Consider the following 57,671-nt stretch of genomic DNA (forward strand, 5'->3'; position numbering starts at 1 on the left):
AATAATCGTGCGGTTAAGATCGCGTTGCAGATCCAACAACTCATCCTGCAACCGCGTGCGGATCAGCGGATCGAGCGCCGAAAAAGGCTCATCCATCAGCAAGATCGGCGCTTCGGTGGCAAAGGCACGGGCAAGGCCCACACGCTGCTGCATGCCGCCCGAAAGCTCCCCCACCTTGCGGTCGGCCCAATCGCTAAGCCCCACCAGCTTCAACTGCCGCTCGGCCCGCTCCAACCGCTCGCCCTTGGGGACATTGGACAGTTCCAACCCAAGCGCCACGTTGTCACGCACCGTGCGCCAAGGCAGCAGGCCGAACTGTTGGAACACCATCGAGACGCCTTCACGGCGCACCCGGCGCAGCTCTGCCGCATTGCTCTCATGCACATCGCAGGACCAGCCCTCGGCATGGACCCGCACGGTGCCGCGCACCATCGGGTTCAGCCCGTTCACCGCCCGCAATAGCGTTGATTTGCCCGAGCCCGACAGGCCCATCAGCACAAGGATCTCACCATTCTCAACCGTGAGCGAGCAATCATGCACGCCCAGCACCTGCCCCGTCGCCGCTTCGATCTCGGCGCGGCTTTGGCCTTCGTCCATCAGCGGCAGCGCCTTCTCTGGCTTGTCGCCAAAAACGATGGATACGTTATCGAATTCTACTGCTTTCGTCATTTCCGTCCCACCCGCAGGATACGGTCGAGCATGATCGCCACGACAACGATCACCAACCCGGATTCAAATCCCAAGCCAGTGTTGACCTGGTTCAGGGCACGCACCACCGGCACGCCCAAACCGTCTGCGCCCACCAATGCTGCGATCACCACCATCGACAGCGACAGCATGATGGTCTGGTTCAGACCCGTCATGATCTGCGGCAGCGCATAGGGCAGCTCAATCTTCCACAGCGTCTGGCGCGGCTTGGCGCCGAAAGCCTGCGCCGCCTCAAGAAGCGCCTTGGGGGTCGAGGAGATGCCAAGCTGCGTCAGCCGGATCGGCGCGGGCAAAACGAAGATCACCGTGGCGATCAGCCCGGGCACCATGCCAATGCCGAAAAAGACAATCGCAGGGATCAGATAGACGAAAGTCGGCAGCGTCTGCATCAGGTCCAAGACCGGGGCCACCCATGCGTAAAGCCGGGGCCGATGCGCCACGGCGATGCCAATCGGCACGCCCACGCCCATGCAGACCACACAAGCCGAAAGCACGAGCGTCAGGCTCTCCATCGTCTCTTCCCAGTAATCTTGGTTCAGAATGAACAGAAAGCCGAGCACCACAAAGGCCACGGTTTTCCAATTGCGCTGAATGGCCCAAGTGATCGCGGCGAAGACGGCGATCAGGATCAGCGGATGCGGGGTTTGCAGCACCCAGAGGATCGCCTCAATCAGCCGTTCCATCAGGTCCGACAGCCCGTCAAAGAACCACGCCCCGTTCGTTTGCAACCAATCCAGCGCGTCTTCGGCCACATCGGCCACGGGGATCTTGTTTTCTGTCAGCCAGTCCATGTCAGTCCTTCAGGATTGGAGAATTGCGCATGAGAATGACCCGCCCCATCAATCTGGAGCGGGTCTTGTCCATCATAGCGTGAGGATCACTTCAGCGAAGCGACAGCTTCCATCGCATCGCCGCCATCGACGGTGGTCACACCGTCCAGCCATGTGTCGAGCACGTCAGCGTTCGCCTTGATCCAAGCGGCGGCGGCCTCTTCCGGCTTTTCGCCGTCATCGAGGATCGCGCCCATGATCTCATTCTCCATCTCAAGGCTGAATTCGAGGTTCTGGAGGAATTTGCCAAGGTTCGGACATTCTTCGACGAAACCGGCGCGGGTGTTGGTGTAAACCGTCGCGCCGCCCAGATCGGGGCCAAAGTAATCGTCACCACCTTCAAGATAGGTCAGGTCGAAGTTGGCGTTCATCGGGTGCGGCTCCCAACCGAGGAAGACAACAGGCTCTTCCTTGCGGCTGGCGCGCTGCACCTGAGCGAGCATCCCCTGTTCAGAGGATTCGACGACTTCGAAGTCGCCCAGTTCAAAGGCATTCTCGTCGATCATCGACTGGATCAGGCGGTTGCCGTCATTGCCCGGCTCGATGCCGTAGATCTTGCCTTCGAGCGCGTCCGCATTGGCAGCGATGTCGGCGAAGGTCTTGATGCCCATATCGGCGGCGGCCTTGTTCACGGCCAGCGTGTATTTCGCGCCTTCAAGGTTCGCGCGCACGGTGTCGACGCTGCCCTCTTCGCGGTATTTGGCGATATCGCCTTCCATCGTCGGCATCCAGTTGCCCAAGAACACGTCGATGTCGCCCGACGCCATGGAGGTGTAAGTCACCGGCACGGCGAGGATCTTGGTCTCGGTGTCATAGCCGAGCGCGTCGAGCACGACAGAGGCGGCGGCGGTGGTGGCGGTGATGTCGGTCCAGCCGACGTCGGAGAAGGTGACTTCGCTACACTCGGCAGCGGCCAGCGAGGTCGCGGCAACCGTCGCCAAAGCGGATGTCATAAGCAGTTTTTTCATTGGTGTTCTCCCCAGAGAAGTTTTTATTGACTGATGCGCCAATCAAAAGCCATCGGCCGCGATATTGCAACCGGATTAATTTTGCCAACTTACTGGAGTGCAAAATGCAATACTACTTGTTTCAAAACTCACTCCCGCGCGGCCTGTTTGGGACGCAGAACCGGGGTGACATTTTCACCCGCACCGGGCTCTGGCTCGGCGTTGATTTCGGGGGTGTCTTCGGCTTGGGTTGCCGGCTCTTGGTCAAGCTCCTCCTGCGGCGTCTCGGATGTTATCGGAGAGGTTTCCGAGGTCTCGGCCTCCGGCGTTTCCTCAGTCGTTTCAGCGGCTTCGCCCGGAAGCGCGCCAGCCTCCGTCCCAAATGCCGCGCGGATCGCCGTTTGGGTGCCATCGCCATAAAGCCCGTCGATCGCACCGTCATAAAACCCGAAATCCGACAGTTTGCGTTGCAGCGCTTTGCGGGTGTCGCTGTCGAACAGGCGCGGCTCTTCCTGCATCAGCCCCAGCAAGGTGCCATCCCCTGCCCGCAGCGCGCGATAGAGGTAGAGCGCGGCATCCGCCGCCCCGCGCCCCGGCACTTTGTCATCGTCGATCATCGCGGCAAAGTTGAACATCGCAGCAGGGTGTCGCCTGTCGGCTGCACGGCGGAAGTAATCGAGCGCAAGTTCGGGGTCGGCCTCCTGCCCCAATTCGCCCTGCAAATGGATGAAGCCCAGATCGTTCAACGCCCCGGCATGGCCCCGCTCGGCAGCGTCGCGATAAAGCTGCATCGCGCGGTCCTCGTCCTGCTCCACGCCCCGGCCCTCTTCGTAAAGCTGGGCCAGTTGATAGCGCGCCTCGGCTGAGCCGGACTCAATCGCGCGCATGAGCTGCGCCGCCGCATTCTGCGGATCATAGCGTGGATCGTCGGGATCGCTTTGCAAGGCGGCGAGGCCGAGTTGCGAGCGGGTATCGCCCTGCCCCGCCAATTCGGCCAAACGCTGGCCTTGTGTCTCGTTCAAATCGGCCCAGCCCCCCGGGGCCGCCTCCCGGTCACCGCTGCCAAGGAAGAACGGCGTGGGGTTCAGCCGCCCAAAGCGCCGCGCCGAGAGGTTGCCACCGCTGCGGCTGCGCAAAGCCGCGCGGAAATCGTCCAGCATGGCCCCGAGCTCGACCTCTGGCTCGGCCACCACCTCGGCCAGCGTTTCGGCGAAAAGGCCCGCGTTTTCACCGCTCTCGTCACATGCGCCCACCTCGCCAGAAGTCACGACCAAGGTGCCAAGGCGTGGCTCAGGCGGTGGCAAGGGCGCGGTGGCTTGCTGCGGGGCGGCGTGGCAGTTGTCGAGCAGAACAAGCCGTATCTGACGCGCCTTGCCCGCCGCACGCAGCAGCGCAGGCAGGGCCACCCCCTCGCGCCGCAGCGCCGAGGCTGGGGCCAAGGGCGCGTCGACCGGGATCAGATAGCTCTGCCCCCCGGAGGCGACACGGCGGCCTGCGTAGTAAATCAGGGCAATGTCCGCCGTTTCGGCCTGAAAGGCAAAGTCGGATAGCGCTTGTTTGAACGCCGCGCTCTCAGCGTCGATCAGCGTGGTGACGTCGAAGCCCTGCCCCTCCAGCGCCTCAGAGAGCCGCGCCGCATCCGTGCGCGGGCCGTCGAGCGTGGCGGCATCCTCATAGGCGGAGATGCCGATGACCATCGCCACACGGTCTTGCGCCGCTGCGGCGAAGGGCAGAAACAGCATCAGCAGAAGCGCGGTCAGACGCATATGGCAGGATCCTTTCGGTCAGCTTCGGTTGGGCAGCGCCGCCCATTAACCTATGCTGGCAGGAAAAGGTTTCCACCATCGTAACAGTTTGAAATGAATCCGACCTTCGCCCCGCCCCTCAGGCGTTGGGCGAAGTCTCTTCGATCTCGCGGTCTTCTTCCGGCACGTTCAGCGTGGCCCAAGTATCCCCATCCGGCAGTTCGGGCGGATGCGGCAGGCAATCGCGACGATGGATATTCGCCTTGGCCATGAAATTGGCCGAGACCGGCGCGGTGACAAAGATGAATGCCATGATCAGCAGCTCATGCAGCGACCCCGTGCCCGAAAGGAAAGAGTTCACCATGGCCGCCAGCAGATAGGCCCCGATCCCCAGCGTCGCGGCCTTGGTCGGCGCGTGCAGACGCGTCATCGGGTCGTTCAGCTTGAGCAAGCCAATCCCGGCGACCAGCACGAAGAAACTGCCGATCACCAGCAGCGCGATAACGAAGTAAGTGGCGATGATCTCAGGGCTCATTCGATGATATCTCCGCGCAGGACGAAACGGGCATAGGCCACGGTCGAAACGAAACCGAGCATGGCGATGATCAGCGCGGCCTCAAAGTAAATCTGCGTGCCCTGCAAGACGCCCAAAAGCACAATGATGCCGATGGCGTTGATGAACATCGTGTCCAGCGCCAGAATACGGTCCCCGGTGCCGGGGCCGATCCACAGACGAATCATTGCCATGAACTGCGCAATGGCGACGAGGGTCAGCGCCCCATAAAGCGCCAGCGTTAAAAGGTCGGTCGCTTGGGTCATACGAAAATCTCCTTCAAGCGGCGTTCGTAGCGGTCTTTGATCTCATCACGCACGGCGTCGGGGTCGCTCGCGTCCAGCGCGTGTACCAAGAGGTAGCGCCCATTGTCCGACAGGTCCGCCGAGACGGTGCCGGGGGTCAGCGTGATGGTGCCCATCAGGATCGTGATCGCCTCGGGTTCTTTCAGGTCCAGCGGCACGACGACCCAAGCGGGCGACATGCTGGCGTTGGATTTGGTCAGGATGATCCAAGCCACTTGAATATTGGCGATGACGATATCCCAGATCACCAAAAGCACATAGGCCAACGTCCGCAGCGGGCGGATGCCCTGCGCACGGTCGGTCCACCAACGCGCAGTCAGAATCGGGATCACGACGCCAAGGATCAGGCCAAAGACCAACATGCCTGCGCTGAACTTGTTTTGCAGCAGGATCCACACTGCGGTCAGCAGCAGGGTCAGAAACGGGTGCGGCAAAAGCCAACGGATCGGTCGCATCATGTCAATGGGCCTCCTCTTTGCCGTCCGACAGTTTGCCGGGGGTCTCCAACACGGTGGTCAGGTAACGTTCCGGCCCGAACAATTGCTTTGAGATCGCGGTGGCATATTGGGTGGCCGGTCCGGCCAGCAGCGTATGCGCCACCAGCAGGGCCAAGAGCCCGCCCACCGCGACATAGCTCAGCGCCGAGGGGCGCTCGGCCGGGGTCGCCCCCTCCTCTGGCGTGACGCTGCGCGCCTTCCAGAAGACCACGCTGCCCGCGCGGCCAAAGCCCACGAGGCTCAAAAGGCTCGCGCCCAAAATCACGGCCCAGATCCAGACCCAAGCATCGCTGGCGGCGGCGGCATCCATGATCAGCAGCTTGCCCAGAAAGCCCGAAAGCGGCGGCACGCCGACCATGGCAATGGCCGCGACAAAGAACAGGGCCGAGGTCAGCTTGGCCCCCGCCACCTGCGGCTGCGCCGTCAGATCGAGATTGTCGCGCCCGGCCCGCGCCAGATCGGCGATCAGGAACAGCGCGCCCGCGGCCAGTGTCGAATGCACAATATAATAGAGCGCCGCGGCAATCCCCTCGGGCGTGAACAGCGCGATCGAGATCATCACCATGCCCATGGAGCCGATAACGGAAAAGGCCACCATACGGTCCAACTGCTTGGCCGCCAGAACGCCGATCATGCCAAGCGCCAGCGACAGCAGCGCGGCAGGAAGCAGCCATGTGGTGTGCAGATCCGCCGTCACGGCCAGTTCGGGCGGGAAGATCAGCGTATAGACGCGGATGATCGCATAGGCGCCGACCTTGGTCATGATGGCGAAAAGTGCCGCCACCGGGCCGGGCGCTTCGGCATAGCTCGACGGGAGCCAGAAGTGCAGCGGCACGACGGCGGCTTTGACCGCAAAGACCATCAAGAGCAGCACCGCCGCGATGCGGATGCCCACGGTCGCGCCCGCGTCGATCAGGGCAACGCGCTGCGCCAGATCGGCCATGTTGAGCGTTCCCGTCTCAGCATAGATGGCGCCGAGCGCAAAGAGGAACAGCGTCGAGCCCAGCAGGTTATAGAGCACATATTGCACCCCCGCCCGCAGACGCGGCGTGCCACCGGCGTGGATCATCAACCCGTAGGAGGCGATCAGCAGCACTTCGAAAAAGACGAAGAGGTTGAAAAGGTCGCCCGTCAGGAAGGCGCCCATGATCCCCATCAGTTGGAACTGGAACAGCGCATGAAAATGCCGCCCGCGTTCGTCCCATTTGGAGCCGATGACATAGAGCAGCACAAACAGCGCCAGCACCGCCGTCAGCGTGACCATCAGCGTCGACAGGCGGTCGCCCACCAGCACGATGCCAAAGGGCGCGGCCCAATCGCTGAGACGGTAGAGCATGACATTGCCGCTCGCCGCCTCGACCGAGAGGCCAAGCCCCACGACGACCAGCGCAAGCGCGCCAAACAGCGACAGCACCCGCTGGATGGTGATGTGATAGCGTGCGGCCAGAATGATGAAAGGCGCGATAAACGCGGGCAGCACGATGGGCAGGATCAGCCAATGGGTCATGTGCGGTCCTCCGCCTTGGTATCGGTCAGCGGCTCGTCCACATGATCATCCTTATTGCCCAGATAGGCCCCGAGGGCGATCATCACCACCACGGCGGTCATGCCAAAGGAAATCACGATGGCGGTCAGCACCAGCGCTTGGGGCAGCGGATCGGTATAGCGCGCGGCATCACTCAGGATCGGCGGCGCGCCCACGGTCAAACGGCCCGAGGCAAAGAGAAAGACGTTCACCGCATAGGTCAGCAGCGACGTGCCCATGATGACCGGAAAGCTCCGCAAGCGCAGCACGAGGTAGAGGCCAGAGGCCGTCAGGATGCCGATGGCGGATGCGACGAGAAGTTCCATGTTATGCCTCCGCCTTGGTGTTGTCTTCGCGCGATGGGTCGATGTCCATCGGGTGATCGGCCTCGGGCACATGCGCCCGGCGCGCCAGCCGCGAGAAGCTTTCAAGCGACAGCATCACCGCCCCCACCACGGCAAGGAACACGCCCAGATCGAACAGCGCCGCCGTCGCCAGTTCGAACTTGTCGAAGGGCGGGATGCGCACATAGGTGAAGTCCGACGTGAGGAAGGGTTTGGCAAAGAGCCACGAGCCGATCCCCGTCAGCCCCGCGATCAAGACGCCGGTGCCGATGATCCCATGATAAGGATAGCGCAGCCGCGCCGAGGCCCAGGCAAAGCCGCTGGCCATATATTGCATCACCACAGCGATGGAGACGATGAGACCGGCGATGAAACCGCCGCCCGGCTCGTTATGGCCGCGCAGGAAGATGTAGAAACCTACCATCAGCACCACCGGCATGATCACGCGGGTCATCACCACCATCATCATCGGATGCCGGTCGCCCGCGCGCGGCTGGTCAGGTTTGCGGTTCAGCAAACGCGCCCGCACCGGGCCCGAGAGCAGCGTCTCGGTCAACGCGTAGATCAGCAGGGCCGCGATGCCCAGCACGATGATCTCCCCATAGGTGTCGAAGCCCCGGAAATCGACGAGGATCACGTTTACCACATTGGTGCCACCGCCACCCTTGTAGGAGTTGGCGAGGTGGAATTCGGAAATGCTCGGCGCCACGGTGTCGCGCAGCAGGTAGTGATAGGACAGCGCCATGGTCGCCGCCCCCGCCGCGAGGGAGACGACAACGTCCCGCGTCCGGCGCAGCACGCTGCTTTCGATCGGTGTGCGGTTGGGCAAGAAGTTCAGCGCCAAAAGCAGCAGGATGATCGTCACCACCTCGACCGTCAGCTGGGTCATCGCCAAGTCAGGCGCGCTGAAGAAGACGAAACCAGCCGAGACGATCAGCCCGACGATGCCGATCAGGATCAGCGACAACAGGCGGTTGCGGTGCAGGAAGACGAGGCCGCAGGCCGCCGCGACCAGCATCAGCCAGCCCGCGATCTGCACGGCATTCGTCGGTTGCAGCGCGCGGCTCGCCGCGCCCACCGTGCCGGTGGCCCAAGCGTAATAGCCCACGCCCACGACGGTCACCGCCATCACGGCAGCATAGCGCGAGAAAGCCCCATTGTGCAGCCGCAGCGATACCGCCTGCGACAGGCCGACAGAGGCCGCGATGATCCGGTCAAAGATGCGCTTGGCCTCGGGCCGGGGTGAGGCATCCCAGATGCGCAGCAAGGGGTGAAGAGCGCCAGCAGGATCAGCCCGCCCATGACCGCGATGATCGACATATAAAGCGCCGGACCCAGCCCGTGCCAGATCTTGAAATGCGCAGAAGACATCTCGGCCGCCTCGCCAAGGACAGAGGCGGTCACCAGCTTGACGAAAGGCTCGGCCAGAAACGGCGCGAGGCCGATCACCACCACGGGAATGATCAACAGCGCTGGCGGCAACCAGAGGCCGGGCTTGGGATCATGCGGATGATCGGGATAGTCGTCGCGCTCTTTGCCAAGGAAGGTGTGGCCGATCAGCCGGAAACTATAGGCCGCCGAGAAGAGCGCGCCAAAGGTCGCAAGCGCAGGCACCAGCCACGGCAGATCGAAAAGCGTGGTATGCAGCGTCTCTTCCAGCATCATCTCTTTCGACAGGAAGCCATTGAACAGCGGGATCCCCGCCATCGAAAGCGACGCCAGCGTAGCGATCACAAAGGTCACCGGCATCAGATGCCGCAACCCGCCCAAACGGCGGATGTCGCGCGTATGTACCGCGTGATCCACGATCCCCGCCGACATGAAGAGCGCGGCCTTGAAGGTCGCGTGGTTCAGGATGTGAAACACCGCCGCCAGCGCGCCAAAGGCCGTGCCGGTGCCCAGAAGCATGGTGATCAGGCCAAGGTGGCTGACGGTCGAGAAGGCCAAGAGCGCCTTCAGGTCATGTTTGAACAGCGCGATCACCGCGCCCAGCACCATGGTGATCAGCCCCGCCGTGGTGACGATGACGAACCACTCCGGCGTGCCCGAGAGCACAGGCCACATCCGCGCCATCAGGAAGATCCCCGCCTTCACCATCGTGGCGGAGTGCAGATAGGCCGAGACCGGCGTGGGCGCGGCCATGGCGTGGGGCAGCCAGAAGTGGAAGGGGAACTGCGCCGATTTGGTGAAACAGCCCAGCAGGATCAGGATCAGCGCAGGCAGATAGAGCGGTGAGGCTTGGATCGCCTCGCGGTTTTCCAAAATCACGCTCAGGTCATAGCTGCCGACGATCTGCCCCAGCAGCAGCATGCCACCGATCATCGCAAGCCCGCCCATGCCGGTCACGGTCAGCGCCATCCGCGCGCCTTGGCGGCCTTCGGGCAAATGCTTCCAATAGCCGATCAGCAGGAAGGACGACAGCGAGGTCAGCTCCCAGAAAATCAGCAGGATCAACACGTTATCGCTTAGAACGATGCCGACCATCGCGCCTTGGAAGAGCAATAGATAGGTGAAAAACTCACCCATATGATCGTCGCGCGACAGGTAAGACCGCGCATAGGCGATGATGAGCAGACCGATGCCAAGGATCAGACAGGCAAAGAAAAAGCCAAGACTGTCGAGCATCAAGGTGAGGTTCAGACCAAGCTGCGGGATCCAGTCAACCCGCGCGGTCAGCACCTCTCCGGCCAGCACGGCGGGCAGATGGGTGAGCAGGCCGACAAAGGCCACGAGGGTAACCATGAAGGTGACCCCGGCGCAGGCTTGGCGCCCTGCGGAATTCATCAGTCCGGGTAGCAAAGCACCAAGGAAAGGCAAGGCAACGATAAGGAAGAGGGACACGCGAACTCCTGATCTAGCGGACTGAAAGGTCACCACGTTCTGTAGAAATTTTCCCGGCACCTCAAGCGAAACCGGGCATTAAACGCCAGATTGTCGCAGGTTACGCCCCCACCCTGCCCCGTGCGAGGGGGATGCCCGTGCCTTTGCCCGTCCGACAGTACCCCTCGGGCCGTGTCACTCCGGTTGGAAGAGGTCCCGGTAGTTTTCGCGCAGCACATTCTTTTGCACCTTGCCCATCGTGTTGCGCGGCAGTTCCGGCAGCACGATCAACTTCTGGGGCTGTTTGAACTTGGCCAGCGATCCGGCCACGCCCTCAGCGATCTGCGCCACGTCCAGCTCCACGCCCCGGCGTGCCACCAGCACCGCCACGACGCTTTCGCCGAAATCGGGGTGCGGCACGCCGATCACCGCGCTTTCCAACACGCCTGGTTGGTCGTCGAGCAGCAGTTCGACCTCTTTGGGGTAGATGTTATAGCCGCCTGAAATGATCAGATCCTTGTCGCGGCCCACGATGGTGACATAGCCATCCGCATCGCGCCGCCCCAGATCGCCGGTGATGAAAAACCCGTCTTCGCGCAATTCGGCGGCAGTCTTCTCGGGCATTTGCCAATAGCCCTTGAAGACGTTGGGCCCCCGCACTTCGATGCTGCCGATCTCGCCATCCGGCAGGGTCGCGCCGGTTTCGGGGTCGGTGATCTTCAACTCCACATCCGGCAGCGGCAGGCCCACGGTGCCCGCACGGCGCTCGCCCTCATAGGGGTTACTGGTGTTCATATTGGTCTCGGTCATGCCGTAACGCTCAAGAATACGGTGGCCAGTCCGGGCCTCGAAATCCACATGGGTTTCCGCCAACAGCGGGGCCGAGCCCGAGATGAACAGCCGCATATTTGCCGCCGTCTCGCTGGTAAAACGCGCGTCGTCCAGCAGCCGGGTGTAGAAGGTGGGCACCCCCATCATCGCGGTGGCATGGGGCATCCGGTCGATCAATCGGTCGATGTCGAGCTTGGGCATGAAGATTATCGCACCCCCCGCCACCAGCGTCACATTCGTCGCCACGAAAAGCCCGTGGGTGTGGAAGATCGGCAGCGCATGGAGCAGCACGTCCGCATTGGTGAAGCGCCACAGATCGGCCAGCGTCTGCGCGTTGGACAAAAGGTTCGCCTGCGTCAGCATCGCCCCCTTTGAGCGCCCCGTCGTGCCGGAGGTATAGAGGAAGGCGGCCAGATCATCGGCCCCACGCGCGACGGTCTCGAACTGATCGGGGGCCGAGGCTGCACGATCCGCAAAACTACCATCATTTTCGCTGCCCAGCGTCTCAAGCTGGCAACCCGTATCCTTGGCAAGCGGCGCCATCTCATTGCGCCGCGCAGGCTGGCAGACGAAAGCCACCGCCCCGCTGTCGGTCACGAAATAGCGCACCTCCTCCGCCGTATAGGCCGGGTTCAGCGGCAGAAAGATCACCCCCGCCTGCACGCAAGCGGCATAAAGCGCCAGCGCATCCGCGGATTTGTCGATCTGCACCGCCAGCCGGTCGCCCGGCTTCACCCCCAACCCGGTCAGCACATTGGCAAAGCGGCCCGCCCGGCTCAGAAAGCCCGCATGGGTCAGCGTCACCCCGCCCTCAAGGTGCAAAAAGGCGGTCGTCTTGCCAGCGTGACGGCCAAACAGAGTGTCATAAAGGGGGTTTGCCATCACGGTGCTCCTCACGTGTTGTTCTTGGGAAAGCCGATTGCCTCCTCGCGGAATTACAATCGTATTACGCAGGGTAATGCAAGCGGGTGGAGGGCTGCGGTGAGGGGAAATGTTGAACCGAGGCAATAGCTTGTAGGGCGATGCTGACACGCCCTTGCAGGGCGATGCAGCGATGCGCCCTTGCAGGCGGATGCATAAAAGCGCCCTGGCAGGCGGATGCTCAAATGCGCCCTTGCAGGCGGATGCTCAAATGCGCCCTTGCAGGCGGATGCTCAAATGCGCCCTTGCAGGTGGATGCTTAAATGCGCCCTTGCAGGTGGATGCTTAAATGCGCCCTTGCAGGTGGATGCTTAAATGCGCCCTTGCAGGGCGACGCTCCAACGCGCCGCCCTGCGGATCAACGGCCCATCAAGCCCGGTAACCAAGTGCCAATGCCCGGCAGCCAGACGACCAGCGCCAGCACGAAGAGCTTGATTAACAAAAAGGGCATCACCGAGGCATAGATTTGCGGCATCCGGATCTCCTCGGGGGCCACGCCCCGCATGACGAAGAGGAGCAGCCCGAAGGGCGGTGTCAGCAAGCCGATTTCCATGGTCAGCAGGTAAACCACGCCGAGGGTCAGCTCATTGATCTCCATCGCGCCCGCTAGGGGTACGAAAACCGGGACCGTCACCATCAACATCGACACTTGATCAATGAAACACCCCAGAAAAAGCAGGATCGCAATCATCCCCAAAAGCACCATCAAGGGCGTCGGATCGACCGCGTTGATCGCATTGATCAACCCGTTGGTCGCGCCGGAAAAGCTCAGCACCTGAGCAAAGGTCTGGCTGGCCGCAATGATGAACAGGATCATCACCGACAGTTTCAGCGTCTCCATCAGAGCAAGACCCATCTTCTCCCAACTCAAGGCCCGATAGGCTGCCCCGATGATCACCGCCGTGATACTGCCCAGCGCAGCGCTCTCCGTAGGCGTGGCGATCCCTGCCAGCAGGGAGCCGATCACCACCGCGAAAAGAACCGTCAGCGGCAAGACGTAGATTGCGAAGGGCGTCCACCGGTCGCGCAGCGGCATATCCTCGTAAACATCGGGCGGCGCGACCTTTGGGTCCAATATACTGCGCCCCACCACATAGGCCACGAAAAGCACCGCCAGCAGCAGGGCCGGAAGCACCCCCGCGATCAGCAGCCCCGCGATGGAAATACCGGCAAGCGAACCCACCAGCACCGCCAGCGCCGAGGGCGGGATCAGCATCGCAATCGCGCCCGAAGCCATGATCGGCCCCATGGCCATCGAGGGGTGGTAGCCGCGTTTCAGCATCCCCGGCAGCAGCGTGCCGCCCAGCATCGCGGTATTGGCGATGGTCGAGCCTGAGAGTGCCGCAAAGATCGTGCCGCCAAAGATCGTCACCACTGACATGCGGCCCGGGATGCGCGTCACCACCCGCTCAATGGCGTCGATGGCGCGGTGCGCCACCCCGGTCTGGAAGAGGATCTCCCCCATCAGGATGAACAGGGGTATCGGGGCAAGCTGGAAATTCGCCACCGACTGCGCCGAGTTGCGCGCCAGTTGCAGAATGCCGCGCTCGCCCCCCAGCACGAAGTATGCGCCCACGGTGGTCACGGCGATAAAGGCAAAGGCGACTGGCAAGCCGATCAGCAAAAGCACGGCGAGGCTGCCCAGCATGAACGTCAGGATCAAAGCCCAATCCATCTCAAAGACCACTCAGACTACGCTCGGCCGTTTCCGGATAGAAAAGGCGGCGAATGAAAATAACCGTGCAAAGCGCCAATGACAGCGGCACAAAGGCCAGCATCCACCATTCCGGGATGACGAATGACGTGCGGATCATCGACCCGCGCGCGGCGGAGGCCAGCACCGCTTGTAACCCGTACCACCCCAGCACCCCCGCCGTAACAGCGCCGATAGCGCTGGTGAGACGGGTGAGCTGATGGGCCGTGCGTGGCGCAAGATTGCTGGTGATCAGATCGACCTTCACATGCCCCCCAATCGACAACACCCATGGCGCGCCTAGGAAAGTGGCGATCATCAGCGCATATTGGATCGCATCCAACGCGCCATAGACCACCGGCAGGCCAAGATTGCGCAGCACAACATTGAGAGCGATGAACACCGCGATCACCCCGAGGATACCAGCCGAAAAGACGGCCAGCCCCCGGAGTGTCCGGTCAAACATTCTAGAGATCATTGGAGGATCACTTGGTCATGCAGGCGCGCATCTGCTGCGCAAGATCGGCATCGACCTCTTCCACCGCGGCCCAACCGGCATCGCGGGCGGCAGCGATCCAAGTCTCGGCATCGGCCTCGCCAAAGGTGATCGTCTCGATACCCGCCTCGGCCTGCGCCGCATATTCCGAGGCGTTCCGATCCGCGTTGTCGTTGTTCAGCTCTTCCATCCAAGCGGCACCTTCCGCCAACTTGGCGCGCTGCGCCTCCGTCAGCCCGTTCCAAGTATCAAGGTTCACGAGAACGTTAACATCGACGTTGTAAAAGCTCGGGTCGACACGGTACTTCGTCTGCTCGTCCCAACCAAGGTCCAGCACCCCCTGCGAGGGCCAGCCGTAGCCGTCAATCGCACCACGCTCCAGCGCGCTGTAGACCTCGCCCGGCGCGGTCCGCACGAGGTTGGCACCAAGCTGCGTAAACATCGCTTGGTAAACCGGCGTGGTGCGGATGGTCAGACCGCTCAGATCCGGCCCCTCGACCGGTTTGGTGAGATAAAGGTGATAGCCGATTCCGTCGCCCGCATGGGCGAGGTATTTCACATTCATCTGCTCTTGATGGATACGGTCGACCAGTTCATAGCAGCCGTTGGCGCGCTGGTCCTGAATGGTGTTCTCGGCCAAATGCAGTGCGTCGCCGGTGGGCAGCAGGTTGGGGTAATAGGCCGTGGTGTTGTTGGCGATGTCGACGACGCCGGACTGCACCGCATTGCCCAGTTCAAATGGCGGCACGGCCTCAGGACCGCCGACCAGATTGATCTGCACGACCCCCTTGCCGTTCTCGTTGATCCACTCGACAAAGGACTCGAACTCGCGGCTGAAAGCGGTGCCGAGGGTGAAGGCCGAAACGGCCCGCAGGGTCACTTCTTCGGCCTGAGCGATGCTGCCGGAGGCAAATGTGCTGACGGCAAAGACCGCCGCGCTAAGCGTGGTTGTTGTTTTCATGGTCGTCTCCCAGTTGTGATCAAAAGCCCGCGATCTTTGCCCCGGTGCTCTCGCATGCAAATGCATAATATGTATCTGCATGTAATTGGTAGCGACTAGATTTCGCTACGTCAATTTAATCTCGGCGCCACGGGCCCACCCCACCCCCTCAGCAGCCCCACGCGCAAATTGTCGCGGCATTAAGATAGATTAATGACGCCGCCCCGTTGAGAACATATATAGAACGCATGACCAAACAGACCCTCGATCAGAAACTGGCGATTCTCAGCGACGCGGCGAAATACGACGCCTCCTGCGCCTCCTCGGGCTCCACCAAGCGCGACTCGCGCGATGGCAAGGGTCTGGGCTCCAACGAAGGCAGCGGCATCTGCCACGCCTATGCCCCGGACGGGCGGTGCATCAGCCTGCTCAAGATCCTGATGACGAATTTCTGCATCTACGATTGCAGCTATTGCATCAACCGCGTCTCCTCGAACGTGGAGCGCGCGCGCTTCAGCGTGGACGAGGTGGTAAAACTCACCATCGAGTTCTACCGCCGCAATTATATCGAGGGGCTGTTCCTGTCCTCGGGCGTGATCCGCTCACCCGATGCCACGATGTCCGACATGGTGCAGATCGCCCGCAAGCTGCGCCACGAGGAGAACTTCCGCGGCTACATCCACCTCAAGGCGATCCCCGACGCCTCGCCCGAGTTGATCGAGGAAGCGGGTCGTCTGGCGGACCGTCTGTCGATCAACGTGGAGCTGCCCACCGACACGGCGGTGCAGCAATATGCGCCCGAGAAAAAGCCCGAGCAGATCCGCCGCGCCATGGCGAACGTGCGCATGACTAAGGAGGCGAGCAAGGAGAAGTCCTTCTCCGGCAAACGCCCGCCGCGCTTTGCGCCCGCGGGCCAGTCGACGCAGATGATCATCGGCGCGGATGGGTCGAACGACGCCACCGTGCTGGGGCAATCGACGCGGCTCTATTCCAGCTACAAGCTGAAGCGGGTCTATTACTCCGCCTTCTCGCCCATCCCCGACAGTTCGTCGAAACTGCCGCTGATCCGCCCGCCTCTGCAACGTGAGCACCGGCTTTATCAGGCCGACTGGCTGCTGCGGTTCTACGACTTCCAACTGGACGAGATCACCTCCGTCACCCGCGACGGCAACCTCGATCTGGAGATCGACCCCAAGCTTGCCTGGGCGTTGGTGCACCGCGAGCACTTCCCGCTCGACGTCAACCGCGCCAGCCGCGAGATGCTGCTGCGGGTGCCGGGGTTCGGAGTGAAGACGGTAAACCGCATCCTCGCTGCGCGTCGCCATCGCGCGTTGCGCTACGAAGACCTGACCCGCATGGGCGCCTCGATGAAAAAGGCCCGCGCCTTCGTCACCGCGGGGGCTGGACCCCCGGCGGCCTCACCGACAGCGCCAACCTGCGCGCGCGTTTCGCGCCGCCGCCTGAGCAATTGACCCTGTTCTGATGCACCGCGTCTCCCTGCCCCCCATCGGCACCGCCAAGGCATGGCGCGAGGCGGCGCGTGGCTTTCTGGCCGCGGGCGTGCCGCCCGAGCAGATCCTCTGGGGCGATCATGCCGCCGCGCCTGACCTTTTCGGCGCGGAGGCCGCACCGGCCGCCTCGGGCCGCACCGCAGTGCCGCGCAGCTTCGTGTCGATGGCCGAGACGGCGGTCTGGCACAGCGACCCGGAACGTTTCGCGCGGCTTTATGCCTTCCTCTGGCGCCTGAAGGACGCGCCGCATCTGATGTCAGACCGCGGCGATGCCGACCTCGCCGTCTTGCGGGGGATGGAGAAGAACGTCCGCCGCTGCCAGCACAAGATGAAAGCCTTCGTCCGCTTCCGCGAGATCGGTGATCCGAACGCCCCGCGCCGCAGCTTCGCCGCATGGTTCGAGCCCACGCATCACACGGTGGAGCCTACGGCGGATTTCTTCGTGCGGCGGTTTTCCGACATGGACTGGCGCATTCTCACGCCCGATGTCTCGGCTATCTTCGAGGGCGGCAAGCTCAGCTTTCAGGAAGGCCACACCAAGCCCGACCTGCCCGAGGACGCGGGCGAGCAGTTGTGGATCACCTACTTCCAGAACATCTTCAATCCCGCCCGCCTGATGGTGAAGGCGATGCAATCGGAGATGCCCAAGAAATACTGGAAGAACATGCCTGAGGCCGCTTTCATCCCCCAGATGATCGCCGAGGCCCCGGCCCGCGCCCGCGCCATGGCCGAAGCCGCCCCGACCCTGCCGCCGGCGCGGATGGACCGGGTGCAGGCGCAGCTTTCGGCCTTTGATTCCGCTTGGGACGGCCCGGCCGAAGAGCTTCCGTCCGCGATCCGCGCCTGCACCCGCTGCCCGCTGCATTGCCACGCCACGCAGGCCGTGCCGGGCGAAGGGCCACGAGATGCCGATCTGATGGTTGTGGGCGAACAGCCCGGCGATCAAGAAGACCTCGCGGGCCGCCCCTTCGTCGGACCGGCGGGGCAGATGTTCGACCGCATTGCCGGGGAAGCGGGCCTCGACCGAGACGCCGCCTTCGTCACCAATGCGGTTAAACACTTCAAATTCACCGCCCGCGGCAAACGCCGCATCCATCAGCGCCCCGAGACGCCGGAGATCGACCAGTGCCGCTGGTGGATGAACGCCGAGGTGGCGCAGGTGCAGCCGAAACTCATCCTCGCCATGGGCGCCACCGCGGCGCAGAGCCTGACCGGCAAGGGCGCGGGCATCTTGAAACGCCGCGGCACGATAGAGGCGGGGCCGGAGGGCATTCCGGTGTTGATCACCCTGCACCCCTCCTACCTCTTGCGCGTCCCCGACCCCGCGGCGCGCGAGGAGGCCGAGGCGCAGTTCCGCTCCGACCTCGCGATGGCGGCGCGGATGATGGCCGAGGCGGCTTAATCCTCGGGGTCAATGACCTGAAGGGCGCCGTCGGGCAGCGGACGTTGCAGCCTTGGCAGGTCGGCGGTCTCGGCGCTGAGCCACGTCAGCACCTCATCGGGCGTGGTCAGGATCACCGGCATCGCCTTGGGGTGCACGGCACCGACCTCGGCATTGGGCTCGGTCGTCAGGAAGCCATAGAGGTTGTCGGTAGTCTCCCCGTCCTTCAGTTTTCGCACGGAGGTCCACTGCGTCCAGACCCCGGCGAAGAAGGCCAGCGGGCGGTCCTCGCCAAGCGCGAACCAGACCGGGCGCGAGCGTTCGCCGGGGCGGTTCAGCGGCTCGGAAAAGGCGGTGAAGGGCACGACGCAGCGATGCTCCCGCACCAGCCAGCGCCGCCAATGCGGTGAGGCGATGTTGCGGATGTTGGTGACGCCGCGGTCAGTCTTCTTGCCCTTGAGCGCAAAGGCCGGGGACGGCATCCCCCACCGCATCATCTCAAGCACCGGGCCGGTGTCGCCGTGGCGCACTACCGGGGCGGGGTAATCGGGGTAGATGCCAGGCATGGGCGGCAGATTGCCTGCATTGTCCTCGATCCCGTCGAACCAGCCGCGGATCGCGTCCTGCCCTTTGGTGAGGGAGTAGAGATTGCACATTTTCGCCTCCTGTCGCCGCCCTTGAGCCCAGTAGATGCGGTTTTTCCGCGCCCCGGCAAGGGCTTCGCGGCGCCGCTCAAATCTTTGACAGCAGCGCAGTTCATCGTTTATGAATAGAACAAAATATGAACATATGGAGTCGTGCATGACAACCGATTCTACATATGGGCAGGTCCTTACCCTGCCACGGCGACGGCCGTCGACACCGCCCGAACCGGGGGTTCTGGCCACCCATGCGCCGCTGACGGATGTCTTTCCGCAGGCCTTCGCCAGTGCTTCGGCCAGTGGCTTCGTCCTGTCGCTCTTGCCGCGCGGCAAGGGGCCGGTGCTTTGGGTGCAGGACTTCCTGTCGCGGCGCGAGAACGGCGCGCCCTATACGCCGAGCCTTGCAGCCTTCGGGCTGGAGCAGCCGGTGCTTCTGGTCACCGCCAGCCACCCGCGCGACGTGCTTTGGACGATGGAGGAAGGCGCGGCCTGCGCGGGGCTTTCAGCCGTGGTGGGGGAGGTGCATGGCGGGCCGGAGGTGCTGGATTTCACCGCCACCAAACGGCTGTCGCTGCGGGCCGAGGCTTCGGGCGTGCCGCTCTACCTCATCCGCAGCGGCGACCCCGGGGGCCTGAGCGCGGCGCGGATGCGCTGGCGCATCGCCTCCCTGCCCGCACAGGCGCATCCCGACGATCCGCAGGCCCCGGGCGCGGCCCGCTGGGATCTGGAGCTGTTTCGCGCGCGCGGCCATGCGCCGGGGCGTTGGGTGGCCGATCATGAGCCCGACAAACGCCACAGCCCCCGCGCCGCGGATCGTCTCCGTCTGGTTCCCCGATCTGACGATGGAGCGCTGGCGCCGGGTGATCAGCCAATACCGCAGCGTTCCGGGGGATGAGGTGCCGGTGGTCCTGTCGTGCGACGGGACGCACGGGCCGGTGGTCCATGGGCTGAGCGCCGCCGCCCGCGCCCGCGGCATCGAGACGGGCGCGCGGGTGGTCGACGTGCAGGCGATCCATCCCGATCTGCATGTCGAGCCTGCCGATCTGGAGGGCGACGCCGCGCTGGTCAAACGGCTGGTGCATTGGGCGCGGCGCTGGTGCCCCTGGACGGCGCGGGACGTCGATCACGGTCTGCTGCTCGATGTGACTGGCTGCACGCATCTGTTTGGCGGCGAGGCGGCGATGCTGCGCGACATCCGCAGCCGCTTCGCGCTGCAGGGGCTGACCGCGCGCTGCGCCATGGCCCCCACCCCCGGGGCCGCGCAGGCGCTGGCGCGTTTCGGCTCCGGCGCGCAGATCTGCGGGGCCGAGGACGTGGGCGCCGCCCTCGCCCCCCTGCCCGTCGCCGCCCTGCGGCTGGATACGCAGACCACGCGGCTGCTGGACCGGCTCGGCCTCAAGACCATCGGCGCGCTGAGCGATCTGCCCCGCGCCGCACTGATGCGCCGCTTCGCCAGCCTGAAGCCCGAGCGCAACCCGCTGATCCTGCTCGACAAAGCGCTCGGCAAGGCCGCCGACCCGCTGAACGCCCCGCCCGACCACCGTCACTTCATGGCCCGCAGCCGCCTGGCTGAGCCGGTGCTCGACCCCGCCCCGCATCTGCCCGCGCTGGTCGAGGACCTCTGCGCGCAACTGGCCCGGGCGGAACTGGGTGCGCGGCGGCTGCGGCTGACGGTCTACCGCATCGACGGCGACTGGCGCGGCCTCGACACAGCCACCGCCCGCGCCAGCCGGGACGCCGCCCATCTGCGCCGCCTTTTCGACGGCAAGCTCGAGAACATCGACAGCGGCTTTGGCTTCGACCTCATGACGCTGGAGGCGCTGGCGAGCGAGCCGCTGCCGCTGATGCAGGACCACCTCGACGGCAAGCGCGACCCTTCGGCGGACGTGGCCGGGCTCTTGGACCGTCTGGTCGCCAAGCTCGGCCCCGAAAAGGTGAGCTGGCCGCAGTGGCGCGAGACCCACAAGCCCGAGGCGGTGGAAGAACGCGCCCCGGCCCTCCAGACCAACCCCACCGCCGCGCCATTGCTGCTGCGCGAGCGCCCGCTGCGCCTGCTCACTCCGCCCGAGGAGGTGCGCGTGATCTACGCCGTGCCCGAAGGCCCGCCCTCGCAGTTCAACTGGCGCCGCGTCACCTACAAGACCACCCGCCACGCCGGGCCCGAGCGCATCGCGCCGGAATGGTGGCGCGACCGCCCCGGCACCCGTCTGCGCGATTATTACAAGGTGGAGGTGGCGGGCGGCCAGCGCTTCTGGCTCTACCGCGAAGGCGTGATCCACGACGGCCGCGGGGCCGAGCCGCGCTGGTTCCTGCACGGGATGTTCGCCTGATGCCGCAGCAAGAGGGACATAAGCGCCGCACCTTGGGCGAGGACGGGCTCAGCGCCCCACCGCGAGCGGACTACGTCGAGTTCGGGCTGGCCAGTTGTTTTTCCTTCCTGCGCGCCGCCTCGGACGCCGTCGATCTGGTCGAGACGGCGCATCACCACGGCTACGACAGCCTCGGCATCGCGGATCACAACACGCTGGCGGGCGTGGTGCGGCTGCATGTGGAGGCGGAAAAGGCCCATATCCGCCCCTGATCGGCGCGCGTCTGGTGCTGCTCTGCGGGACCGAGATCCTCGCCTACCCGCAGGACCGCGCCGCCTATGCGCGGCTCTCGACGCTGCTCTCGGCGGGCAAGATGCAATCGGTCGACGGCGAATGGCAGCAAAAGGGCGAGACCCATCTGACGTTAGAAATGCTGCAAGGCCATGCCGAAGGGCTGCACCTCATCGTCATGCCGCCCGAGAACCTCGACCTCTTCGCCGCGGGCCTGCCGCGGCTGCTGAAGGCGCTGCCGGGGATGCGCCATATCGGCGCGAGTTTCCTCTACCGGGGCGATGATCGCGCGCGGATCAACCGGCTGGATGCGCTGGCCCGCGCCCATGGGCTGAGGCTGCTTGCCACCAACGACGTGCTCTACCACGCCCGCCACCGGCGGCCCTTGCAGGACGTGATGGTGGCGATCCGCGAAGGCGTGATCGTGCCCAAGGCAGGCTATCTGCTGGCCGCCAATGCCGAGCGACACCTGAAATCCCCCGCGGCGATGATCCGCCTCTTCGCCGACTGGCCCCATGCCATCGCCGAGACCCGCAAGCTGGCGGATAAGATCACCTTCCGCCTCACCGATCTGGCCTATGAATACCCGCATGAGATCGTCCCCGAGGGCCGCAGCCCGATGGAGGAACTGGCCCGCCTGACATGGGAGGGCGCGGCCCGGCGCTACCCCGAAGGCGTGCCCGAAGCGGTGAAAAAGACCATCGAGAAGGAATTCGCCCTGATCTCCTCCAAGAAGATCGCGCGTTATTTCCTGACCATCTACGACATCGTCCGCTTCGCCCGCGAGGAGGCCGAGCCGCCGATCCTCTGCCAGGGGCGCGGCTCGGCGGCCAATTCCGCCGTCTGTTTTTGTCTCGGCATCACCTCGGTCGACCCGGCGGTGCATGACCTGCTCTTCGAGCGGTTCCTCAGCGAGGAACGCGACGAGCCGCCCGACATCGACGTCGATTTCGAGCATGAGCGGCGCGAGGAAGTCATCCAGTACATGTACGGCAAATACGGCCGCCACCGCGCCGGGCTCTGCGCCACGGTGATCCACTACCGCCCGCGCTCGGCCATTCGCGAGGTCGGCAAGGCGATGGGGATTTCCGAAGACGTGACCTCGAAACTCGCCGGCACCGTCTGGGGCAGTTTCGAGGGTGAGATGGACGACGCCCGCGCCCGCGAGGCCGGACTGGACCTCTCGGACCCCTACCTGCGCATGGTGCTGAAGCTCGCCTCCCAGATGATCGGCATGCCACGGCACCTGAGCCAGCACGTCGGCGGCTTCATCCTGACCGAACGCCCCCTGACCGAGATCGTGCCCATCGGCAACGGCGCCATGCCCGAGCGCAGTTTCATCGAGTGGGACAAGGACGACATCGACGCCTTGCAGATCTTCAAGGTCGATATCCTCGCGCTCGGCATGCTCACCTGCATCGCCAAATGCTTCGACCTGATCGAGGCGCATTACGACCGCCCGCTGGAACTGGCCACGGTGCCGGTGGAAGATCACGAGGACGACGCCACCGGGCGGCCCACCTACGACATGCTCTGCCGGGGCGACAGCCTTGGCGTGTTTCAGGTCGAAAGCCGGGCGCAGATGGCGATGCTGCCGAAACTGCGGCCCCGCGTCTTCTACGATCTGGTGATCGAGGTCGCCATCGTCCGCCCCGGCCCGATCCAAGGCGACATGGTCCACCCCTACCTGCGCCGCCGTCAGGGGCTCGAGAGCGTCGTCTACCCCGCCCCCGGCCCGGCCTATCCGCAGGACGAGTTGTTCAGCATCCTCAGCCGGACTTTGGGCGTGCCGATCTTTCAGGAACAGGCGATGAAGATCTCCATCGACGCGGCGCGCTTCTCGCCCGCCGAGGCCAATGAGCTGCGCAAGGCCATGGCCACCTTCCGCTCGCGCGGGACGATTGAGAAGCTGCAGGACAAGATGGTGGGCCGCATGACCAAACGCGGCTACGATCCGGTCTTCGCGCAGCGCTGTTTCGACCAGATCAAGGGCTTTGGCGAATACGGTTTCCCCGAAAGCCATGCGGCGAGTTTCGCCAAGCTGGTCTATGTCTCGTCATGGATGAAATGCCACTACCCGGCGGCCTTTGCCTGCGCGCTCTTGAACTCCCAGCCGATGGGGTTTTACGCGCCGGCGCAGATCGTGCGCGATGCGCGTGAACATCAGGTCGAGGTGCGCGATGTGGATGTGAACCTCTCGGACTGGAACTGCACGCTGGAGCCTCGTGGGGACGGTTTCGCCCTGCGGCTGGGGCTGCGCATGGTCGACGGGCTGCAGGAAAAGGCCGGCGCGCGGATCATGGACCGGCGCGACGCGCCTTACGCCGATGTCGAAGATCTCAAGTCCCGCGCGGGTCTCGATGCCAAGGCGATCCGCCAGCTCGCCGCCGCCGATACGATGCGCAGCATGGGGATCGATCGGCGCCAAGCGCTCTGGCAGGCCCAAGGGCTGCGCGACGCGCCCGCCTTGCCGATCTTCGACCATGCCGAGGCTTCGGCCCGCGGCCCGGAACCGGAGGTGCATCTGCCGGTGATGCCAAAGGCGGAACAGGTCGTGGCCGACTATCAGACGATGCGCCTGTCGCTGAAGGCGCATCCGATGTCCTTCTACCGCGGGAGCCTTGCGGCGCAGGGGTTCGCCTCGGCGCGAGACCTTTCGCGCATGGGCCACGGGCGGCGGGTGAAGCTGGCGGGGCTGGTGCTGGTGCGCCAGAAACCCGGCAGCGCCAAGGGGGTGTGCTTCATCACGCTGGAGGATGAGTTTGGCGTCGCCAACCTCGTGATCTGGCCAAACATGTTCAAGCTCTACCGCCCCACGATCATGTCGTCGCGGCTTCTGGTCGTGGAGGGGCGCGTGCAGACCGACGGGCGGGTGATCCATGTGGTGGCCGAGCGGCTCGAAAACCGCTCCGACCGGCTGGCGGCGCTGTCGGACGCGCCGATGCCCGGCATCACGACGCCGGGCGATCACCCGACCCATCCGCTGCCCGGTCAGGTGGCCATGCACGGCCACCCGCGTGATGCCAAGGTGATCCCCAAATCGCGGGATTTTCATTAACGATTCCTCATGCAATGCATGAGGTGCGCACCGCAACTAACTGATATAAAACGAAACGCAATAATTAACCGATCCCCTGTTGACCCTATGAACGCCCCTCGCTAGCCTGCCGGAAATCCGTTGGGGTGCCGCAGGGCTGAGAGGTGAAAACCGACCCATCGAACCTGATCCGGGTCGTACCGGCGTAGGGAACGGAAGCAAGCATCAGCCCCATCCGGGCGGTCGTTTACCCCGTATCTCCATGCCCTTGGCCCATCTAACGAATGGGGCCGAATGGCGTTTCAAGCACTGACAATCGCGGGCTCCGACAGCGGCGGCGGGCGGGGATTCAAGCCGATCTCAAGACCTTTAGCGCGCTCGGCGTCTATGGGGCCAGCGTGCTCACCGCCGTCACCGCGCAGAACACCCGCGCCGTCACCGCGGTCGCCATGATCGCGCCTGCGATGATCCGCGCGCAGATGGCGGCGGTCTTTGACGATCTGGCCATCGGCGCGGTCAAGATTGGCATGTTGGGCGACCCGGCCACGATCTCCGCCGTGGCCGAGGGGCTGGCCGACTGCCCCGCACCCGTTGTGCTCGACCCGGTGATGGTGGCGAAATCCGGCGATGCGCTGCTCTCTGCCGAAGCGGTCAAAACCCTGCGCGACCGGATGCTGCCCCGCGCCCATGTGCTGACGCCGAACCTGCCCGAGGCCGCACGGCTGCTGGACACAGAAGAAGCCACCGACGAGGCCACCATGCTCGCGCAGGGCCGCGCGCTGCTGTCGCTCGGCCCCCGCGCGGTGCTGATGAAGGGCGGCCATGGCAAGGGCGAAACCTGCGTCGACCTGCTGATTTCCGAGGCCGAGACCCTGCGCCTTTCCGCGCCCCGCCAGCAGACGGCGAACACCCATGGCACCGGCTGCACGCTCTCTGCCGCCATTGCCGCCGGTCTGGCGCGGGGCCAGCCTCTGCCGGGGGCGGTGGAGGCCGCCCATAGCTATCTGCAACGCGCCATTGCCGCGGCGGACGCCCTCAACATCGGCCATGGCCACGGGCCGGTGCATCATTTCCACGGCGTTTGGCCCCATGAATGATGTCACCATCATCGGCGCGGGCGTGGCAGGGCTCTGGGCCGCGCGGGCCTGTCTGGCGCAGGGGCTGCGGCCCCGGCTCGTTGACCGCAAAGGCCCGCCCGGGCCGCACGGCTGTTCGTGGTGGGCGGGCGGCATGCTCGCCCCCTTTTGCGAAGGCGCGCTGAGCGAGCCTGCGGTGGTGACCCACGGGCGGCGTGCTGCGACGCTATGGGGGAGGTCACGGAGGTCACCCATAGGGGCACGCTGGTCCTCGCCCCGAGCGGGACCGCGCGGAATTGCAGCGTTTTGCCGCCCGCACCGAGGGCCACAGCGACTGCGACGCCGAAGCCATCGCGACCTGCGAGCCGGACCTCGCCGGGCGCCATCGCCGCGGGTTGTTCTTTGCCGAGGAGGCGCATCTGAACCCGCGCCAAGCGCTGCATGATCTATCCCAAACCCTTATCGCCCAAGGGGTAAAGGTCGAGACCACGGCCCTCACCCCTTCGGAGGTCACAGGCCCGGTGATCGACTGCCGCGGCATGGTGGCCTGCGACGCTCTGCCCGGTCTGCGTGCCGTGCGCGGGGAGATGATCCTGCTGCGCGCGCCCGAGATCACCCTCACCCGCCCGATCCGCCTGCTACACCCGCGCCACCCGCTCTACGTCGTACCGCGCGGGCAAGGCATCTACATGCTGGGCGCGACCCAGATCGAAAGCGCCAGCCGCAGCGGCATGACCGCCCGCTCGGCGCTGGAACTGCTCTCAGCCGCCTATGCGCTCGACCCGCGCTTTGCCGAGGGCGAGATCATCGAGATGGGCGCCGACCTGCGCCCGGCCTTCGCCGACAATCTGCCCGGCATCGTGCAGCGCGGGGCGGTGCTGCATCTGAACGGATTGTTCCGGCACGGCTTTCTCATGGCGCCCGCCTTGGCCGAACAGGCTGCGGGCTTTCTGGCAACAGCGATAACGGGGGATTTATTCCGTGAAGATTGAAGTGAACGGCGAGACGCGAGAGGTCACCGCCGCGCAGCTTGACGCGGCATTGGCAGAACTGGGCTGGGGCGAAGCGAAAGTCGCCACCGCCCTCAACGGCAGTTTCGTTCCCGCAGGCGCGCGGGCGAGACCATGCTGAGCGACGGCGACCGGCTCGAAGTGCTCAGCGCCATGCAGGGGGCTGAGCGATGCGCGATTTTTACGGCACCGCCCTGCCCCTGCCGCTGATGCTGGGCACCGCGCGCTACCCCTCGCCCGCAGTGATGGAGGCCGCCTTTCGCCAAAGCGCCGCGCCGGTCGCCACGGTTTCGCTGCGCCGCGAGCAAGGCGCGGGACAGGCGTTTTGGGACATGGTGCGCGGCTTGGGCGTGCATCTGCTGCCCAACACCGCCGGCTGCCATTCGGCGCGCGAGGCGATCACCACGGCGCAGATGGCGCGGGAGTATTTTGGCACCAATTGGATCAAGCTGGAGGTCATCGGCCATGCCGACACCTTGCAACCTGACCCCTTCGGGCTGGTCGAGGCTGCCGAGGCGCTCTGCGCCGATGGGTTCGAGGTCTTCCCCTATACCACCGAGGATCAGGTGCTGGCCGCGCGGCTGGTCGATGCAGGCTGCCGGGTGCTGATGCCTTGGGGTGCGCCGATCGGCTCGGGGCTGGGGCTGAACAACCTGCACGGGCTGCGCAGTCTGCGGGCAGCATTTCCCGATGTGGCCATGGTGATCGACGCGGGCCTCGGCCTGCCCAGCCATGCCGCGCAAGCGCTGGAGATGGGGTTCGACGCGGTGCTTTTGAACACCGCCGTGGCCGAGGCCCGCGACCCCGCCGCCATGGCCGAAGCCTTTGCGCTGGCCTGCCGCGCGGGCGCGCTTGCAGCCGCTTCCGGCCCCATGGGCCAGCGCGACATGGCCGTGCCCTCCACCCCCGTCATCGGAAAGGCTTGGCTATGAGCTTGCCGCGTTTCTACCCCGTCTTCGATAGTGCCGCATGGGTCGCGCGGGCCGTGCCCTTGGGTGTGAAGCTGGTGCAACTGCGCATCAAGGACGCGCCGGAAGAGGTGCTGCGCGCCGAGATCACCACCGCGCTCGACCTCTGCCGCCAGCACGGCGCGCTGCTGGTAGTGAATGACCATTGGCAACTGGCGATTGAACTGGGGGCCGATTGGCTGCATCTGGGGCAAGAGGATTTGGACAGTGCCGACATCCCCGCGATCCGCGCCGCCGGGCTGAAGCTGGGCCTGTCGACCCATGACCATGCCGAGCTTGACCGCGCGCTGGCCCTCGCCCCTGATTACATCGCCCTGGGCCCCGTCTATCCGACCATTCTGAAAAAGATGAAATGGACCGAACAGGGGCTCGACCGGCTGACGGAATGGAAGGCGCGGATCGGGGATATCCCGCTTTGCGCCATTGGCGGCATGTCTGTCGCCCGCGCGCCGGGGGCCTTTGCCGCCGGGGCCGATACGGTGGCGGCGGTCACGGATATCACGCTGAACGCAGACCCCGAAGCGCGGATGCGCGAATGGCTTGAGGTGACGGCATGAGCCGCTACGCCCGCCAGACGGTTCTGCCGCAGGTCGGTGCCGAGGGGCAAGCGCGGCTCACGGCGGCGCATGTGCTGGTCGTCGGGGCCGGAGCGCTGGCGGTGCCCGTGCTGCAATATCTCGTCGGGGCCGGTGTCGGGCGGATCACATTGGTGGACGGCGATCAGGTGGCCTTGAGCAATCTGCACCGCCAACCGCTCTACCGGATGGACGATATCGGCAGGCCCAAGGTCCGTGCTGCCGCCGAGGCGATGGCGGCGCTGAACCCCGAGGTGACGCTTGCCCCGCGTGCCGAATGGCTCACCCCCGCCAATGCGCCCGCCCTGCTGGCGGACTGCGATATCGCCCTCGACTGCGCCGACACTTTCGCCGCCAGCCTGACCCTGTCGGACGAAGCCCGGGCGCAGGGCAAACCGCTGATTTCAGCCTCGGCCCTTGGGCTTTCCGGCTATGTCGGCGGTTTCTGCGGGGTGCCCCCTCGCTGCGCGCTGTTTTCCCTGACCTGCCGCAGACAGCAGCGACCTGTGACACGGCGGGCGTCTTGGGGCCCGTGGTCGGGATGATCGGCGCGGCACAGGCGCAGATGGCGCTCTCGGTCCTGCTGGGTCTCGCGCCCTCCCCGCTGGGGCAACTCATGATCTGGGACGCCGCGCAATGGCGCATGTCGGGCTTTCGTTTCGACAGCGCGCCCGAACCTGCGCGCGCCGCAGGTTTCATCGCCGAAAGCCAGATCGCCCCGCGCGATATGGTCATCGACCTGCGCGCCGAAGCGCCCGCGCCTTTCTCAGCCCAAGCGCGTCATGTCCCGCCCGAGGCGCTGCCGGACCTGCCGTTGCCAGCCGATGCACCGCGCATCGTGCTCGCCTGCCGCACCGGCCTGCGCGCGCATCACGCGGCCAAAACCCTCCGCCCCCGCTGGCCGGGCGAGATCGCCCTGCTCGCCCTCCCGGGCGCCTGACCCTCTTCCCGCATAAACGATATACTGGAGACCCTTCGTGAAAAACATCCTCGCCCCCTTGCCCTGACGCTGATCGCGGCCCCCGCCTTGGCCCAAGACAAGATGACCGTCATGCTCGACTGGTTCGTGAACCCTGACCACGGGCCGATCATTCTGGCGCAGGAAAAGGGCTATTTCACCGATGCGGGGCTAGAGGTCGAACTCGTCTCTCCCGCCGACCCGAATGAGCCGCCGCGCATGGTGGCGGCGGGCCGGGTCGATCTTGCGGTCTCTTACCAGCCGGAACTGCATCTCGCCCAGCGCGAGGGCTTGGACCTGCGTCGCGTGGGCACGCTGGTCGAAACCCCTCTCACCTGCCTCGTCGTCCGCGCCGACGGGCCGGTGCAGGAGATGGCGGACCTGAAGGGCCGAAAGGTGGGTTTCGCCGTGGCGGGCGTGCAAGAGATGCTGCTGAATGCGATGCTGAGCCACAATGGCGTGGCGCCTGCCGAGGTCGAGCAAATCAACATCGGTTGGTCGATCTCGCCCGCGCTAATGTCGGGCCAAGTCGACGGGGTGATCGGCGCGTTCCGCAATTTCGAGCTGAACCAGATGCAAATCGAAGGCCATGAGGGCCGTTGCTTTTACCCCGAAGCCGAGGGCGTGCCCGCCTATGACGAGTTGATCTACGTCGCCCATGCCGAAGAGATGGACCGCGACATGATCGCCCGCTTCCTGCGTGCCACCGAACGGGCCGCCGCCGATATCGTGAATGATCCGGCCACCAGCGGAGAGGTCTTCTTTGCCTCCGACGCCGAGCTGCGCAACGAGTTGAACACCCGCGCATGGGAAGACACTTGGCCCCGTTTCGCCACCCGCCCCGCCGCGGTGGACCACGGGCGCTATGACCGGTTCGAGACCTTCATGCAGGAAAGCGGCGTGGTGGACGCCGTGATCCCCGCCGCCGATCTAGTGGTCGACGTCACAGCGCAGGCGAAACCATGACGGCGCCCGATTACGGCAAGGCCTTCGCCGCTTGGCGCGATGGTGCCGGAGAGACATGGCGGGCCTATACCCGCCATGACTTTGTCGAACAGCTGGGCGACGGCAGTCTGCCACAGGCCAGCTATCTGCATTACCTGCGGCAGGACTATGTTTTCCTGATTCACTTCGCCCGCGCTTGGGCTCTTGCTGCGGCCAAGGCGGAAACGCTGGATGAAATGGCCGCCGCGAGTGCCACGGTCCATGCGCTCGTGCATGTGGAGATGCCCCTCCACTTGGAAACCTGCGCAGGCCATGGCATCGACCGCACCTCGCTTGAGGCCACGGCAGAGGCTCCCGGCAACCTCGCCTATACGCGCTATGTTTTGGAGGCGGGCTATTCCGGGGACTTCCTTGACCTGATGGCCGCCCTCGCCCCCTGCGTTCTGGGCTATGGTGAGATCGGGTTGGCCCTGCGGGGCAATGACGGCCCCTATGCCGATTGGTGCGCGGTCTATGGCGGCGAGGAGTATCAAGCATTGTGCCGCGATGTCGGCGCGCTGATCGACGGGGGGCTAGAGCGGCGTCTGGGTGCAAACTGGCAAACCCTGCCACGGACCAAGACCTTGCAAGAGCGTTTCAACACGGCCACAGCGCTTGAGGTCGGCTTTTGGGACATGGCGCTGTCGCCCGCGGCAGCATGACCGCCCCTACGGTGCATCTATCGGGCGCGCTTCACGGCGCCGCTGGCCCCTTGATCGACCATTTTGATCTTACCCTCAAGGCCGGGCAATGGAACGTCTTGCTCGGCCCCTCGGGTGTGGGGAAAACTTCGCTGCTGCGTCTGCTTGCGGGTCTGCCCACTGTGGCCCGGCTGGAGGGCCGTATTGCTACGGATGACGACCGTCCCATCGCCCCACGTGTTGCGATGATGGCGCAGGACGATCAACTGCTGCCTTGGGCGAATGCGGTTGAGAATGTCACCATCCCCGCCCGGCTGCGCGGAGAACGGACGGACCCTGACCGCGCCGCAGCACTTTTGGCCGAGGTCGGGCTTCGTGCGGAGCTGCGCCGCAAACCTGCCCAGCTTTCCGCCGGTCAGCGCCAGCGCGTCACCCTTGCCCGCACGCTTTACGAAGACCGCCCCGTGGTCTTGCTGGACGAACCGTTCTCGGCCCTCGATGTGGTGACCCGCCTTAAAATGCAGGATCTAGTGGCGCGGCTGCTTTGCGGGCGAACCGTTCTGCTGATCACCCATGACCCGGCTGAGGCCCTAAGGCTCGCCGATCACGCTTGGATCGTGAGCCGCCATGGGGTCGCCCCCTGCCCCCTGCCCAAAGCGCCGCCGCCGCGCCGGATCGACGCCCCCGAGACCCTCGCCGCTCAAGCCGATCTGCTGCGCCGCATGGGGCTGGCCTCGCCCGCGCAGGTCGCCTGATGGTATCTACGTTGCATAAATTATGGCGTGGCATGGTCTGCTTCGCCCTCGCCGTCGCGATCTGGCAGCTTGTCGTCACCCTCAGCGGCGTGCCGCGTTTCATCCTGCCGGGGCCTTGGCTTGTCTTGCAAGCGCTGGGCGGGAATGCCGCGCTGCTCTGGCAGAATGCGCTGTGGTCGGCGGGCAATCTTGCGCTGGGCTTGAGTTTGGGCATTTTCCTCGGCATCGAAACGGCGCTGTTGCTGACGCTCTCGCGCCGCGCGCGCTGGCTGCTGCGCCCGATGCTGGTGGTGGCTCAGGCCGTGCCTGTCTTCGCCCTCGCCCCGGTCATCACCCTTTGGCTTGGCTACGGGATGCCCTCCAAGATCGTGACCATCGCGCTGGTCACCTATTTTCCCATCGCCTCGGCCCTCTTCGACCGGCTAATGGCGCTGCCCCCGGGCCTGCGCGATCTGGCGCATCTTTCCGGCGCCAACCGCTGGCGCGAAACACTGCTGCTGCGCCTGCCCCACGCCGTGCCCGGCCTGATCTCGGGCCTGCGTCTGGCGGTGGTCTATGGCCCCCTCGCGGTACTGATCGGCGAATGGGTCGGCTCCTCCCGCGGGCTGGGGCATCTGATGCTGATGGCCAATGGCCGCGGCCAAACCGCGCTCATGTTCGCGGCCCTGATCGTGCTCGCGGCGCTGTCGCTGCTGCTCTGGTCCGCGGTCGAAGCGCTCGCCCGCTGGACGGCACGGCGGTTTTATATGTGAGGGGCTGGGCGGTGGGTGTGCTGGCGGAGGAGGTGGGATTCGAACCCACGGTACGCTCTCACGCACGCCGGTTTTCAAGACCGGTGCATTCGACCACTCTGCCACTCCTCCGCAGTACGCTCCTCCTAGAGCGCCGGGATCGATTCGGCAAACGCACATTTTCGCGGCCAGCCCCCCGCACCCCTTTGGGGAAATTCGCCGATCTGCCCTGCGCGGTCTTTTCAAGCGCCGCCCGGTCGGGTTACTCTGCGCCAAAGCCCCTTTCAGAGGGGCGCAGGGCGTGCCGATCCAACGGCGCGACATTCTCGCGGGACATGGGTCGCGGCGCGCGACGACAGCAGGCAAGGACATCAAGGGCATGAGCAGGGACAATCAACCGTTGCGCATCAAGAAAAGCCGCGCGGCGGGCTTGGGCGTGGGCATTCTGGCAGTTGGTTTGCTGGCCGGTTGCGAGGGTGGCGATTTCAAACTCCCCTTCGGTGCAAACGAAGGTGCCAGCGCGCCGCGCAGCACCTCGACCAAATTGGTGGAGCGTGATGTCGAAGCGCCCGAGGTTTTCTCAGCCACGGATGAGGGTCTTTGGGACGGGCGCCCCTCGCTCGGCGGGGTCTGGGTGGCGCATCCGGACGTCACCGAACCTGAACGCGTGATCGTGCGCAATGAGGCGAACGGCAAATTCGTCATCGGTGCCCTGTTCAGGCGCGAGCGGGAGTTGCCCGGACCCAAACTGCAAATCTCTTCGGATGCCGCCGCCGCGCTTGGCATTCTGGCGGGCGCCCCGACGCCGCTGAACGTGACCGCCCTGCGCCGCGAGGAAAGCGCCGCCCCGGAAGAGAGCTTTGAGGCCGAGAATAGCGGTGACGCTGCAGCCACTCTTGCCAGCCCCGCCCCTGTTACCGCCACGGCGCTGGCCCCTGCGCCGACGGCCAGCACCGCTGCCACTGCCACCGCCAAACCGGCGGCCAAACCGCCCGCCCCCGCGGCCCCGAAACCGGCGCGCCCGGCGGCTGGTGCGAAACTGTCCAAACCCTACGTGCAACTGGGCATTTTCAGCGTGGAGGCCAATGCCACCCGCACCGCCAAACAGATGCGCGGCGCGGGCATGGTGCCCACCGTCAAGCAAAGCGCGATCAATAACAAACCCTTCTGGCGCGTGGTGATCGGCCCCGCCACCAGCAAATCCGAACTCGATACCCTTCTCAAGAAGGTCAAGGCCGAGGGCTTTACCGACGCCTACGCCGTGTCGAACTGACAAACCGGAGGAAATGCTTCCTATGATCCGCCTTTTTGCCGCCGCCGTGGCACTGGTGCTGACGCTCCAGCCCGCCGCCGCTTTCGATACCCGCGCCACCGCCGCCTATGTGTTGGACCAGACCACCGGCACCGTGCTGCTGGCCAAGAACGCGGATGAGCCGCTGCCGCCCGCCTCCATGTCCAAGCTGATGACGCTCTACATGGCCTTCGAGGCCGTGGAGCGTGGCAAGCAGAACGGCGGGCTCGATTTGGTTGAGAAACTGCCCGTCTCGGAGCACGCCATGTCCTATGGCGGCTCGACCATGTTCCTCGACACCACCGACCGTGTCTCGGTCGAAGACCTGATCCGCGGCATCATCGTGCTGTCGGGCAATGACGCCAGCGCCGTGATTGCCGAAGCGCTGAGCCCCGATGGCACCGAATACGGCTTTGCCCGGCTGATGACACAGCGCGCGCAGCAGATGGGGATGACCAATTCCACCTTCGCCAATTCCAATGGCTGGCCGCAGGCGGGGCATCTGATGTCGGTGCGCGATCTGGGGCTGCTGGCCAACCGGATCATCACCGATTTCCCGCAGTTCTACCCGCTTTTCGCCGAACGGGAGTTCGCCTTTGATGGCCGCGCGCCGCAGAACAAGACCAACCGCAACCCGCTTTTGGGTCTGGGCATCGGCGCGGATGGCCTGAAAACCGGGCACACCAATGAAGCGGGCTATGGGCTTGTCGGTTCGGCCAAACAGGGCGACCGCCGGGTGATCTTTGTGCTTTCCGGCCTCGACAGCGCCGCCGCCCGCGCGCAGGAGGCTGAATCGGTGGTCAACTGGGCCTTCCGCCAGTTCACGCAGCGTGATCTGGGCGAAGCGGGCACCCGCATTGCCGAAGCCCCCGTGGCCCTTGGCACGACCCAATCGGTCGGGCTTGAGCTGAAAGACGATCTGTCGATGCTGGTGCCTGTCACCGGCGGGGATGAGATCGAGGCCGAGGTGATCTACACCGGCCCGTTCCAAGCGCCGATCAGCAAGGGGGACGAATTGGGCGAACTGGTGGTCGACCGGGGCGATTTGCCCGCGATGCGCGTGCCGCTGGTGGCCTCAACCTCCATCGCGCCGGGCGGGTTCATGGTCAAGATGACCGCCGCCGCCCTGCATCTGATGAACCGCCTCAACGCAGGCCCGCAGGCGGCCCCCACCGTGGAAGCGGAAACTTCGTGACCAGCGCAGAGAAGGCCCGCGCGCCGGGCCTCTTCGTCACTTTCGAAGGCATTGATGGCTCTGGCAAATCCACCCAAGCGCGACTTCTGGCGGATCATCTGACGGCACAGGGCCATGACGTGGTGCTGACCCGCGAACCGGGCGGCAGCCCGGGGCCGAGGAAATTCGTGCGCTTGTCTTGCAGGGTGATCCCGACCGCTGGTCGGCGCAGACGGAAATCCTGCTCTTCACCGCCGCCCGCCGCGATCATCTTGAACGCACCATTCGCCCCGCGCTCGACGCCGGGAAGGTCGTAATCTGCGACCGATTTGCCGATAGCACGCGGATGTATCAGGGGCTGTCGCGCGGCGATCTGCGGCAGATGGTCGATGACCTGCACGCGCTGATGATCGGGGTGGAGCCTGACCTGACCCTCTTGATCGACATGGATCCGGCCCATGGCCTTGAACGCGCCCTCTCGCGCCAGACGGCAGAGGAGCGGTTCGAGGATTTCGGCGTGGAACTCCAAGCCAAGATGCGCGCCGGTTTTCTGAGCCTTGCCGAGGAGTTCAGCGACCGCTTCCATGTGATCGACGGGGGCCGCGACATCGACAGCGTGGCTCAAGAGGTGACCGCCTGCGTGACCGCGCGTTTGGGCTGATCCACGCGCCCTGCCCGCTTCCCTCTGCGGCGAAACATGCTAGACCGAGGCCATGACAGACGACGCCCCCCAGCCAGACCGTGTGGAAGGTGCCCGCCACCCGCGCGACACGCCGAAACTGATCGGCCAAAGCGCCGCCGAGGCTGCCTTTCTCGACGCTTTCAACAGCGGAAAATTGCATCACGCATGGATGCTGACCGGCCCGCGCGGTGTGGGCAAGGCGACGCTGGCATGGCGCATCGCGCGGTTTCTTCTGGCGACCCCCGACCCCGATGGCGGGATGTTCGACCTGCCCCCGGCCGAGACGCTTGAGATCGACCCCGACCACCCGGTCGCCCGCCGCGTCGCCGCCGGGGCCGAGGCGGGGCTGAAGTCCGTCACCCGCACGCTGAACCCCGACACCAAGAAGATGCGCAAGCAGATCGTCGTCGATGACATCCGCGCGCTGAACGGTTTCTTCCAGATGTCCGCCACCGATGGGGGCCGCCGCGTGGTCATCATCGACGACGCGGATGAGATGAACCCCAACGCCGCCAACGCGCTGCTGAAGATGCTGGAGGAACCGCCGGAGCGCGCCGTTCTGCTGCTGCTCAGCCACCAGCCCTCCAGCCTTTTGCCCACCATCCGCTCGCGCTGCCGCACCCTACGCCTCGGCACGCTCGACGCGGCTCAGATGGCCGAGGCGCTGGACGGCTCGGGTGTGGAAGTCGAGGACGATCCCGCCGCGCTGGCCGAGCTTTCCGGCGGGTCGGTCGGCGGGGCGCTGCGCCTGTCGCTGATGGGCGGGGTGAAAACCTATGCCGATCTCGTCGGGCTGCTCTCTTCGCTGCCGCAACTTGACCGGGGCCGCGCCATCAAACTGGCCGAAGCCGCAGCACAGCGCGGGGGGAGGCGAAACTCGACCTGCTCTTTACTCTGCTGGACCTGCTGCTGGTGCGTCTGGCCCGCACCGGGGCCACCGGTGCGCCGCCCGCGCAGCCCGCCTGCGCCGATGAGATTGCCGTGCTGCAACGCCTTTCGCCCAGCCCCGCACAGGGGCGCGCATGGGCCGACGCGGCGCAGCAGATATCCGACCGCGCCCGTCACGGGCTGGCGGTGAACCTTGACCCTGCCGCGCTGGTCCTAGATACCCTGCGGCAGATAGGCCAGACGGCGCCAAGATAGCCGAAAGGACAGCATGACCGACACGCCCCAGATCACCGACAGCCACTGCCACCTCGATTTCGAGAGCCTGCAAGAAGACCTGCCCCGCGTCATCGCCCGCGCGGCGGAGGCTGGCGTCACGCGCATGGTCACCATCTGCACCCGGCTAAAGAATGAGCCGAGCGTGCGGGCCATCGCCGAGGCGCATGAGCCGGTGTTCTACGCCGCAGGCACCCACCCGATGTCTGCCGCGGAAGAGCCGATGGCTTCGGTCGACGAACTTCTCGCCCTGACCCAGCACCCCAAGATGGTCGGCATCGGTGAGACGGGCCTCGACTACCACTACACCGCAGAGAGCGCCAAGGTGCAAAAGACCTCCCTGCGCATCCATATCGCCGCGGCGCGGGAAAGTGGCTTACCGCTGATCATCCATGCCCGCGATGCGGATGACGACATGGCCCGCATCCTGCGCGAAGAACATGCGAATGGCGCTTATAGCTGCGTCATGCATTGCTTCTCCTCCTCCGCTGAACTGGCCCGTGCCGCGCTCGATCTGGGGTTCTACCTGTCGATGTCCGGCATCACCGCCTTCCCCAAATCGCAGGCGCTGCGCGATATTTTCGCCGCCGCCCCGCTCGACCGTATTCTGGTGGAAACCGACGCGCCCTATCTCGCCCCGCCGCCGCATCGCGGCAAACCGAATGAGCCTGCCTTTACCGCCCATACCGCCCGCCGCGCGGCAGAGACCTTTGGCCTCGACTACGCCGATTTCGCGGCCCGCACGCAGGAGAATTTTGAGCGTCTCTTCGCGAAAGCCGCCGCTTGGGAGCCTGCGCGCTGATGACCGACCTGCGGGTGACCATATTGGGCTGCGGCTCCTCCGGCGGGGTTCCGCGGATCGGCGGCCACTGGGGCGCTTGCGACCCGAATGAGCCCAAGAACACCCGCCGCCGCTGCTCGATCCTTGTGGAGCGGGTGACGGAGGCAGGCACGACCACCGTCTTGATCGACACCTCCCCCGACATGCGCAGCCAGCTGTTGGACGCAGGCATCGGGCGGCTCGATGCGGTGATCTATACCCATTCCCACGCGGATCACGTTCACGGACTGGACGATTTGCGCATGGTGGTGATGAACATGCGCGCGCGGCTGCCGGTCTGGGCCGATGCGCCCACCCGGGACGCGCTGATCGAACGGTTCGGCTATGCCTTCGTGCAGCCGGAATGGTCGAGCTACCCGCCCATCCTCGACATGCATGAGATCACCGGCGAGGTCAGCATCGACGGCCCGGGTGGCACGCTGAAATTCAACCCCTTCACCGTCACCCATGGCAATATCGACGCGCTCGGTTTTCGCTTTGATGATATCGTCTATCTGCCCGATGTCTCGGCCATCCCTGAGGCGTGCTGGCCGATGATGGACAACCTGCGCTGCTGGATCGTCGACGCCCTGCGCCGGGAGCCGCATCCGACCCATAGCCATCTGGCGCAGACCCTTAGCTGGATCGACCGCGTGGCGCCCGAAACGGCGGTCCTGACCAATATGCACAACGACCTTGATTACCACACCGTCGCCGCAGAGACGCCGGATTACATTCAACCGGCCTATGACGGGCTGACCCTTCATTTCCCCCTTCCCCATTCAGACTAGGCAGCGCCGGGCGCGGGCCTGAGGGTCGGCGCCCCGCCGCACCCCCATAAGGCCCCTATCAAGTGCAAACTCTTTTAGACGTCATCCTGCCGGTCTTTCTGGTCATCGGCTTTGGTTATGTTGCGGTCTGGCGTGGGCTCTTCCCCGTCTCGGGCATCGACGGGGTGATGAAATTCACCCAGAACTTCGCGATCCCCTGTCTGCTGTTCCAAGCCATCGCCCGCATTGATCTGTCGAGCAGCTATGACCCGCGCCTTCTGGGCAGTTTCTACGGAGGCGCGGCGCTGTGTTTTGCGCTTGGCATCCTTGGCGCGCGGCTCTTGTTCCGCCGCGACTGGGAAGACAGCGTGGCGATCGGATTTTGCTGCCTGTTCTCGAATTCGATCCTGCTGGGCCTGCCGATCACCGAACGCGCTTACGGGCCCGAGGCGCTGGCCGGGAACTATGCGATCCTGTCGTTCCACGCGCCCTTTTGCTACGGTTTGGGCATCACGGTGATGGAATTCGTGCGCAACCGCGGGCAATCGGGCCTGTCGCTGCTGCGCAATGTCAGCCGGGCGATGTTTCGCAACGCGCTGGTTCTGGCGATCCTCGGCGGCTTTGCCGTCAACCTCAGCGGTCTGCCGATCCCCGGTGTGGTGGATGACGCGCTGTCGCTCATTGTCCGCGCCGCCCTGCCTGCCGCGCTCTTCGCGCTTGGCGGCGTGCTGCTGCAATACAAGCCCGAAGGCGACATGAAGGCGATCCTCATGGTCTGCGCCATTGCCCTTTTGGTGCATCCCGCGCTGGTCTGGAGCTTTGGCACCATGCTGTCGCTGCCGCAGGCCGGTTTCCGGTCCGGCGTGCTGACGGCGGCGATGGCACCGGGGTTCAACGCCTATATTTTCGCCAATATGTACGGCCGCGCGCGCCGTGTGGCGGCCAGCTCCGTGCTGATCGCGACGGGCAGCTCGATCCTGACGGTATGGCTGTGGCTCACGGTGCTGGGCTGAGCGGGCCGTGCGCGAAAAGCCCGCGATCTCTGTGATTTACCGGGGAAAGTGGTGCGGGTGAAGGGACTCGAACCCCCACGCCAAAGGCGCCAGAACCTAAATCTGGTGCGTCTACCAATTCCGCCACACCCGCACTGCACCAACCGGTGCCCGCGCTGATTAGCAAACCCGCGCGGCAGATGCGAGAGCAAAAAAGCACAAGACATTAACCGGATGTTTGCATATGGTTGGTGATACCTGAGGCAGGTACAATAGAAAGAGACGCCCATGAAACCGAATACGGTCGGGTGCGTAGGCGGCAAAGATCGCCATGGGGGGCAGTTTTCCCCATTCGCTGCGCTGGACACCGGTCTTGTGCAGGGCGCCCTTATTTTGACGCTGGATGGTGAAATCCCGGTTGAGTATCTCTCGGTCGGGGATCGGGTCATTACGCGTGACAGTGGCTTTGCAAAAATCCTTCATATTCAACGCACGACCCGCAGCGTGCGGCGCATCGCGCTGGCGGCGGGATCGCTGGGCCACACGCGGCCCGAGCGCGACGTCGCCCTCGCCGGGGATCAGATGGTGCTGGTGCGGGATTGGCGCGCGCGGGCGCTTTTCAATTCCGAACGCGCCTTGGTCGCGGCGCGGGCCTTGGTCGACGATGAATTCATCACCGATTTGGGGGAGGAAGAGACGACCCTGATCCAGATATTTTGCGACGGCCCGCATGTGATCTACGCCGATGGGCTGGAGCTTGGCACCGCCGATGCCGCCCGCGCCCGCGGCGCGGTGTTGCACGCGGCCTAAACCCCCAAGTCCCGCAGCACTTGCGGCATCAGATCGGGCAGGTCCTCGGCGATCAGCCCCGGCCCATGCAGCAGCGCTGCCTCGGCATGTATCCACGCCGCGGTGGAGGCTGCTTCGACCGGGGCGATCTCCCGCGCGAGCAGCCCGGTGATAAGCCCCGCCAAGACATCACCCGCCCCAGCGGTGGCCAGCCAAGGAGTTGCCCGGTCTTGGATCGCGCTATGCCGCCGGACCTCTCCACCGGGCGTGGCGATGATCGTTTCCGGCCCTTTCAATAAGATCACGCAGCCGAACCGCGCGGCAGCCTCGCGCGCGGCCTGCGCCTTGGCCCCCTCCTCCTCGGCTTTCGTTGCCTCGGCCAGATCTGGGGCCAGCCGGGCGAACTCCCCCATATGCGGGGTCAAAACGCAGCCTTCATGAAGCGCGTCGCGCAGGTCGGCCTCTTGCGACAGCAGGGTGATCGCATCGGCGTCCAACACGACATGCGGCGCGGCGAGGGCTGCTTTGACAAGCCCCGCTGCGCGCGCGCCCAATCCCAAGGCGGGCCCGAGGCAGAGCGCGTTGATCCGGCTGTCTTCGAGCGTTTCGGACAGGGCCGCGCCATCCGGTATCCGTTGCAGCATGACCGCCGTGAGTTGCATCGCCGCTTCAAGCTGCGCGACGGGCGGCACGCCCAAGGTCACGGCCCCTGCCCCGATCCGCAGCGCCCCGCGCGCCGCCATACGCGCGGCCCCGGTCTGGCCCGGCCCGCCAGATAGGACGAGCGCATGACCGTGGTCATATTTATGCCCCGGCTCTTTGCGCAGTAAATCGACGTTCAGGCTCTCGCGGGTGATCTCGGGAATACGCATGCGAAGGGATCTAGCAACTGCCGCCAAAAGGTACAGCCCGGAGCCGATTCACGAATGCTTATTTTTTAGGCGCGTTGCGCAAATTCTCAGCGACCCTTGGCAAATGCATCCGCCGCGCCATGTTACCCCCTGCCCGGCGCTGGACGTTACGCGGGCGGGATGCTCTGTCGAAACCAGAGCATAAATGCGCGGGAATTGTCAGGGGATTACCATGAAAAAGATCGAAGCCATCATCAAGCCGTTCAAACTCGACGAAGTCAAAGAAGCCCTTCAAGACGTGGGCGTTCAAGGTCTGAGTGTGATTGAAGTGAAAGGCTTCGGCCGCCAGAAAGGCCACACCGAGCTCTATCGCGGTGCGGAATATGTTGTAGATTTCCTTCCCAAAGTGAAGGTCGAAGTGGTATTGGATGACGACCAGGTCGATGCCGCTATCGAGGCCATCGTCGACGCCGCCAAGACGGAGAAAATCGGTGACGGCAAAATCTTCGTTTCCCCTGTTGAACAAACAATTCGCATCCGTACCGGTGAATCCGGTTCAGACGCGCTTTGACAACGGCCCTCGGGCCCAGACTACGAATAGACCATAAAGGACCTACACGATGGATACCCAGGAATTCCTGAGCAAAATCAAAGATGAAGGCATCGAATATGTCGACATCCGCTTTACCGACACCCGCGGCGCCTTGCAGCACGTTACCATCGTGAGCGATCTGGTCGACGAAGACTTCCTCGAAGAAGGCTTCATGTTCGACGGCTCCTCCATCGCAGGTTGGAAAAGCATCGAAGCCTCCGACATGAAGCTGATGCCCGACGTCAGCACCGCCTATGTCGACCCCTTCTATGCCGAAACCACGATCTGCATGCACTGCTCCATCGTTGAGCCCGACACCGGCGAAAGCTATGAGCGTGACCCCCGTGGCACCGCGGAAAAGGCCGAAGCCTATCTGCGTTCCTCGGGCATTGGCGACAACGCCTACTTTGGCCCCGAGGCTGAGTTCTTCCTCTTTGACAACGTCAAATTCTCGAACGAAGTCAACAAGGTATCTTACGAAGTTGACGCATCCGACGGCTCGTGGAACACCGACACCGACTATGAGATGGGCAACATGGGCCACCGCCCGGGCCTCAAAGGCGGCTACTTCCCGGTGAACCCGGTGGACGAAGCGCAAGACCTGCGCGCCGAGATGCTCTCGACCATGAAGCGCCTTGGCATGAAGGTCGACAAGCATCACCACGAGGTTGCCTCCTGCCAGCACGAGCTGGGTCTGATTTTTGGTGAGCTGACCAAACAGGCGGATGAAATCCAGAAGTACAAATACGTGATCCACAACGTGGCCCACGCCTATGGCAAATCGGCGACCTTCATGCCGAAGCCGGTCTTTGGCGACAACGGCTCGGGCATGCACGTGAACATGTCGATCTGGAAAGACGGCAAGCCGCTGTTTGCGGGCGACAAATACGCCGATCTCAGCCAAGAGGCACTGTGGTTCATCGGCGGCATTCTGGCCCACGCCAAATCGCTCAATGCCTTCACCAACCCGACGACCAACAGCTACAAGCGTCTGATCCCGGGTTTCGAAGCGCCGGTTCTGCGCGCCTACTCCGCGCGTAACCGTTCGGGCTGCGTGCGTATCCCGTGGACCGAAAGCCCCAAGGCCAAGCGCGTTGAGGCCCGTTTCCCCGATCCGGCGGCGAACCCCTATCTGGCGTTCTCGGCCCTCTTGATGGCCGGCCTTGACGGCATCAAGAACAAGATCGACCCGGGCGAGGCGATGGACAAGAACCTCTATGACCTCCCCGCGGAAGAGCTGGCAGACATCCCGACAGTGGCCGGTTCGCTGCGCGAAGCGCTGGACGAGCTGTCCAACGACATGGACTATCTGCTGGCCGGTGACGTGTTCACCCGCGACCAGATCGAAGGCTATATCGCGCTGAAGACGGAAGAGGTTCTGAAATTCGAACAGACCCCGCACCCCGTTGAATTCGGCATGTACTACAGCTGCTGATCAGCCACCCGCCCCGCGGGGCGCGAGAGAAAGTCGAAAGGGCGCGGTTCATTCCGCGCCCTTTTGCATGGCACCCCCCGGAACAGAGCCTGCCTTGCCGCGTTGGCTTGGCAGAGCAGCAAAGAAGGAGTGCGCATCATGGCCGATGATTCAACGGCGCTGACGGATGTTGTCGATGAGTTGAAAGACGCATCCGAGGGGAAAGAGACCGTTGAAGTTGGCCAATTAATCGACGCGCTCGACCAGCGCGGCTATGGTCCCGCCCTTGCCGTACTGCCGCTGATGGAGCTTACCCCCCTCGGCGGCATCCCCGGCTTTCCCACTGCGCTGGCCCTTCTGGTGGGGCTGCTCGCCCTGCGGATGCTACTGGGGTATGAGCATTTCTGGGCCCCGAACTGGCTGCGCAAGCGCACATTGGATACCGACAAGGTGCTGAAATCCGTCGAATGGCTGCGGCCCGTCTCGCAATGGATCGACGATAAGCTACAGGCCCGGCTGTCGCGCATTGCAGGCGCCACCGGTCAAAAGGTCGCCTGTGTCGTCATCCTTTGCCTGTGCTTTTCCGTCCCCCCGCTTGAGGTGGTGCCCTTCGCCACCTCCGCGCCGATGATCGTGATTTCCATCTTCGGGCTGGCGCTGCTTTATCGCGACGGGCTGCTCATGCTGCTGGGCTTTATCGGCGCCGGGATCGCGGCTTTTGCAGGTGCCTCCTATTTTCTGGGCGGCTGACCGCCCCGCGCCCCACCATCGCCTTAAAAGAGCCACAGCGCTTAAGCACTCTTTACCAAGACCCGGCTAAGGAAGCGGATAGATGGCGATTTCTACGACGACCTTTAACGAGCGGCTGCACCGCATTGAACAGCGCGCAAAACAGGCGCGCGGCAGGCAGCGCCGCGCCAAGCGCAGCCGCAAAGGGCTGGTCTTTCTGGTGACCATCGGCCTGCTCTTTGGTGGAGCAAGCTTCGCCCAAGACAGCGCGCCGCAGGTCAATCTCTGGGCCGGCACCGCCCTTGAATACATCCGCGCCCTACTGCCCCGCTGAGGGCCAAAGATTTTCCCTTTCGGTCGCCAAGTGAGTTGAACCGTTGCCCATATGGGCTAACCTTTGCTCGGCACACAGACGCAGAGGGTCAATCTCATGTTCAGAACACTTTTCACCACCACCGCGGCCATCTGCACCTTCATGGCCGCGCCGACTTTGGCCGCGCAATGCGGCAATACGGCCAATGGCTTTGAGGCATGGAAAGGCGCTTTCGCCCAAGAGGCCCGCGCCGCAGGCGTCGGCCAGCGCGGCTTGGACGCATTGGCAAGCGCGCGCTACGCCAATGGCACCATCGCCGCCGACCGGAACCAGAAATCCTTCAAATACTCCCTGTCCAAGTTCATGCAGGTGCGCGGCGCGGATACGATCGTGGCCCAAGGCCGTAAACGCAAAGCGCGCAACGCCGGGCTCTATAGCGCGCTTGAGCAGCGCTATGGCGTGCCTGCGGGGGTCTTGCTGGCGATCCACGGGATGGAGACGGGCTTTGGCGGTTTCATGGGCAATAGCGCTGTCGTCTCGGCCATCACCACGCTGGCCTATGATTGCCGCCGCTCCGACTTTTTCGTGCCCCATGCCATTGGCGCGCTGAAACTGGTCGACCGCGGGGCCATCACCTCTAACACCCAAGGCGCGAAACATGGTGAGTTGGGCCACACGCAATTCCTGCCCGGCAACGCGCTGCGCTATGGGGTTGACGGCAATGGCGACGGTCGGGTCGATTTCTACAATCAGGTCGACGCACTGGCCTCCACCGCCAATTTCCTGCGGCAGAAAGGCTGGCAGCCGGGGCGGGCTATCAAGAGGGGCAGCCGAACTTCCGCGTGATCCAAGCTTGGAACGCGGCGGGCGTGTACCAAAAGGCCATCGCCATCATGGCCAGCCGCATCGACGGCTAACAGCCCATTTATCCTAAGTTAAGCGGCGGCGCGTCCCCACCCGGGGCGCGCCGTTTGCATTTGGCGCGCAGCGCCCCCCGCAGCCCATTTAATTTCGGCCTGCCAAAGGGTTCCTTGCAATCTTTTGCCCCCCGGGGGAACCCCCGCGGCGTCAGTCGTTGGACTGTAGATAAGATAATTGCTGCAGACGAATGGAGGGACCCATGCACGGAATTTTCTACCTCATCGGCCTGATCGTGGTCGTTCTCGCGATCCTGAATCTCGTATTTTAAAGGAGGTCACCATGCCCGACAACAACACCACACAGACCCAAAGCGCCGCCGCCAAAGAGCAGGCGACCGCTGCAAAAGACAAAGCCGCCGCTGCCGCGAGCAACGCCGCTGAATCCGCCAAGGCGCAGGCCCGCGACGTCGCCGACACCGTGTCCGCCGAAGCGACCAACTATGCCTACCAAGCGCGCGACACCGCCGCTGACGAGGTCAAAGGCGTGGCCTCTGCCCTGCGCACCGCGGCAGATGAATTGCGCAGCGGCTCTCCGCAGGAGCGTAGCTTTAGCCAGTTGGCCGATGGTCTCGCCGATGTCTCTGACACCATGCGCGACAAGGATCTGGGCGAGATGATGGGCGACCTGAACGGTTTCGCCAAGCGCAACCCGCTGGTCTTCCTCGGTGGCGCGGCCCTTCTGGGCTTCGTGGCGACCCGTTTCGCCAAAGCCTCCAGCGATCGGCCTCAGGGCGGCTACGGCGGCACCGGCGTCGAATATGACGACGACGACCGCATCGACCGTCCGATGACCGGCACGCCGCCCACCGGTGCTGCCAGCACCGTGCCCGGCCGCACCGCCGCTCAGCCGACAACTCAGCCTGCCGCGCCCAACGTCGTTACAGGAGATAAAGTATGACCACCGAAAGCAATAAATCCGCCGGGAGCCTGCTGACCGAAGCACTCTCCCACGTCAGTTCGCTGATGCGCAAAGAGGTCGATCTGGCCCGCGCCGAAGTGAATGAGAACCTGAAACATGCGGGCGTGGCCATTGGCCTGATCGTCGGCGCCGTGGTTGTGGCCCTCACCGCCCTGAACGTGTTGAGCGCCGCCCTCGTGGCCGCCCTGACCGAAGCTGGCATCGCCGCCGGTTGGTCCGCCGTGATCGTGGGCGTTCTTCTGGCCATCGTCGCCTATGTGATGATCCAGAAAGGCACCAATGATCTGAAGCTCAGCAGCCTTGCACCGAGCCGCACCGCCAAAAACGTCAAGCGTGACGCAGAGACCATGAAGGAGGTCTACGATGACAAATGACTCCAGAAACCCCGAAGAAATTGAACGCGAAATCGAGCGGGAGCGTGCCGGTCTGGCCGATACGCTGGACGATCTGCAAGACCGCTTTTCGGTCGAAGGCATTGCGCGTCAGTTCTCTGACCAGTTCCGCGAGCATGGCGGCGACTGGGGTCGCTCCATCTCTGACGCGGCCAAGCGCAACCCGGTCGCATTGGCGCTGACAGGAGCGGGCCTTGCGTGGATGATGTTCGGCAGCGGCAACAGCCGTGACCGCCGCGGCTACGAAGGTTTGGACCGCGACCGCGCACATCCCGTGCCGGTACCGGTGACAAACACCGAAAACCGCCCCGCCGTGCGCGGCGCGCGTCGTTCCTCTGCCCCCGCAAGCGCCTATGCCACCAGCTATGGCTCCGAACGCGGCGCTGCCGATGATGTGCCCGCATGGGCCCGTGACGTGCATCACGACGACGATGATGGCCGCGGCTTCGGCGATCGTGCCCGCTCTGCCGCAGGCAGCGTGAAAGGGGCCGCAGGCTCCGCCGCGAGCGGTGTCTCCGGTGCCGCAGGCTCTGCCGCTGGCAGCGTCAAGGGCGCTGCAAGCTCGGCTGCCGGGCGTGCCCGCTCCGCCGGTTCCTCGGTCGCCAGCGGCGCCCGCTATGCCCGTGACCGCGCGTCCTATGGCACGCGTTCCGCCGTGGACAGCATCCGCAGCACCGCCAGCGGCGCGGCCCACAGCGTACGCGACAGCGCCAATGCCGCCAATGAGCGCGCCCATGCCCTGCGGGACCGTCTGTCAGAAGGCACCGAAAACATGACCGCCGAAGCGCGTGAGCGTATCGTGATGGCCCGTGCCCGCGCCGTGGATGCGTGGAACGCCGGCGGTCGCTATGCCCGTCAGGGCGGTGAGCGTGCCTCGGACATGTTCGAAGAGCATCCGATGGTCGCCGGTGCGCTGGCCCTCGCAGTGGGTGCCGCAATCGGCGCCGCCCTGCCCCGCAGCCGCACCGAAGACGCCTATATGGGCGAGCACAGCGATGCGCTCTTTAACGAGGCCGAGCGTATCTACGCGGAAGAGCGTGACAAGCTGGGCAAGGTCGCCAAGGCCGCGACGGATGAGGCAGGCAAGGTCTTGAAAGAGACCAAAGACAATGCCGATGCCGCTGCCGACGAAGAGACCGCCGCCGATGCCGCCGTGAAAAAGGCAAAGGAAAGCGGTCAGCGCGTCGCGGACGCGGCTAAAAGCGAAGCCGACAAGCAAAAGCTCGGCGACGTGAAGAGCTAAGCCAAGCCACGCCCGCTCCCGACCTCGGGGGCGGGCATATTTTACGATACGAAATTAACGTCAAAGGACCAGATATGGCGCGCGGACGGAAAGCGGAAACGCCGATGGAGATACCGGCCCCCGGATGGAAAGACATCCTATTGCGGGTCAAGGATGAGATCGCCGCCGATCATGTGTCGCTTGTCGCCGCCGGTGTCGCCTTTTACGCGCTGCTGGCGATTTTCCCTGCCGTGACCGCTCTGATGGCGCTCGCCGGATTGGTAATGGAGCCCGCTCAGGTCACCGCGCAGCTTGAATCCCTGACCAACCTCATTCCCGAAGAAGCCGCCAATATCATCCTCGGCCAAGCCGTCGCCGTGACGGGGTCGGAAGAGACGGGTCTGGGCTGGGCCTTCTTGATCGGTCTGGCCCTCGCGCTCTACTCCGCGTCCAAGGGCGTGGGCAGTCTGATGGAAGGTCTGAACGTCGCCTATGACGAGGATGAGACCCGTGGTTTTGTCTCCAAACTGATCTGGACGCTTGGCCTCACCCTCATGTTGATCGGCGTGCTGCTCTTGGGCCTTGCGGCCACGTTGGCTGTGCCTGCTGTGGTCGCCTTTCTCGCCCTGCCCGATTGGGTCGAGACGCTGCTCACCTACGGCAGTTGGGTGCTGCTTGCCGCACTTACCGCGCTCGCGCTGGCCGTGCTCTACCGCTACGGCCCTGCCCGTGACGATGCGGAGTGGAAATGGCTCACCCCCGGCTCCATCATCGCCTGCATCTTGTGGATCGTCGCCTCTATCGGGTTTTCGATCTACGTCAGCAACTTCGGCAGCTACAACGAAAGTTTCGGCAGCATGGCCGGGGCGATCATCCTGCTGATGTGGCTTTGGATCTCAGCCTTCATCGTGCTTCTGGGGGCTGAGTTCAACTCCGAGATGGAGGCCCAGACCCGCAAGGACAGCACCACCGGCCCGGATGAGCCGATGGGCCAACGCGACGCGGTCAAGGCCGATAAGCTGGGCCGCGCGAAGGGCAAATAGGAGAATTCTCATGGCACCGCGCGCACTTTGGAAAGGTCAACTTCGCCTCTCGCTGGTGTCGATTCCGGTCGAGATATTCTCGGCCACCAAGACCAGTTCCAAAGTCTCTTTTCGGCAAATTCACAAACCCTCGGGCAAGCGGGTCCGCTATGAGAAATCCGTGCCCGGCATCGGCCCGGTCAAGGCCGAGGATATCGTCAAAGGCTATGAGGTCGGCAGCGACGAATATATCCTGCTCGACCCGATGAGGTGGATGAGATCAAGCTAGAGACGAAAAAGACCTTTGAGTTGGTCCAATTCGTCGATGCCTGCGAAATCTCTCCGCTCTATTTCGACAAACCCTATTACATCACCGCTTCCGACGATCTCGCCCAAGACGCCTACCGCGTGGTGCGCGATGCGCTGCGCCAGTCTGGCAAGGTTGGTTTGGGGCAGGTCACCATGCGCGGCAAGGAATATCTGGCCTGCGTCAAACCCTGCGGCGACGGGCTGTTGATGGAGACGCTGCACTATGCCGATGAGCTGCGCGAGGCGGATCAGATCTTCACCGATATCGAGGACGACAAGACCGACAAGGAATTGCTCGATGTCGCGACTTCGCTCATCGACAAGAAAACCGCGCCCTTCGACGCCTCCGCCTATACCGACAAATATGCCGAGGCGATGCAAAAGCTGTTGGATGCGAAGGTGAAGAACAAAAAGACCCCGCGCGTGCAGACCGGGGATGACAGCGCCGCCGAGGGCGAGAATGTGATCGACCTTATGGGCGCGCTGAAAGAGAGCCTGAAAGAAGCGGGCGGCGGAAAATCCAGCGCCAAGAAAAAGGCGCCGCGTAAGAAAGCCTCGTGATGGCCAAATCCCCGACAGGCTGGCCAGCTACAACGCCAAACGCGATTTCGAGGCGACAGCCGAGCCGCGCGGCCAGATCGGCAGCGGCGCGGGGCAAAGCTTTGTCGTTCAGAAACACGATGCCACCCGCCTGCACTATGATTTTCGCCTTGAATGGGAGGGGGTGCTGCTGAGTTGGGCCGTCACCAAAGGCCCCTCCCCCGACCCGTCGGAAAAACGCCTTGCCGTGCGGACCGAGGACCATCCGCTTGACTATGGCGGCTTTGAGGGGACGATCCCCAAGGGGCAATATGGCGGCGGTACGGTCATGCTTTGGGACCGGGGCACATGGATGCCGCAGGGCGATGTGCCAAAGGGGCTGAAAGACGGCAAGCTCAAATTCACGCTGCAAGGCCAGCAGATGCAGGGCGGTTGGACGCTGGTGCGGATGCGGGGCCGGGAAAAGCGCGAGAACTGGCTGCTGATCAAAGAGCGTGACGACTATGCCCGCGATCTGCCCGATGGGCTGACCAAGGGCACCGCCCGGTCGATCACCACGGGCCGCACCATGGCCGAGATCGCCAAAGACGCCCCCGCCAAAGAGGTCGCCGACCCACGCCCCAAACGCAAAGGCAAGAACCCCGCTTTCGTCAAACCCCAGCTTGCCACCCTCGTCGCCGACGCGCCCGAGGGGGACGGTTGGATGCATGAGACCAAGTTCGACGGCTACCGCTGTCTGGTGTCCCTCGGAAAGAACGGCACGCGGCTTTTCACCCGCTCCGGCAAGGATTGGACCGATAAGTTTGGCGCGCTTGGGGCCGCCTTCGATCCGCTGCCCTGCGACCGGGCGCTGTTGGACGGAGAGGTCATGGCGGCCAAGATCAACGGCTCGGCCTTCTCTTCGCTGCAAAAGGCGCTGAAAGAGGGGCATCCGCTGGTCTTTTACGCCTTCGATCTGCTGTCGCTCGACGGGGAGGATTTTCGCGACGCGCCGCAGATGGACCGCCGCGCGCGTCTGGCGCAATTGCTATCCGGCGTGCCCGCAGGCGGGCCGCTGCGGCTGAGCGAGCATGTCATCGGTCATGGTCCCGAAGTCTTCGACCGCGCCTGCAAAGCCGGGGCTGAGGGGATCATCTCCAAACGCGTTGACGCGCCCTATTCCAGCAGGCGCAGCAAAAGCTGGCTCAAGGTCAAATGCACCCGGCGGCAGGAATTCGTCATCATCGGCTATTCCCCCTCCGACAAAAAGGGCCGCGCCTTTGCCTCGCTCCTGCTGGGCAGCCATGAGGGCGGCGAATTGCGCTACAAGGGCCGCGTCGGCACGGGGTTCTCTGAGGAGGTGATGTCCGACCTCGCCCGCGCCATGACCGCCCGCAAGACCCCGCCCGCAGCCGATGTGCCCGCGGAGGTGGCGCGAGATGCCAAATGGGTCCGCGCTGATCTGGTGGCCGAGGTCGACTTTGCCGAGTTTACCGCCGATGGCGTGATCCGGCACGGCAGTTTTCTGGGCCTGCGCGAGGATAAGGCCGCGGGCAGCGTGACCTTGGAGGAACCGCAAGAGGAGCCTAAGATGGACAGCGACAGCAAGATCGGCGGCGTGCAGATCAGCAATGCCGACCGCAGGGTTTTTCCCGATGCGGGCTGCACCAAAGGCGATGTGGCACGGCATTACGAACGTGTCGGGGAGCGGATGATCGACCTCATGGGCCACCGTCCGCTGTCGCTCTTCCGCTGCCCTTCGGGGATCGACGGGCAATGTTTCTTTCAAAAACACGACAGCGGCGGGATGCCCGACGCGCTGTCACGCGTCTCGATCGAGGAAAGCGATGGCGACGCGGCGGATTACCTCTATGCCACGCGCCCCGAAAGCCTGATCGCGGCGGCGCAGATGGGCAGTTTGGAGTATCACATCTGGGGCGCGCGGGTGGATCGGTTGGACCGCCCCGATCGGCTGGTCTTTGACCTCGACCCCGATGAAGGGTTGGACTGGGCCGATGTCCGCGCAGCAGCGTTTGAGCTGCGCGATGCGCTGGCGGCCCTCGGCCTGCAATCGGGGGCCATCGTCACCGGCGGCAAGGGCGTGCACGTCTGGCTGGCCCTGCGCCGCACGCGCGGTTGGGAGACGGTCAAACTTTTCGCCAAGACCTTTGCCCATGTCATGGCCGCGCAAGACCCCGACCGCTATGTCGCGACCATGTCCAAGGCCAAGCGCAAGGGCCGGATTTTCATCGACTGGCTGCGCAATGAACGCGGTGCTACGGCCATCGCGCCCTACTCCCTTCGCGCGCGCCCCGGTGCGCCGGTTGCCGCGCCGGTGACTTGGGAGGAATTAGAGACGCTCGACAGCGCCAATGGCTTCCACATGGGCGATATGGCCGCGCGGCTGGACCAGCCCTGCCCGGCACTGGCGGTGCAGGAGGATCTGCAATCGCTGACCGATGGGGTGATCGACAAGTTGCAGGAATGGTCTGAAAGGTGAGGCAAGATTGGCCGCGAGGGTGCGCGGCCAATTTCGTTTCACTGCCCGAGCGCTTGGCCCAGATCAGCGCCAAGGTCTTCGACATCCTCGATCCCGACCGACAGACGCAACAGCCCCTCGGGGATCCCGGTATGCGGCTCGATCGTGTGCCGATGCTCGACAAGGCTTTCCACCCCGCCGAGCGAGGTCGCGCGGTGGAACAGTTGCAACCGCCCCGCCGCTTTCAACGCCGCCTCGGCCCCACCTTTGACGACAAAGGACAAGAGCCCGCCATAGCCCCCGCGCATCTGCTGCGCGGCCAGCGCATGGCCGGGGTGGTCCGGCAGGCCGGGGTACATCACTTTTTCCACCTGCGGATGATCCGACAGAAATTCAGCCAAGGCCATGGCATTGCGAGACATTTCGCGCATCCTGAGCGGCAGGGTCCGCATCCCACGCGCCAATAGCCACGCCTCCATCGGGCCAATCACCGCGCCCGCCTCATTGCGGTCATCGCGGATCATCTGCCAACGCGGCGTCTCGGCGTCATTGGTGGCGAGCGACCCGGCCAGAACATCGGAATGGCCGTTGATCCCCTTCGTCGCCGAATGCATCACGATATCCGCGCCATGCTTCAACGGGTGGCTCAGCACCGGCGAGGCTGCGGTGCTGTCGACCACCAGCGTCGCGCCGACCTTATGCGCGGCGGCAGCGGCCCCGGCGATATCGGTGATCCGCAGCCACGGGTTCGACGGCGTCTCGATCAGGCAGAGGTCAGGCTTTTCAGCGCGGCACAGGGCGGCAAAGGCGTCAAGATCGCTTGCCTCCACCTCATGCAGCGCGATCTGCCGCCGGGCGCAGAAATCGCGGATCCATTTCGTCGTGCCCCAGTAAATCTGGCTTTGCACCACCACGCTCGCCCCATTGGGCACCGTGCGAAAGACCGCCGCGATGGCCGCCATGCCCGAGGGGAAGATCAGCGTCTCGTCGGCCCCTTCGAGCGCGTTCAGCAGACGCTCCGCCACGCGGGTATTTTCGTTATGCGAGCGCAGATAGACGTTGTTGGGATTGACCAGATCGTAATTCTCGTCCCGCAGATAGGTGGTGGCGAATTGCACCGGCGGCACCACCCCGCCTGACGCGGGATCGACGGCGCCCGCGGCTTGGGCCGCGATGGTGGCAGGGTGCAGGTTCGGTTTGGGGGGCTGGGCCAAGATATGTCTCCGACAGGGGTTTTGCACAAGTCGTATACAAAGCAACAACCGGGGGCAAATGCGATCACGCGCAGTGCTTTCGCGTCACGCTTGGGTGAGCGCGCGGCCCCGGCCCTTGATCCGCCCGCTAGAGATGTCACCTTTAGCCCAAGCAAATTGGAGAGCCTCATGGCCATCGAACGCATCACCTTTCCCGGCCTGGGCGGCACGGAACTCTCCGCACGGCTGGACATGCCGGAGGGGCCGCATCTGGCGACCGCGCTTTTCGCGCATTGTTTCACCTGCGGCAAAGACAGCCCCGCCGCGCGGCGCATCGCGGGCCGTTTGGCGGCGATGGGGATTGCGGTACTGCGCTTTGACTTCACCGGGCTGGGGCATTCCGAGGGCGATTTCGAAAAGACGTCGTTCTCGTCCAACGTCAATGATCTGCTCGCCGCTTGCCGCTATCTGTCGGGCCGTGACATGGCCCCCGCGCTTTTGATCGGCCATTCACTGGGCGGCGCGGCAGTGCTTAAAGCCGCCGCACAACTGCCCCATGTGAGCGCTGTCGCCACGCTCGGCGCGCCTTTCGATCCGGCCCATGTGACCCATAACTTTGCCGAGAGCCTGCCCGAGATTTCGGAAAATGGCAGTGCCGAGGTCAATCTCGGTGGGCGGCTCTTTACCATCAGTCAGGGGTTCATCGACGATCTGCAGGGGGCCACGCTCGCCCCCGATATCGCGGGGCTGAAAGCCGCGCTGCTTGTGATGCATGCGCCGCGCGATGAGATCGTCAGCATCGACAATGCCGGACAGATTTTCATGACCGCGAAACACCCCAAAAGCTTCGTGACCCTCGACGATGCCGACCACCTGATCACCCGCCCACGCGACGCCGAATATGCGGCAGAGATCATCGCCACATGGGCGGATCGCTACATGGAGCTGAAATCCCCCGCCCCGCCCCCCGGCGCGCCGGAAGGGATCGTGCGCGTGACCGAAGCGGATGCCGACGGGTTCTTGCAAGACGTGAACGCAGGCCCGCATCACCACGCACTGGCGGATGAGCCGCAGGCCTATGGCGGCACCAACCGCGGCATGTCGCCCTATGGGTTTCTGTCTGCCGGATTGGGGGCTTGCACCTCGATGACCATCCGCATGTATGCCCGGCGCAAGGGCTGGCCACTCGACGGCGTGAGCGTGGATGTCTGCCACGACAAGGTGCATGCGCAGGACGCATGCACCGGCGCGGCAGAGAAGATCGACACTTGGCGGCGGCGTATCCGGCTGGAGGGGGATTTGACCGAAGAGCAGCGTCAACGGCTCTTGGAGATTGCGGATAAATGCCCCGTGCATCGGACGTTGGAGCGGAGTTCGACGGTGGTGACAGAGCTTCTGTGACGACGGTGACTTTACCACCCCGGCCCGGAATCACGCCGCAGACGCCGGGCCATCGCCTGACCGCCCGCCATACTAAAGGCGTGCCGGTATATCTGGCGCACCTTTGATGCGACCGGGCAGGTGCTGGCCCTCCCCCCTCAGACTTGTCCTTAACCCCAAGTCAGTCTATGCCGCCCTTGACCCATCCCCTGTCCTAAAAAGGTGCGCGCATGATCCCCCGCTACTCCCGTCCCGATATGGTTGCCGTCTGGTCGCCGGAAACGAAATTCCGCATCTGGTTCGAGATCGAGGCCCATGCCTGCGACGCCATGGCCGATCTGGGCACGATCCCGCGCGAAAACGCCGACGCCGTGTGGAAAGCCAAGGATGTCGAGTTCGACGTGGCCCGCATCGACGAGATCGAAGCCGTGACCAAACATGACGTCATCGCCTTCCTCACGCATCTGGCCGAACATGTCGGCAGCGACGAGGCGCGTTTCGTGCATCAGGGGATGACCTCCTCCGACGTGCTCGACACTTGTTTCAACGTGCAACTGACGCGTGCCGCCGACCTGCTGCTCGACGGTATGGACAAGCTGCTCGCCGCGCTGAAGAAACGCGCGCTTGAGCATAAAGACACCGTGCGCGTGGGCCGCAGCCACGGCATCCACGCAGAACCCACCACCATGGGCCTCACCTTTGCCCGTTTCTATGCCGAGATGGACCGCAACCGCGCCCGCCTCGTCGCCGCGCGTGAGGAGATTGCCACCGGTGCGATCTCGGGCGCTGTCGGCACTTTCGCCAATATCGACCCGCGCGTCGAAGAGCATGTCTGTGAGAAACTGGGCCTCAACCCCGAGCCGATTTCGACCCAAGTCATCCCGCGCGACCGTCATGCGATGTTCTTTGCCACGCTCGGCGTCATCGCCAGCAGCATCGAAAACGTCGCGATCGAGATTCGCCATATGCAGCGCACCGAGGTGCTGGAAGGGGCGGAATTCTTCTCCATGGGGCAAAAAGGCTCCTCGGCCATGCCGCATAAGAAGAACCCGGTTCTGACCGAGAACCTGACCGGTCTGGCCCGCCTCGTGCGCATGTCGGTGATCCCGGCGATGGAGAACGTGGCGCTTTGGCACGAGCGCGACATCTCGCATTCCTCTGTCGAGCGCGGCATTGGCCCCGATGCCACCGTGACGCTGGACTTCGCCCTGCACCGTCTGGCGGGCGTCGTCGACAAAATGCTGATCTTCCCCGATAACATGCTGGAGAACATGAACAAATTCCCCGGCCTTGTGATGAGCCAGCGGGTGCTTCTGGCCCTGACCCAAGCGGGTGTGAGCCGCGAAGATGCCTATTCCATGGTGCAGCGCAACGCGCTGAAGGTCTGGGAAGAACGGCTCGATTTCCGCGAATTGCTGCTGGCCGATGAAGAGGTCGTCGCGGCCTTGGGCGAAGACGGCATCAATGAGAAATTCGACATGGGCTACCACACCAAACATGTCGACACGATCTTCAAGCGCGTCTTCGGCGCGTAACACGCGGATCGTAACGCTTTGAGATTGGCGCGGGTGGGTGTACCCTATCCGCGCCTGTCAAAGGAGCAAACGACATGAAACTCGCACTGACACTCGGCGCCCTCATGGCGCTCACGGCCCCCTCCCTCGCCCTTGCTTCGGGCTGCGTTCATGACAAACAGGTCATGACCTGCGCCGAGGGGATGAAACTCGACATCAGCAGCGGCACCTGCGTGCCGGACGCCACCGCCTAAGCTTTCCATCGGCGGCAAAGTACAATGCCCCCTGCCCGGGCCTCTGACGGCTGACCCCGGCCTATGCCGTCCGGCATGGCTTGTTGCGCGCGTCAGCGCAGGCTATGTCAGGAAAAGTTTAACAGCCTGTCAGAGCCCATGTCGGACCCAGCCACCAAAGCCAAAAAGCCCTATCCCTTCGGTCGCCGGGCCCGGCATTACCTAAGCAACCTGCTGATCGTCGGCATCATCCGCACGGCTTTGGCCCTGCCCTATAAGACGCGGGTCGGCTTTGTCGGCGGATTGGTGCAGCATGTTCTGGCCCCCTCGCGGGCTACCGCCGCCGGGCGCTGGACAATCTTGAGCATGTCTGGCCCGAGATGCCGCTTGCCCGACGTGAGGAGATTGCCACCCGCTGCCTCAACAATCTCGGGCGGTCTTTTATCGAGAATTACTACGCCGAGGACTTTCCCAAACGCATGGCCGAGATCGCCCCACAGGGGCCGGGCATGGCTGCGCTGGAAGAGGCCAACCGCACGGGCCAGCCGGTGATCCTCGTGACCGGGCATTACGGCAATTACGAAGCGGCGCGGGCCTCCCTCGTGGCGCGGGGCTATGACATCGGCGGCCTCTACCGCGAGATGAAAAACCCCTATTTCAACGCACATTACGTCAAAACGCTCGAAGCCTTTGGCGGGCCGGTGTTTCCGCAAGGGCGGCGCGGCACGGCGGGTTTCGTGCGGCATCTGAAACAGGGCGGTCGGCTGGTGCTGCTGTTCGACCAACATGTCATCCGCGCGCCGATCCTCGACTTTATCGGCAAGCCTGCCCGCACCGCCATCTCGGCGGCGGAACTGGCGCTGCGCTATGATGCGCTGCTGATCCCCTTTTACGGCATTCGTCAGGACGATGGCGTCAGCTTTGACGTGGTGCTCGAAGCGCCGGTGCCGCATAGCGATCCGATGACCATGACGCAGGCGCTGAACGACAGTCTGACCGCGCAGGTCACCAAGACGCCGGAACAGTGGTTCTGGGTGCACCGCCGCTGGCGGCCCCACGAAACCTAACGCCGCGCCTTACTTGGCTCGCGCGGCGGCAAGGATCGCCCCCGGGCCGCCCTGCTCTTTGCGCTGAACGATGACCACGACGGGCAGATCGCCCTCAGCCTCGGCACGCAGTGACAGCGGCGCCGCCCCGTCCCAGTCCGCCAAGACCTGCCAGCCCTGCACCACGTTGCTGTGCTCCATGACATGGCCCGCGTTTTCCCCCGGGTGACCTTGGTCCGCTCCATCGGTGAATAGCGCAGCATGTGGACTTGCATTGGCCCCACGCCTTTGGCCAAAGGGTCTGCCGTGATCTCAACCGCACCGCCTGACCGCGCGACCGTCAGCGCCACCTGCGGCGCGGCCTCTGCATGACGTTCGACCGCGTCCATCAGTTTCATCGGTTTCGCGCCGACGATATCGGTCTGCCCCTGCACGATCAGCTCAGGCGTATAAACGCTGCGCCGCCCGCCGACCGCGGCATAGCCGCGCTGACGCTCGGCATGGGCCGGATCGCCAAAGGGATCCTCCCAGCCGATGTAGTCCCAGTAATCCACATGCAGCGCGAGCGCGATGATATCCTCCCGCTCGGCCAATTCGGCGAGCATCGCATCGGCATCGGGGCAAGAGGAACAGCCCTGAGAGGTAAAGAGTTCGACCACCACAGGCTGCTCCTGCTGAGCCTGCAACGGCGCGGCCAGCAGCGAAAATGCGGCAAGGACGGGAAAAATCAGGGGCTTCATAAAATTCCAGACGGATCAATATCGCGGTGATGGCTTTGGTCTAACGGCTGGGAGGGTAAAATACCAATCAACCTTTGTTGAAACGGCCGTTAGCGCCCACAGCCGCATGCCGCGCATGATGCCCCCTTTAAAGTCGGTACACAATGGTATACAAAATCGCGCGAAACCGCCTGATAACAGTT

46 protein-coding genes, 2 tRNA genes, 10 pseudogenes and 1 riboswitch (1 of these 59 running past the window's edge) are annotated in these 57,671 nt (G+C 64.3%); of the genes and pseudogenes, 38 read left to right on the forward strand and 20 right to left on the reverse strand.

The features are described from left to right. The 14 genes and pseudogenes from choV to dctP form a co-directional block, all read right to left on the reverse strand. A protein-coding gene (choV, locus tag CUR85_RS00645) for a choline ABC transporter ATP-binding protein (RefSeq protein WP_067260946.1) crosses the window boundary here: on the reverse strand, positions 1-669 show its 5' portion. The gene continues 348 nt to the left of window position 1, outside the view; the window shows 669 of its 1,017 coding nt (coding positions 1-669); it begins with the start codon at positions 667-669; the stop codon falls past the left edge of the window. Next, a complete protein-coding gene (gene choW, locus CUR85_RS00650) occupies positions 666-1,499 on the reverse strand; it encodes a choline ABC transporter permease subunit (RefSeq protein WP_067260944.1) in 834 nt (277 codons plus the stop codon). Before choW ends, choV begins: the two co-directional genes overlap by 4 nt. 86 nt (positions 1,500-1,585) lie before the next feature. Continuing rightward, a complete protein-coding gene (gene choX / locus CUR85_RS00655) occupies positions 1,586-2,506 on the reverse strand; it encodes a choline ABC transporter substrate-binding protein (RefSeq protein WP_067260942.1) in 921 nt (306 codons plus the stop codon). 128 nt (positions 2,507-2,634) lie between these two features. Next, the gene (locus tag CUR85_RS00660) at positions 2,635-4,251 is read right to left on the reverse strand and encodes a caspase family protein (RefSeq protein WP_136720377.1); all 1,617 of its coding nucleotides are present in this window, start codon (positions 4,249-4,251) and stop codon (positions 2,635-2,637) included. 118 nt (positions 4,252-4,369) lie between these two features. Beyond that, positions 4,370-4,765: a monovalent cation/H(+) antiporter subunit G gene (mnhG, locus tag CUR85_RS00665; RefSeq protein WP_067260938.1), complete on the reverse strand. Its 396-nt coding sequence runs from the start codon at positions 4,763-4,765 to the stop codon at positions 4,370-4,372. Beyond that, a complete protein-coding gene (locus CUR85_RS00670; protein ID WP_067260936.1) occupies positions 4,762-5,049 on the reverse strand; it encodes a K+/H+ antiporter subunit F in 288 nt (95 codons plus the stop codon). The genes mnhG and CUR85_RS00670 overlap by 4 nt, the downstream gene beginning before the upstream one ends. Beyond that, positions 5,046-5,546 carry a Na+/H+ antiporter subunit E gene (locus CUR85_RS00675; protein WP_067260934.1) on the reverse strand — a complete coding sequence of 167 codons (501 nt, stop codon included), beginning with the start codon at positions 5,544-5,546 and terminating at the stop codon, positions 5,046-5,048. Before CUR85_RS00675 ends, CUR85_RS00670 begins: the two co-directional genes overlap by 4 nt. Position 5,547: 1 nt before the next feature. Further along, positions 5,548-7,092: a monovalent cation/H+ antiporter subunit D gene (locus CUR85_RS00680; protein WP_067260933.1), complete on the reverse strand. Its 1,545-nt coding sequence runs from the start codon at positions 7,090-7,092 to the stop codon at positions 5,548-5,550. Continuing rightward, a complete protein-coding gene (locus CUR85_RS00685) occupies positions 7,089-7,436 on the reverse strand; it encodes a Na+/H+ antiporter subunit C (RefSeq protein ID WP_067260931.1) in 348 nt (115 codons plus the stop codon). Before CUR85_RS00685 ends, CUR85_RS00680 begins: the two co-directional genes overlap by 4 nt. A 1-nt stretch (position 7,437) precedes the next feature. Then, positions 7,438-10,295: pseudogene (locus CUR85_RS00690) on the reverse strand (monovalent cation/H+ antiporter subunit A). Between the two features lie 174 nt (positions 10,296-10,469). Continuing rightward, positions 10,470-11,987 (reverse strand): malonate--CoA ligase, encoded by a 1,518-nt coding sequence (locus CUR85_RS00695; RefSeq protein WP_067260928.1) that lies wholly within the window; start codon positions 11,985-11,987, stop codon positions 10,470-10,472. A gap of 397 nt (positions 11,988-12,384) precedes the next feature. Further along, entirely contained in the window at positions 12,385-13,701 is a 1,317-nt protein-coding gene (locus CUR85_RS00700) for a TRAP transporter large permease (RefSeq protein ID WP_067260926.1), read from the reverse strand. A gap of 1 nt (position 13,702) precedes the next feature. Further along, positions 13,703-14,185, reverse strand: a complete 483-nt coding sequence (locus CUR85_RS00705; RefSeq protein ID WP_231886257.1) for a TRAP transporter small permease — start codon at positions 14,183-14,185, stop codon at positions 13,703-13,705. A gap of 19 nt (positions 14,186-14,204) precedes the next feature. Next, positions 14,205-15,176 (reverse strand): TRAP transporter substrate-binding protein DctP, encoded by a 972-nt coding sequence (gene dctP / locus CUR85_RS00710; protein ID WP_067260921.1) that lies wholly within the window; start codon positions 15,174-15,176, stop codon positions 14,205-14,207. 227 nt (positions 15,177-15,403) lie between these two features. Between dctP and CUR85_RS00715 the strand changes: the two are divergent. Continuing rightward, positions 15,404-16,638 (forward strand): annotated as a pseudogene (locus tag CUR85_RS00715) (putative DNA modification/repair radical SAM protein). Then, the gene (locus CUR85_RS00720) at positions 16,638-18,068 is read left to right on the forward strand and encodes a UdgX family uracil-DNA binding protein (RefSeq protein ID WP_067260919.1); all 1,431 of its coding nucleotides are present in this window, start codon (positions 16,638-16,640) and stop codon (positions 18,066-18,068) included. The pseudogene CUR85_RS00715 and the gene CUR85_RS00720 overlap by 1 nt, the downstream one beginning before the upstream one ends. Here the strand turns inward: CUR85_RS00720 and CUR85_RS00725 are convergent. Beyond that, positions 18,065-18,703, reverse strand: coding sequence for an SOS response-associated peptidase (locus CUR85_RS00725; protein ID WP_067260918.1), 639 nt, complete (start codon positions 18,701-18,703; stop codon positions 18,065-18,067). The two genes, CUR85_RS00720 and CUR85_RS00725, sit on opposite strands and share 4 nt — an antisense overlap. Before the next feature lie 145 nt (positions 18,704-18,848). Between CUR85_RS00725 and CUR85_RS00730 the strand changes: the two genes are divergently transcribed. The 13 genes and pseudogenes from CUR85_RS00730 (at position 18,849) to CUR85_RS00790 (ending at position 32,044) form a co-directional block, all read left to right on the forward strand. Continuing rightward, entirely contained in the window at positions 18,849-19,583 is a 735-nt protein-coding gene (locus tag CUR85_RS00730) for an ImuA family protein (protein ID WP_231886256.1), read from the forward strand. Continuing rightward, on the forward strand, positions 19,531-21,018 hold the full coding sequence (locus tag CUR85_RS00735) for a Y-family DNA polymerase (RefSeq protein WP_082851918.1): 1,488 nt from the start codon (positions 19,531-19,533) through the stop codon (positions 21,016-21,018). The genes CUR85_RS00730 and CUR85_RS00735 overlap by 53 nt, the downstream gene beginning before the upstream one ends. After that, a pseudogene (locus CUR85_RS00740) lies at positions 21,018-24,346 on the forward strand (error-prone DNA polymerase). Before CUR85_RS00735 ends, CUR85_RS00740 begins: the two are co-directional and overlap by 1 nt. A 111-nt stretch (positions 24,347-24,457) precedes the next feature. Continuing rightward, positions 24,458-24,554: riboswitch (TPP riboswitch) on the forward strand. 65 nt (positions 24,555-24,619) lie between these two features. After that, positions 24,620-25,422, forward strand: a pseudogene (gene thiD, locus CUR85_RS00745) (bifunctional hydroxymethylpyrimidine kinase/phosphomethylpyrimidine kinase). After that, positions 25,415-26,393 (forward strand): annotated as a pseudogene (locus tag CUR85_RS00750) (FAD-dependent oxidoreductase). Before thiD ends, CUR85_RS00750 begins: the two co-directional pseudogenes overlap by 8 nt. Continuing rightward, the gene (gene thiS, locus CUR85_RS20000) at positions 26,383-26,532 is read left to right on the forward strand and encodes a sulfur carrier protein ThiS (RefSeq protein WP_343245392.1); all 150 of its coding nucleotides are present in this window, start codon (positions 26,383-26,385) and stop codon (positions 26,530-26,532) included. The pseudogene CUR85_RS00750 and the gene thiS overlap by 11 nt, the downstream one beginning before the upstream one ends. Before the next feature lie 49 nt (positions 26,533-26,581). Then, positions 26,582-27,343 (forward strand): thiazole synthase, encoded by a 762-nt coding sequence (locus CUR85_RS00760; protein WP_067260906.1) that lies wholly within the window; start codon positions 26,582-26,584, stop codon positions 27,341-27,343. Beyond that, a complete protein-coding gene (locus CUR85_RS00765) occupies positions 27,340-27,936 on the forward strand; it encodes a thiamine phosphate synthase (protein ID WP_136720375.1) in 597 nt (198 codons plus the stop codon). Before CUR85_RS00760 ends, CUR85_RS00765 begins: the two co-directional genes overlap by 4 nt. Continuing rightward, a pseudogene (locus CUR85_RS20500) lies at positions 27,933-28,894 on the forward strand (ThiF family adenylyltransferase). The gene CUR85_RS00765 and the pseudogene CUR85_RS20500 overlap by 4 nt, the downstream one beginning before the upstream one ends. Positions 28,895-28,996: 102 nt before the next feature. Next, the gene (locus CUR85_RS00775; protein ID WP_247738222.1) at positions 28,997-29,878 is read left to right on the forward strand and encodes an ABC transporter substrate-binding protein; all 882 of its coding nucleotides are present in this window, start codon (positions 28,997-28,999) and stop codon (positions 29,876-29,878) included. Continuing rightward, positions 29,875-30,558 carry a TenA family protein gene (locus tag CUR85_RS00780; RefSeq protein ID WP_067266311.1) on the forward strand — a complete coding sequence of 228 codons (684 nt, stop codon included), beginning with the start codon at positions 29,875-29,877 and terminating at the stop codon, positions 30,556-30,558. Before CUR85_RS00775 ends, CUR85_RS00780 begins: the two co-directional genes overlap by 4 nt. Then, positions 30,555-31,292 carry an ABC transporter ATP-binding protein gene (locus CUR85_RS00785; RefSeq protein ID WP_067266313.1) on the forward strand — a complete coding sequence of 246 codons (738 nt, stop codon included), beginning with the start codon at positions 30,555-30,557 and terminating at the stop codon, positions 31,290-31,292. Before CUR85_RS00780 ends, CUR85_RS00785 begins: the two co-directional genes overlap by 4 nt. A 32-nt stretch (positions 31,293-31,324) precedes the next feature. Next, positions 31,325-32,044, forward strand: a complete 720-nt coding sequence (locus CUR85_RS00790; protein WP_067266315.1) for an ABC transporter permease — start codon at positions 31,325-31,327, stop codon at positions 32,042-32,044. Positions 32,045-32,065: 21 nt separating this feature from the next. Here CUR85_RS00790 and CUR85_RS00795 read toward each other — a convergent pair. After that, positions 32,066-32,155: transfer RNA gene (locus tag CUR85_RS00795), tRNA-Ser, on the reverse strand. A 169-nt stretch (positions 32,156-32,324) separates the two neighbouring features. On the opposite strand from CUR85_RS00795, the gene CUR85_RS00800 reads away from it, so the two are divergent. The 7 genes and pseudogenes from CUR85_RS00800 to CUR85_RS00830 all read left to right on the forward strand — a co-directional run bounded on the left by CUR85_RS00800 (position 32,325) and on the right by CUR85_RS00830 (position 38,934). Then, positions 32,325-33,296, forward strand: coding sequence for an SPOR domain-containing protein (locus CUR85_RS00800; protein ID WP_280321061.1), 972 nt, complete (start codon positions 32,325-32,327; stop codon positions 33,294-33,296). Between the two features lie 22 nt (positions 33,297-33,318). Continuing rightward, a complete protein-coding gene (locus CUR85_RS00805) occupies positions 33,319-34,509 on the forward strand; it encodes a D-alanyl-D-alanine carboxypeptidase family protein (RefSeq protein ID WP_067266316.1) in 1,191 nt (396 codons plus the stop codon). Then, positions 34,506-35,149: pseudogene (gene tmk, locus CUR85_RS00810) on the forward strand (dTMP kinase). Before CUR85_RS00805 ends, tmk begins: the two are co-directional and overlap by 4 nt. Positions 35,150-35,201: 52 nt before the next feature. Next, a pseudogene (locus CUR85_RS00815) lies at positions 35,202-36,313 on the forward strand (DNA polymerase III subunit delta'). 13 nt (positions 36,314-36,326) lie between these two features. Beyond that, positions 36,327-37,133: a TatD family hydrolase gene (locus CUR85_RS00820; protein WP_067266324.1), complete on the forward strand. Its 807-nt coding sequence runs from the start codon at positions 36,327-36,329 to the stop codon at positions 37,131-37,133. Further along, a complete protein-coding gene (locus CUR85_RS00825; RefSeq protein ID WP_067266327.1) occupies positions 37,133-37,942 on the forward strand; it encodes an MBL fold metallo-hydrolase in 810 nt (269 codons plus the stop codon). Before CUR85_RS00820 ends, CUR85_RS00825 begins: the two co-directional genes overlap by 1 nt. 62 nt (positions 37,943-38,004) lie before the next feature. Then, positions 38,005-38,934: an AEC family transporter gene (locus tag CUR85_RS00830; RefSeq protein ID WP_067266328.1), complete on the forward strand. Its 930-nt coding sequence runs from the start codon at positions 38,005-38,007 to the stop codon at positions 38,932-38,934. Positions 38,935-38,983: 49 nt separating this feature from the next. Here the strand turns inward: CUR85_RS00830 and CUR85_RS00835 are convergent. Then, positions 38,984-39,067: transfer RNA gene (locus tag CUR85_RS00835), tRNA-Leu, on the reverse strand. Positions 39,068-39,288: 221 nt separating this feature from the next. On the opposite strand from CUR85_RS00835, the gene CUR85_RS00840 reads away from it, so the two are divergent. Then, positions 39,289-39,723: a Hint domain-containing protein gene (locus CUR85_RS00840; protein ID WP_280321067.1), complete on the forward strand. Its 435-nt coding sequence runs from the start codon at positions 39,289-39,291 to the stop codon at positions 39,721-39,723. On the opposite strand, the gene CUR85_RS00845 is transcribed toward CUR85_RS00840, so the two are convergent. Then, on the reverse strand, positions 39,720-40,574 hold the full coding sequence (locus CUR85_RS00845; protein ID WP_067266335.1) for an NAD(P)H-hydrate dehydratase: 855 nt from the start codon (positions 40,572-40,574) through the stop codon (positions 39,720-39,722). The two genes, CUR85_RS00840 and CUR85_RS00845, sit on opposite strands and share 4 nt — an antisense overlap. Positions 40,575-40,785: 211 nt before the next feature. Here CUR85_RS00845 and CUR85_RS00850 point away from each other — a divergent pair, with 211 nt between their 5' ends. From CUR85_RS00850 to ligD, 11 genes and pseudogenes are all read left to right on the forward strand, one after another. Continuing rightward, the gene (locus tag CUR85_RS00850; RefSeq protein WP_067266338.1) at positions 40,786-41,124 is read left to right on the forward strand and encodes a P-II family nitrogen regulator; all 339 of its coding nucleotides are present in this window, start codon (positions 40,786-40,788) and stop codon (positions 41,122-41,124) included. Positions 41,125-41,173: 49 nt separating this feature from the next. After that, positions 41,174-42,580 (forward strand): type I glutamate--ammonia ligase, encoded by a 1,407-nt coding sequence (gene glnA / locus CUR85_RS00855; RefSeq protein ID WP_067266342.1) that lies wholly within the window; start codon positions 41,174-41,176, stop codon positions 42,578-42,580. 138 nt (positions 42,581-42,718) lie between these two features. After that, positions 42,719-43,309 (forward strand): exopolysaccharide biosynthesis protein, encoded by a 591-nt coding sequence (locus tag CUR85_RS00860; protein ID WP_067266344.1) that lies wholly within the window; start codon positions 42,719-42,721, stop codon positions 43,307-43,309. An 82-nt stretch (positions 43,310-43,391) separates the two neighbouring features. Beyond that, the gene (locus CUR85_RS00865) at positions 43,392-43,622 is read left to right on the forward strand and encodes a hypothetical protein (protein WP_067266347.1); all 231 of its coding nucleotides are present in this window, start codon (positions 43,392-43,394) and stop codon (positions 43,620-43,622) included. Positions 43,623-43,763: 141 nt separating this feature from the next. Continuing rightward, positions 43,764-44,518, forward strand: a pseudogene (locus CUR85_RS00870) (lytic murein transglycosylase). Between the two features lie 283 nt (positions 44,519-44,801). Beyond that, positions 44,802-45,419: a hypothetical protein gene (locus CUR85_RS00875; protein WP_067266352.1), complete on the forward strand. Its 618-nt coding sequence runs from the start codon at positions 44,802-44,804 to the stop codon at positions 45,417-45,419. Continuing rightward, positions 45,416-45,814, forward strand: coding sequence for a phage holin family protein (locus CUR85_RS00880; protein ID WP_067266354.1), 399 nt, complete (start codon positions 45,416-45,418; stop codon positions 45,812-45,814). Before CUR85_RS00875 ends, CUR85_RS00880 begins: the two co-directional genes overlap by 4 nt. Then, positions 45,804-47,075: a DUF3618 domain-containing protein gene (locus CUR85_RS00885; protein ID WP_067266356.1), complete on the forward strand. Its 1,272-nt coding sequence runs from the start codon at positions 45,804-45,806 to the stop codon at positions 47,073-47,075. Before CUR85_RS00880 ends, CUR85_RS00885 begins: the two co-directional genes overlap by 11 nt. Before the next feature lie 74 nt (positions 47,076-47,149). After that, complete coding sequence (locus CUR85_RS00890) at positions 47,150-48,097, forward strand: YihY/virulence factor BrkB family protein (protein WP_067266359.1); 948 nt, start codon at positions 47,150-47,152, stop codon at positions 48,095-48,097. Between the two features lie 10 nt (positions 48,098-48,107). Beyond that, a pseudogene (gene ku / locus CUR85_RS00895) lies at positions 48,108-48,946 on the forward strand (non-homologous end joining protein Ku). Between the two features lie 7 nt (positions 48,947-48,953). Further along, positions 48,954-51,404 (forward strand): DNA ligase D, encoded by a 2,451-nt coding sequence (gene ligD, locus CUR85_RS00900; RefSeq protein ID WP_425520150.1) that lies wholly within the window; start codon positions 48,954-48,956, stop codon positions 51,402-51,404. A gap of 38 nt (positions 51,405-51,442) precedes the next feature. On the opposite strand, the gene CUR85_RS00905 is transcribed toward ligD, so the two are convergent. Beyond that, positions 51,443-52,597, reverse strand: coding sequence for a trans-sulfuration enzyme family protein (locus CUR85_RS00905; RefSeq protein ID WP_082852104.1), 1,155 nt, complete (start codon positions 52,595-52,597; stop codon positions 51,443-51,445). 168 nt (positions 52,598-52,765) lie between these two features. Between CUR85_RS00905 and CUR85_RS00910 the strand changes: the two genes are divergently transcribed. The 4 genes from CUR85_RS00910 (at position 52,766) to CUR85_RS00925 (ending at position 56,770) form a co-directional block, all read left to right on the forward strand. After that, complete coding sequence (locus CUR85_RS00910) at positions 52,766-53,977, forward strand: bifunctional alpha/beta hydrolase/OsmC family protein (protein ID WP_280321082.1); 1,212 nt, start codon at positions 52,766-52,768, stop codon at positions 53,975-53,977. Between the two features lie 209 nt (positions 53,978-54,186). Then, positions 54,187-55,491, forward strand: a complete 1,305-nt coding sequence (gene purB / locus CUR85_RS00915; RefSeq protein WP_067266366.1) for an adenylosuccinate lyase — start codon at positions 54,187-54,189, stop codon at positions 55,489-55,491. Positions 55,492-55,565: 74 nt separating this feature from the next. Further along, complete coding sequence (locus tag CUR85_RS00920; protein ID WP_162931827.1) at positions 55,566-55,724, forward strand: hypothetical protein; 159 nt, start codon at positions 55,566-55,568, stop codon at positions 55,722-55,724. A 281-nt stretch (positions 55,725-56,005) separates the two neighbouring features. Continuing rightward, positions 56,006-56,770 carry a lysophospholipid acyltransferase family protein gene (locus tag CUR85_RS00925; RefSeq protein ID WP_425520151.1) on the forward strand — a complete coding sequence of 255 codons (765 nt, stop codon included), beginning with the start codon at positions 56,006-56,008 and terminating at the stop codon, positions 56,768-56,770. On the opposite strand, the gene CUR85_RS00930 is transcribed toward CUR85_RS00925, so the two are convergent. Continuing rightward, positions 56,767-57,489, reverse strand: coding sequence for a DUF1223 domain-containing protein (locus tag CUR85_RS00930; protein WP_343245395.1), 723 nt, complete (start codon positions 57,487-57,489; stop codon positions 56,767-56,769). The two genes, CUR85_RS00925 and CUR85_RS00930, sit on opposite strands and share 4 nt — an antisense overlap. Between the last annotated feature and the right edge of the window lie 182 nt (positions 57,490-57,671).

Source organism: Sulfitobacter faviae (assembly GCF_029870955.1).
In the GTDB taxonomy this organism is placed as follows: domain Bacteria; phylum Pseudomonadota; class Alphaproteobacteria; order Rhodobacterales; family Rhodobacteraceae; genus Sulfitobacter; species Sulfitobacter faviae.

Coding starts and splice junctions, on each gene's coding strand:
- CUR85_RS00660 (WP_136720377.1), bottom strand. CDS start 4,251: ATGCGTCTGACCGCGCTTCTGCTGATGCTGTTTCTGCCCTTCGCCGCA.
- CUR85_RS00775 (WP_247738222.1), top strand. CDS start 28,997: ATGACCGTCATGCTCGACTGGTTCGTGAACCCTGACCACGGGCCGATC.
- CUR85_RS00720 (WP_067260919.1), top strand. CDS start 16,638: ATGCACCGCGTCTCCCTGCCCCCCATCGGCACCGCCAAGGCATGGCGC.
- CUR85_RS00705 (WP_231886257.1), bottom strand. CDS start 14,185: ATGTTTGACCGGACACTCCGGGGGCTGGCCGTCTTTTCGGCTGGTATC.
- choX (WP_067260942.1), bottom strand. CDS start 2,506: ATGAAAAAACTGCTTATGACATCCGCTTTGGCGACGGTTGCCGCGACC.
- CUR85_RS00850 (WP_067266338.1), top strand. CDS start 40,786: ATGAAAAAGATCGAAGCCATCATCAAGCCGTTCAAACTCGACGAAGTC.
- CUR85_RS00825 (WP_067266327.1), top strand. CDS start 37,133: ATGACCGACCTGCGGGTGACCATATTGGGCTGCGGCTCCTCCGGCGGG.
- mnhG (WP_067260938.1), bottom strand. CDS start 4,765: ATGAGCCCTGAGATCATCGCCACTTACTTCGTTATCGCGCTGCTGGTG.
- CUR85_RS00730 (WP_231886256.1), top strand. CDS start 18,849: ATGACAACCGATTCTACATATGGGCAGGTCCTTACCCTGCCACGGCGA.
- dctP (WP_067260921.1), bottom strand. CDS start 15,176: ATGAAAACAACAACCACGCTTAGCGCGGCGGTCTTTGCCGTCAGCACA.
- CUR85_RS00930 (WP_343245395.1), bottom strand. CDS start 57,489: ATGAAGCCCCTGATTTTTCCCGTCCTTGCCGCATTTTCGCTGCTGGCC.
- CUR85_RS00735 (WP_082851918.1), top strand. CDS start 19,531: ATGGAGCGCTGGCGCCGGGTGATCAGCCAATACCGCAGCGTTCCGGGG.
- CUR85_RS00780 (WP_067266311.1), top strand. CDS start 29,875: ATGACGGCGCCCGATTACGGCAAGGCCTTCGCCGCTTGGCGCGATGGT.
- CUR85_RS00675 (WP_067260934.1), bottom strand. CDS start 5,546: ATGATGCGACCGATCCGTTGGCTTTTGCCGCACCCGTTTCTGACCCTG.
- CUR85_RS00790 (WP_067266315.1), top strand. CDS start 31,325: ATGGTCTGCTTCGCCCTCGCCGTCGCGATCTGGCAGCTTGTCGTCACC.
- CUR85_RS00760 (WP_067260906.1), top strand. CDS start 26,582: ATGCGCGATTTTTACGGCACCGCCCTGCCCCTGCCGCTGATGCTGGGC.
- CUR85_RS00880 (WP_067266354.1), top strand. CDS start 45,416: ATGACCACCGAAAGCAATAAATCCGCCGGGAGCCTGCTGACCGAAGCA.
- CUR85_RS00670 (WP_067260936.1), bottom strand. CDS start 5,049: ATGACCCAAGCGACCGACCTTTTAACGCTGGCGCTTTATGGGGCGCTG.
- CUR85_RS00885 (WP_067266356.1), top strand. CDS start 45,804: ATGACAAATGACTCCAGAAACCCCGAAGAAATTGAACGCGAAATCGAG.
- CUR85_RS00865 (WP_067266347.1), top strand. CDS start 43,392: ATGGCGATTTCTACGACGACCTTTAACGAGCGGCTGCACCGCATTGAA.
- CUR85_RS00765 (WP_136720375.1), top strand. CDS start 27,340: ATGAGCTTGCCGCGTTTCTACCCCGTCTTCGATAGTGCCGCATGGGTC.
- CUR85_RS00875 (WP_067266352.1), top strand. CDS start 44,802: ATGCCCGACAACAACACCACACAGACCCAAAGCGCCGCCGCCAAAGAG.
- CUR85_RS00725 (WP_067260918.1), bottom strand. CDS start 18,703: ATGTGCAATCTCTACTCCCTCACCAAAGGGCAGGACGCGATCCGCGGC.
- CUR85_RS00920 (WP_162931827.1), top strand. CDS start 55,566: ATGAAACTCGCACTGACACTCGGCGCCCTCATGGCGCTCACGGCCCCC.
- CUR85_RS00860 (WP_067266344.1), top strand. CDS start 42,719: ATGGCCGATGATTCAACGGCGCTGACGGATGTTGTCGATGAGTTGAAA.
- CUR85_RS00820 (WP_067266324.1), top strand. CDS start 36,327: ATGACCGACACGCCCCAGATCACCGACAGCCACTGCCACCTCGATTTC.
- CUR85_RS00890 (WP_067266359.1), top strand. CDS start 47,150: ATGGCGCGCGGACGGAAAGCGGAAACGCCGATGGAGATACCGGCCCCC.
- purB (WP_067266366.1), top strand. CDS start 54,187: ATGATCCCCCGCTACTCCCGTCCCGATATGGTTGCCGTCTGGTCGCCG.
- CUR85_RS00700 (WP_067260926.1), bottom strand. CDS start 13,701: ATGGATTGGGCTTTGATCCTGACGTTCATGCTGGGCAGCCTCGCCGTG.
- glnA (WP_067266342.1), top strand. CDS start 41,174: ATGGATACCCAGGAATTCCTGAGCAAAATCAAAGATGAAGGCATCGAA.
- CUR85_RS00910 (WP_280321082.1), top strand. CDS start 52,766: ATGGCCATCGAACGCATCACCTTTCCCGGCCTGGGCGGCACGGAACTC.
- CUR85_RS00680 (WP_067260933.1), bottom strand. CDS start 7,092: ATGACCCATTGGCTGATCCTGCCCATCGTGCTGCCCGCGTTTATCGCG.
- CUR85_RS00695 (WP_067260928.1), bottom strand. CDS start 11,987: ATGGCAAACCCCCTTTATGACACTCTGTTTGGCCGTCACGCTGGCAAG.
- CUR85_RS00805 (WP_067266316.1), top strand. CDS start 33,319: ATGATCCGCCTTTTTGCCGCCGCCGTGGCACTGGTGCTGACGCTCCAG.
- CUR85_RS00685 (WP_067260931.1), bottom strand. CDS start 7,436: ATGGAACTTCTCGTCGCATCCGCCATCGGCATCCTGACGGCCTCTGGC.
- CUR85_RS00785 (WP_067266313.1), top strand. CDS start 30,555: ATGACCGCCCCTACGGTGCATCTATCGGGCGCGCTTCACGGCGCCGCT.
- CUR85_RS00845 (WP_067266335.1), bottom strand. CDS start 40,574: ATGCGTATTCCCGAGATCACCCGCGAGAGCCTGAACGTCGATTTACTG.
- choW (WP_067260944.1), bottom strand. CDS start 1,499: ATGGACTGGCTGACAGAAAACAAGATCCCCGTGGCCGATGTGGCCGAA.